This is a genomic window from Pseudomonas sp. BN515 (assembly GCF_029873155.1).
In the GTDB taxonomy this organism is placed as follows: Bacteria; Pseudomonadota; Gammaproteobacteria; order Pseudomonadales; family Pseudomonadaceae; genus Metapseudomonas.
The window spans coordinates 57,672-115,342 of record NZ_SSOH01000080.1 but is presented as its reverse complement, the minus strand read 5'-3'; the positions used below and the strand labels follow the sequence as shown (position 1 = coordinate 115,342).

42 protein-coding genes (2 of these 42 cut by a window edge) are annotated in these 57,671 nt (G+C 65.1%); 23 read left to right on the top strand and 19 right to left on the bottom strand.

Translation table 11 applies throughout. From position 1 onward, the window contains the following. From E8E91_RS22495 to E8E91_RS22485, 3 genes are all read right to left on the bottom strand, one after another. Window positions 1-75, bottom strand: partial view of an MFS transporter gene (locus E8E91_RS22495; RefSeq protein ID WP_280378953.1) — the beginning only. It extends 1,251 nt beyond the left edge of the window; the window shows 75 of its 1,326 coding nt (coding positions 1-75); its start codon is at window positions 73-75; its stop codon lies beyond the left edge, outside the window. A 166-nt stretch (window positions 76-241) separates the two neighbouring features. Continuing rightward, window positions 242-820 (bottom strand): DUF2889 domain-containing protein, encoded by a 579-nt coding sequence (locus E8E91_RS22490; RefSeq protein WP_280378952.1) that lies wholly within the window; start codon window positions 818-820, stop codon window positions 242-244. 91 nt (window positions 821-911) lie between these two features. Next, the gene (locus E8E91_RS22485; protein WP_280378950.1) at window positions 912-3,545 is read right to left on the bottom strand and encodes a LuxR C-terminal-related transcriptional regulator; all 2,634 of its coding nucleotides are present in this window, start codon (window positions 3,543-3,545) and stop codon (window positions 912-914) included. Window positions 3,546-3,906: 361 nt separating this feature from the next. Between E8E91_RS22485 and E8E91_RS22480 the strand changes: the two genes are divergently transcribed. Next, window positions 3,907-4,653, top strand: coding sequence for an SDR family NAD(P)-dependent oxidoreductase (locus E8E91_RS22480; protein WP_280378949.1), 747 nt, complete (start codon window positions 3,907-3,909; stop codon window positions 4,651-4,653). Window positions 4,654-4,903: 250 nt separating this feature from the next. On the opposite strand, the gene E8E91_RS22475 is transcribed toward E8E91_RS22480, so the two are convergent. After that, on the bottom strand, window positions 4,904-5,968 hold the full coding sequence (locus E8E91_RS22475) for an MBL fold metallo-hydrolase (RefSeq protein ID WP_280378947.1): 1,065 nt from the start codon (window positions 5,966-5,968) through the stop codon (window positions 4,904-4,906). A gap of 226 nt (window positions 5,969-6,194) precedes the next feature. Here E8E91_RS22475 and E8E91_RS22470 point away from each other — a divergent pair, with 226 nt between their 5' ends. The 12 genes from E8E91_RS22470 to E8E91_RS22415 all read left to right on the top strand — a co-directional run bounded on the left by E8E91_RS22470 (window position 6,195) and on the right by E8E91_RS22415 (window position 23,526). Then, window positions 6,195-7,889: a DUF1302 domain-containing protein gene (locus tag E8E91_RS22470; RefSeq protein WP_280378945.1), complete on the top strand. Its 1,695-nt coding sequence runs from the start codon at window positions 6,195-6,197 to the stop codon at window positions 7,887-7,889. A gap of 103 nt (window positions 7,890-7,992) precedes the next feature. Further along, window positions 7,993-9,054 carry a YCF48-related protein gene (locus E8E91_RS22465; RefSeq protein WP_280378944.1) on the top strand — a complete coding sequence of 354 codons (1,062 nt, stop codon included), beginning with the start codon at window positions 7,993-7,995 and terminating at the stop codon, window positions 9,052-9,054. 24 nt (window positions 9,055-9,078) lie between these two features. Then, window positions 9,079-11,553, top strand: a complete 2,475-nt coding sequence (locus E8E91_RS22460) for an MMPL family transporter (protein ID WP_280378942.1) — start codon at window positions 9,079-9,081, stop codon at window positions 11,551-11,553. Between the two features lie 45 nt (window positions 11,554-11,598). Next, entirely contained in the window at window positions 11,599-12,747 is a 1,149-nt protein-coding gene (locus E8E91_RS22455) for an acyl-CoA dehydrogenase family protein (RefSeq protein WP_280378940.1), read from the top strand. A 99-nt stretch (window positions 12,748-12,846) separates the two neighbouring features. Next, the gene (locus E8E91_RS22450; protein ID WP_280378938.1) at window positions 12,847-13,983 is read left to right on the top strand and encodes an acyl-CoA dehydrogenase family protein; all 1,137 of its coding nucleotides are present in this window, start codon (window positions 12,847-12,849) and stop codon (window positions 13,981-13,983) included. Between the two features lie 88 nt (window positions 13,984-14,071). Beyond that, window positions 14,072-16,045 carry an alkyl sulfatase dimerization domain-containing protein gene (locus E8E91_RS22445; protein WP_280378936.1) on the top strand — a complete coding sequence of 658 codons (1,974 nt, stop codon included), beginning with the start codon at window positions 14,072-14,074 and terminating at the stop codon, window positions 16,043-16,045. A 5-nt stretch (window positions 16,046-16,050) separates the two neighbouring features. Continuing rightward, window positions 16,051-16,761, top strand: a complete 711-nt coding sequence (locus E8E91_RS22440) for a TetR/AcrR family transcriptional regulator (RefSeq protein ID WP_280378934.1) — start codon at window positions 16,051-16,053, stop codon at window positions 16,759-16,761. Window positions 16,762-16,968: 207 nt separating this feature from the next. Next, window positions 16,969-18,399, top strand: coding sequence for a hypothetical protein (locus E8E91_RS22435; RefSeq protein ID WP_280378932.1), 1,431 nt, complete (start codon window positions 16,969-16,971; stop codon window positions 18,397-18,399). A 3-nt stretch (window positions 18,400-18,402) separates the two neighbouring features. After that, window positions 18,403-19,860, top strand: coding sequence for an acyl-CoA reductase (locus tag E8E91_RS22430; protein ID WP_280378931.1), 1,458 nt, complete (start codon window positions 18,403-18,405; stop codon window positions 19,858-19,860). Window positions 19,861-19,923: 63 nt separating this feature from the next. Beyond that, entirely contained in the window at window positions 19,924-20,976 is a 1,053-nt protein-coding gene (locus E8E91_RS22425; RefSeq protein ID WP_280378929.1) for an NAD(P)-dependent alcohol dehydrogenase, read from the top strand. Window positions 20,977-21,123: 147 nt separating this feature from the next. Beyond that, a complete protein-coding gene (locus E8E91_RS22420) occupies window positions 21,124-22,464 on the top strand; it encodes a DUF1214 domain-containing protein (protein WP_280378927.1) in 1,341 nt (446 codons plus the stop codon). A 9-nt stretch (window positions 22,465-22,473) separates the two neighbouring features. Further along, window positions 22,474-23,526: a DUF1254 domain-containing protein gene (locus E8E91_RS22415; protein ID WP_280378925.1), complete on the top strand. Its 1,053-nt coding sequence runs from the start codon at window positions 22,474-22,476 to the stop codon at window positions 23,524-23,526. Between the two features lie 985 nt (window positions 23,527-24,511). On the opposite strand, the gene E8E91_RS22410 is transcribed toward E8E91_RS22415, so the two are convergent. The 4 genes from E8E91_RS22410 to E8E91_RS22395 all read right to left on the bottom strand — a co-directional run bounded on the left by E8E91_RS22410 (window position 24,512) and on the right by E8E91_RS22395 (window position 29,234). Beyond that, window positions 24,512-26,086, bottom strand: coding sequence for an AMP-binding protein (locus tag E8E91_RS22410; RefSeq protein ID WP_280378923.1), 1,575 nt, complete (start codon window positions 26,084-26,086; stop codon window positions 24,512-24,514). A 94-nt stretch (window positions 26,087-26,180) separates the two neighbouring features. Further along, complete coding sequence (locus E8E91_RS22405) at window positions 26,181-27,095, bottom strand: SDR family NAD(P)-dependent oxidoreductase (protein ID WP_280378922.1); 915 nt, start codon at window positions 27,093-27,095, stop codon at window positions 26,181-26,183. A gap of 89 nt (window positions 27,096-27,184) precedes the next feature. Next, the gene (locus tag E8E91_RS22400) at window positions 27,185-28,429 is read right to left on the bottom strand and encodes a thiolase family protein (protein ID WP_280378920.1); all 1,245 of its coding nucleotides are present in this window, start codon (window positions 28,427-28,429) and stop codon (window positions 27,185-27,187) included. A 31-nt stretch (window positions 28,430-28,460) separates the two neighbouring features. Then, complete coding sequence (locus tag E8E91_RS22395) at window positions 28,461-29,234, bottom strand: enoyl-CoA hydratase/isomerase family protein (RefSeq protein WP_280378918.1); 774 nt, start codon at window positions 29,232-29,234, stop codon at window positions 28,461-28,463. A 228-nt stretch (window positions 29,235-29,462) separates the two neighbouring features. Between E8E91_RS22395 and E8E91_RS22390 the strand changes: the two genes are divergently transcribed. From E8E91_RS22390 to E8E91_RS22355, 8 genes are all read left to right on the top strand, one after another. After that, on the top strand, window positions 29,463-32,174 hold the full coding sequence (locus E8E91_RS22390) for a LuxR C-terminal-related transcriptional regulator (protein ID WP_280378916.1): 2,712 nt from the start codon (window positions 29,463-29,465) through the stop codon (window positions 32,172-32,174). Between the two features lie 199 nt (window positions 32,175-32,373). Next, entirely contained in the window at window positions 32,374-33,519 is a 1,146-nt protein-coding gene (locus E8E91_RS22385) for an acyl-CoA dehydrogenase family protein (RefSeq protein ID WP_280378915.1), read from the top strand. A gap of 105 nt (window positions 33,520-33,624) precedes the next feature. After that, on the top strand, window positions 33,625-34,425 hold the full coding sequence (locus E8E91_RS22380) for an enoyl-CoA hydratase/isomerase family protein (RefSeq protein ID WP_280378914.1): 801 nt from the start codon (window positions 33,625-33,627) through the stop codon (window positions 34,423-34,425). 560 nt (window positions 34,426-34,985) lie between these two features. Next, window positions 34,986-36,173 (top strand): lipid-transfer protein, encoded by a 1,188-nt coding sequence (locus tag E8E91_RS22375; protein ID WP_280378913.1) that lies wholly within the window; start codon window positions 34,986-34,988, stop codon window positions 36,171-36,173. A gap of 13 nt (window positions 36,174-36,186) precedes the next feature. Beyond that, a complete protein-coding gene (locus tag E8E91_RS22370) occupies window positions 36,187-37,380 on the top strand; it encodes an acyl-CoA dehydrogenase family protein (protein ID WP_280378912.1) in 1,194 nt (397 codons plus the stop codon). 15 nt (window positions 37,381-37,395) lie between these two features. After that, on the top strand, window positions 37,396-38,535 hold the full coding sequence (locus E8E91_RS22365; RefSeq protein WP_280378911.1) for an acyl-CoA dehydrogenase family protein: 1,140 nt from the start codon (window positions 37,396-37,398) through the stop codon (window positions 38,533-38,535). 30 nt (window positions 38,536-38,565) lie between these two features. Continuing rightward, complete coding sequence (locus tag E8E91_RS22360) at window positions 38,566-39,021, top strand: MaoC family dehydratase (RefSeq protein ID WP_280378910.1); 456 nt, start codon at window positions 38,566-38,568, stop codon at window positions 39,019-39,021. Between the two features lie 424 nt (window positions 39,022-39,445). Further along, on the top strand, window positions 39,446-40,798 hold the full coding sequence (locus E8E91_RS22355) for a DUF1329 domain-containing protein (RefSeq protein ID WP_280378909.1): 1,353 nt from the start codon (window positions 39,446-39,448) through the stop codon (window positions 40,796-40,798). Window positions 40,799-41,207: 409 nt separating this feature from the next. On the opposite strand, the gene E8E91_RS22350 is transcribed toward E8E91_RS22355, so the two are convergent. Continuing rightward, window positions 41,208-42,785, bottom strand: a complete 1,578-nt coding sequence (locus E8E91_RS22350) for an AMP-binding protein (protein WP_280378908.1) — start codon at window positions 42,783-42,785, stop codon at window positions 41,208-41,210. A gap of 204 nt (window positions 42,786-42,989) precedes the next feature. Here E8E91_RS22350 and E8E91_RS22345 point away from each other — a divergent pair, with 204 nt between their 5' ends. Together E8E91_RS22345 and E8E91_RS22340 are read left to right on the top strand one after the other, a co-directional pair. Beyond that, complete coding sequence (locus E8E91_RS22345) at window positions 42,990-44,141, top strand: iron-containing alcohol dehydrogenase (protein ID WP_280378907.1); 1,152 nt, start codon at window positions 42,990-42,992, stop codon at window positions 44,139-44,141. Continuing rightward, window positions 44,138-44,569, top strand: a complete 432-nt coding sequence (locus tag E8E91_RS22340; protein WP_280378906.1) for a thioesterase family protein — start codon at window positions 44,138-44,140, stop codon at window positions 44,567-44,569. Before E8E91_RS22345 ends, E8E91_RS22340 begins: the two co-directional genes overlap by 4 nt. Before the next feature lie 621 nt (window positions 44,570-45,190). On the opposite strand, the gene E8E91_RS22335 is transcribed toward E8E91_RS22340, so the two are convergent. The 10 genes from E8E91_RS22335 to E8E91_RS22290 form a co-directional block, all read right to left on the bottom strand. Continuing rightward, window positions 45,191-46,786, bottom strand: a complete 1,596-nt coding sequence (locus E8E91_RS22335) for an arylsulfatase (protein WP_280378905.1) — start codon at window positions 46,784-46,786, stop codon at window positions 45,191-45,193. A gap of 45 nt (window positions 46,787-46,831) precedes the next feature. Further along, window positions 46,832-47,734 (bottom strand): SDR family oxidoreductase, encoded by a 903-nt coding sequence (locus E8E91_RS22330; RefSeq protein ID WP_280378904.1) that lies wholly within the window; start codon window positions 47,732-47,734, stop codon window positions 46,832-46,834. Beyond that, window positions 47,731-48,171 (bottom strand): thioesterase family protein, encoded by a 441-nt coding sequence (locus E8E91_RS22325; protein WP_280378903.1) that lies wholly within the window; start codon window positions 48,169-48,171, stop codon window positions 47,731-47,733. The genes E8E91_RS22330 and E8E91_RS22325 overlap by 4 nt, the downstream gene beginning before the upstream one ends. Window positions 48,172-48,174: 3 nt before the next feature. Next, window positions 48,175-49,458, bottom strand: coding sequence for a histidinol dehydrogenase (gene hisD / locus E8E91_RS22320; RefSeq protein WP_280378902.1), 1,284 nt, complete (start codon window positions 49,456-49,458; stop codon window positions 48,175-48,177). A 33-nt stretch (window positions 49,459-49,491) separates the two neighbouring features. Further along, the gene (locus tag E8E91_RS22315) at window positions 49,492-50,763 is read right to left on the bottom strand and encodes an MFS transporter (protein ID WP_280378901.1); all 1,272 of its coding nucleotides are present in this window, start codon (window positions 50,761-50,763) and stop codon (window positions 49,492-49,494) included. An 83-nt stretch (window positions 50,764-50,846) separates the two neighbouring features. Continuing rightward, entirely contained in the window at window positions 50,847-51,815 is a 969-nt protein-coding gene (locus E8E91_RS22310; RefSeq protein ID WP_280378900.1) for a LacI family DNA-binding transcriptional regulator, read from the bottom strand. A gap of 582 nt (window positions 51,816-52,397) precedes the next feature. After that, a complete protein-coding gene (locus tag E8E91_RS22305; RefSeq protein ID WP_280378899.1) occupies window positions 52,398-53,174 on the bottom strand; it encodes an SDR family NAD(P)-dependent oxidoreductase in 777 nt (258 codons plus the stop codon). After that, complete coding sequence (locus tag E8E91_RS22300) at window positions 53,174-54,358, bottom strand: acetyl-CoA C-acyltransferase (protein ID WP_280378898.1); 1,185 nt, start codon at window positions 54,356-54,358, stop codon at window positions 53,174-53,176. Before E8E91_RS22300 ends, E8E91_RS22305 begins: the two co-directional genes overlap by 1 nt. Window positions 54,359-54,411: 53 nt before the next feature. Further along, window positions 54,412-56,523 carry a 3-hydroxyacyl-CoA dehydrogenase NAD-binding domain-containing protein gene (locus E8E91_RS22295; RefSeq protein WP_280378897.1) on the bottom strand — a complete coding sequence of 704 codons (2,112 nt, stop codon included), beginning with the start codon at window positions 56,521-56,523 and terminating at the stop codon, window positions 54,412-54,414. Between the two features lie 38 nt (window positions 56,524-56,561). Further along, window positions 56,562-57,671: the 3' portion of an acyl-CoA dehydrogenase gene (locus E8E91_RS22290; protein WP_280378896.1), read on the bottom strand. It continues 693 nt past the right edge of the window; only the last 1,110 of its 1,803 coding nucleotides appear in the window; the start codon falls outside the window, past its right edge — the gene reads right to left on this strand; its stop codon occupies window positions 56,562-56,564.

The following is a 57,671-nucleotide window of genomic DNA, read 5'->3' as shown; positions in this document are numbered from 1 at the left end:
CTTGGTGAAGGTGCGCTTGAGTTGCTGGGCCGGTAATGCAGAGGTGGCCGGGAAAGGCTGGATGGCATCGCTCATGGAACCGCTCCTGCGGGAAAGCCGGATTGTTGTTGTAGTGGGGCCTCGGCAGGCCGCAGGAGCGAGTATGGAATGCAGCGGTGGCGGGATGTTCCGTGTTCTTCCTGATACTTAACGCGTTGATTTATAAAGGCTAGGCGGCGCAGGAGAGACCGGCGTACGAGCGTTATTCCGGTTTCCCGGGCTGGGCGTCGTCGCCTTGCCGACGATCCTCCGGCCAGATGACCTTGATGGCCTCGCCGTCCTGGCGATAGGTGTGGCAGCTGTCGATCAGGGAGGGTCGCGGCAGGGGCTTGTCGCTGGCCAGGCGATCGCGAAGGTGGTCGTGCTTGCGGAGCAGGGCGAAATGGGCCTGGTAGGCGGTGGTCGCCATCGGGCCGAACAGCTCGGTGAGGTGGGTGCAGCCGTTGGCGCCACCCACCCGCGCCTTGATTTTGGGCAAGAAGCCGGGCCCGACCCGCAGCCCCGCCAGGGCGGCATAGGCGGACTCGATCTGCGCGCAGTAGGGCGTGGGGCCGGCGTGGGTCCTGGCCGTTACCTGCTGGATCACCAGCTCCCGGTCCAGGGTCATGGTGATGTGCATGTGATGGATTTCCCCGTCGGCGGGTACGACGCGAAACAGCATGTCGGCCTCATCGGGGGTGATGTCACGCATTTCGCCTTCCACATCCAGCAACCCGTCCTCGCGCTGGTAGGCGGTGCAGGTGACGTGGCGGGTGTGCAGGAGTGTGCGCGTTTGGCTCATGGCGAGGATTCCGTGACGAGTGTGGAAACCTCAGGGTAGGGGAGGAACGGTGCCAAGCCGCCCCCCACATGGGGAGGGGCGCGAGTGGGTTTCAGTCGATGAGCTTGTGGTTGCGTGCCCAGACCATGGCGTCATAGCGGCTGGAAACGCCGAGTTTGACGAAGATATTGCGCAGGTTCCACTTCACCGTTTCCAGGGTGATGTCCAGCGTATGGGCGATGCGCTTACTGGACATCGCCTGCGCCACCAGGCTGAGGATTTCCAGTTCGCGCGGTGTCAGCACCGGCTGCTGCTCGGGTGTTGCCGCGCGGCGCGGGCGAGGCATCGCGGCGTTCCCTGAACAAGGATCGGTGAGCTTGCCGAGCAGCCCGTCCACGTATTCGCCGAGTGGGCCTTCCTGGGGGTGTTCCTCGGTCAGCCGGTGCAGCAGTTTTTCCGTCAGCGCACCTTCGTCCAGCAGGGTGCGAACCAGGCCGAACCCTTGGACAGCCTCGAGCGCACCCGTGAGGACGGCCACCGATTCCTCGGGGCGCTTGAGATCGTGCAGGACGTCGGCGCGGAGCAGGTCGGCCAGCACGGCAAGGCGACCACGATTGAAGCGCAGGGCGTAGTCGCTGACCACCTGCAGGGCCTCCAGGGCGCGCTCCGGGTCCACGCTGCGCAGCAACCGGGCCCGGGCCAGAGCGACGAGGGCCGGCAGTTCGGCACGGGCCCCCTGTTCAGTGGCGTAGGTTTGCGCCAGTTCCTCGAGGCTCGTCAGCAGCTCGGTGGCGCGAATGCGATTGCCCTTGATCAGCAGAACGCGAATCTGCTCGGCGAGCAGATGGGCCACCGGCCTGATCTGGCCCAGGCAACGCAAATGGGCGATCTGTTGTTGGAGAAAGCCCAGCGCCGCGTCCGGGCCTTTCTGCAGCAGGTCGAGACGGGCGCGGACCATATTGGTGCGCATGATCACGTCCGGCACGGAGGAGTGCAGCAGCCCGAAGCGGTTGGCGATCAGCTCGCGGGCATCGTCGATGCGGTCGAGTTCGTAGAAGGCGTCCGAAAGCAGGCTGGCGCACAGGTTGGCGCAGATCGAGCGATGGCCGTGTTCGCGGGTCGAGCGTTCGAGTAGCTCCGAACCCAGGTGCTCGGCTTCCCGCACATCGCCGGCGAGCATGTGCGCGGTCACCTGGGCCGACTCCGCCACCATCGCCATGTCGTTGCCGCGATCCTCCGGCGGGATGGGATGGATATCGAACAGCCGTCGGGCATCGGCGTAGCGTCCGGCGATGTAGTAGGCGACGGTCAGGGTGGCTAGCAGCATGTAGCGCAGGAAGGGGTTTTCCATCGGCGCGTCGCGGACCGGCTCCAGCAATTGCACGGCGCGATCGGAATCGTCGTCCTGCACGGCGATTGCAGCGCGGACCAGGGACAGGCCGCTGGCCAGCTCCGGGTAAGCCTGCATGTCGCTGGCTTCCAGGCGGGTCAGCCAAGACTTTGCGCGCCCTGGTCGAGATGTGAGGGAAACGGTCACGCAGGCCAGGAAGAGCAGGCGCGGATGTTGGAACAGCACCTCTTCCGGCAGCCGTTCCAGCAGCCGCAGCGTAGGCGCCAGGTACTCGAGGGTCCAGGTGGCGGGAGCGGAGCGTTCGATCAGCTGGGTAGCGAACTCGATGTCTTCGCCCAGGCTGGCGTGTCGCACCGCCTCGGTCAGGCAGTTGTGTTCCGCGAACCAGCGGGCGCCCTTGCGATGCAACTCGCGCACCTGCTCGCTGCCGCGTCGCTCCAGGCGGGTACTGAGGAATTCGCCGAAGAGGGGGTGGAAGCGATACCAGGCCTGGCGGTCGTCCGAGTCCACGCGGTAGATCAGCAGGTTCTCGTCTTCCATGCGTTTGATCAGCTCACTGGCCTCGGCATGGCCGGTCACGGCTTTGGCCATCGAGGCGGTGAAGCGGCGGAAGATCGACAGCGCTTCGGTGAGCGCCACCATCTCCTCTGGCAGGTGCGCCACCACTTCCTCGCTGAGGTAGGCCTGCAGGTCGCTGGAGCGCCATACCAGGTCCTGGAGGATGGCGCGGCTGTCGGCGCGGTTCTTCAACATGATGGCGATCAGCTGCAGGCAGGAGGGCCAGCCGCTGGTCAGGTCATGGATCAGGCTCAGTTCGTCCGCGTTGATCCTGTTGGCGCCGAGGTTCTCCTCGAAGAAGGCGCGGGTCTCGGTGAGGTCGAACGGCAGCTCCACGCTCTCGATCTCGGCCACCTGGTCCATTACGCGCAACCGAGACAGGCTGAGTGGCGGCGTGACCCGTGAGGCGAGTATCAGGTGCAGGTTGCCGGGCCCTTGGTCGAGGAGTTTCTGGATCAGCTTGTGCGCCAGCGGAACCTCGACATGGTGGTAGTCGTCGAGTATCAGGTGGAGCTCTTTGGCCAGCATGGCTGCAGCGTTGACGATGGCGGCGACGGTGGCATCCATGCCGCTGGTCGTGTTGTCGTCGCGCAGCAGTTCGCTGTCGATTTCGATGCCCAGGCGCCGCAGCGCTTCCAGCAAAGCCGCACAGAATGCCAAGTAGCTATTGTCTTCCGCGGCCAGCGAAACCCAGACCACTTCCCCGCCCGCACGCAGCCGCGACTGGCGCCACTGGGCCAGCAGGGTGGTCTTGCCGTAACCCGCCGCACCGGTGATGAGCGCGAGCCGGCAGTGGTGCATGCGCTCCAGTTGCGCCAACAGGTTGCCGCGGAGCACATGCTTCGTGCCGATGCGGGGCGGCGAAAACTTGGTGGAGACCAAGTGCCTGGGTGTCTTTGCGATCAACTTCTTGTCCCGGGTTCAGGGTCCGCGAAGGGCAGAGCGTAGGAAAGGATGGATCGGTTTTGTCGATTCGGCTAACCGTGCCAATCCGCCGAACCTTCCAACGGGTGGCACGCGCTGGGCGACGCTAGCGAAGCGCCACTGTCGCGTCAAGAAAGTCGGACACCGTTGGCGGGGCCCTGTCGCGCCCCGGCTGGACGCCCCTTCCTGTCCCAAAAGGGGAGGGGACGGCGCACCTGGCAGGTTTTCTAAGATCGCGTCGGAACATCCACTTCGCTCGCGAGAAGGAAACACTATGAAACTGAACGACAAGGTCGCCATCGTCACTGGAGCGGCCTCCGGCCTTGGCCTGGCTACCTGCAATGCACTGGCCGCGGCCGGCGCCAGGGTGGTCGGCTTCGACCTGGATCAGGAGAAGCTCGACGCCGCGCTGGCTGACAGCATTCTCGGCATCGCCGTCGATGTCTCCAGCGAGGTCAGCGTCAAGGCGGCCATCGATGCGGTGGTCGAGCGCTTCGGCGCCATCCATGTCGCGGTGAACTGCGCGGGCATCCTCGGGCCGTGCAAGACGATCTCCAAGGGGCAGCTGTTCCCCAGTGATCTCTGGAATCGCGTACTGGCAGTCAACCTCACCGGCACCTTCAACATCATCCGCCACGCCGCCCTGGCCATGACCGCGAACATTCCCGAAGAAACCGGCGAACGTGGCGTCATCATCAACACCGCCTCCGGCGCCGCGCGGGAAGGGCAGATGGGCCAGGCGGCCTACAGCGCGAGCAAGGCCGGTGTGATCGGCATGACCCTGCCGATTGCCCGTGACCTGGCCGAACACGGTATCCGCGTCGTCAGCCTGGCGCCGGGTCTGTTCGAGTCCGGCATGTCGGCGGGGATGCCGGCGAAGGTGTCCGAAAGCATCGTCAACAGCCTGTTGTTCCCTCGCCGTATGGGGCATCCGGGGGAATTCGCTGCGCTGGTGCAGCACGTGGTGGAAAACCCCTACCTGAACGCGCTGACCCTCGATATCCAGTGTGGGGTGCGTTGATCCTTCGAGCTCGCTCCTGCAAATGTGGCGATGGTGCCGACGGGTTGATCGCAGGGCACAGCACGGCTCTTGTGTAGGAGCGAGCTTGCTCGCGAAAGACCGAGCTCGGGAGGTTCGCGAGCAGAGCTCGCTCCTACAAGTGCGGCGGTGGTGCCGACGGGTTGATCGCTGGGCGCAGCACGGCTTTTGTGTAGGAGCGAGCTTGCTCGCGAATGGTTGGGCTCGGAAGGTTCGCGAGCAGAGCTCGCTCCTACAAGTGCTGGTACCAGGCCACGCCACGCTCATCGTTGCTGACGCTGATTTCATTCCGTATCAGCAGATGGTTGAGGTGGGCGATGGCCTCGCCCGTGGCGAGGGTCAGCTGGGACGGGTCATCGGTCCGCAGTTTCGACGAGAACAGCAGCGGAAAGACGTCCACGGCCCGGCGGGGCTCCTTCAGTCCTTGTCTCAGGCGATCCAGTGCATCGAGCACATCGGCTTCCAGCTGGTTCAGCCGCGCGTGCAGACCATGAAAAGGTTCGTTATGCGAGGGCAGGACCAGCACGTCGTCAGGCACGCGCCGGCGAAGTTTGCCGAGCGAGTGGAGCCAGTCACCCAGCGGGTCGGCATCCGGTTCGGTGAAGTGCACCGAGACATTGGAGGAAATGCGCGGCAGCACCTGGTCGCCGGAGATCAACAGCTTGCGCTGGGCATCGTACAGACAGGCGTGTTCGGGTGAGTGACCTGTTCCCACCACCACTTCCCAGTCGTATTCCCCGATACGGACGAGTTCCCCCTCGCGGATGCGCCGGTAGCTGTCGGGCAGAGGAGAAATCATCCGGCTGAGGTTGCCGAAACGTTGGCGGTAGATGGCCAGTGCCTGATCGTCCCAGCCGGCGCGGTGATAGAAACCGACCGCCTCGTCGGGGGCTGCGCGCCCGCTGTCACCTGCCAGCATCCGGCCTTGCAGGTACTCCAGACGCGTCATCCAGAGGCGGCAGCCGGTCCGCCGGGTCAGCCAGCCGGCCATGCCGATATGGTCGGGATGCAGATGCGTGGCGAACACCCGGGTCAACCGTCCTCCGGCAAGCGGGCCAGCCAATAGCCGCTCCCACAGGGTCACGGTGTCCTCGCTGAACAGGCCGGTATCCACCACCGCATGGCCCTCGTCCTCGGCCAGCAGCCAGACGTTGATGGCGCCAAGGGAGATGGGCAGTGGCAGCTGGGTCCAGAGCACACCAGGCATGACTTCGAGCAAGGCGCCGGGTGCAGGTGTTGCGTCAAGGGGATAGCTGATCGCCGCCCGCGCGTGAGCAACCGGTGCCTGGTCCGTCATTTCGTTCTCCTTTGGCGGTTCGCCCTCGCCGGGACCGGGGAGGGTGGTTCGATGCGCTCATGCTAGCGGAGGGGGGAAGGGGGGGCACCCCCCTTTCAGAAAGGGGGGGGAGGACTCACTGGCGGTGCTGGCACCCTTTGGTCACTCGATCACTGATTGAGCTGTTTCCGGACCTGGCGGCGGTCAACGCGAGGTCCCGGTTCCACCAAGGGGAGGAGACGCCCAGATGAATAACAAGAACAAATCCAATCAGAGTCATCCCGCCAGTTCTCATGCGCTGCGTGCCACGGTGGTCGCCATGTGCGCGATCGCCTGTGGTACCGCCAGCGCTGTCGAGATCGATACCGGCAACGAAGACCTCCAGCTGCGCTGGGACAACACGCTGCGCTACAACCTCGGCATGCGGGTCGAGGGCCAGGACGATGCGATCCTGAAGAACCCCAACAACGATGACGGGGATCGCAACTTCGACAAGCACAGCCTGGTCAACAACCGCGTCGACATACTCAGCGAGTCCGACATCGTCTACAAGGGCAAGTACGGCGCCCGCGTCAGCGCCGCGCTCTGGTACGACGCGGCCTACGCCGGCAGTCTCGACAACGACAATGTGGCGACCTCCAACCACCTGGGCTCCGATGGCCGTCCGGCCCTGGGCCTCAGCCGCTATGCGGACCGTTACTACGAAGGGCCTTCCGGCGAGTGGATGGACGCCTTCGTGTTCGGCGAGTACGACATCGCCGATATGCCGCTGAAGGCGCGCCTGGGCCGCCACACCGTGAACTGGGGCGAATCCCTGCTGGGGGCTGGCGCCATTCATGGCATTTCATATGGCCAGGCACCGCTGGACCAGGGCAAGGCCCTGGCGCTTCCGGGTATCGAGGCCAAGGAGCTGTACCTGCCGCGCAATCAGTTCTCCGCCCAGCTGCAGGTGACCCCCGAGCTGTCCTTCGCGGCGCAGTACTTCTTCGAATGGCGTCCGTCCCGCGTGCCCGAGGGCGGCACCTACCTGGGCTTCGCCGACATCTATCAGCAGGGCGGTGAGTCCTTCATCCTCAGCCCCACCGTGCGCGCGATCCATGGCGACGACATCGAGCCGCGCAACTCCGGCGACTGGGGCGTGATGACCCGCTGGAGCCCGGAATGGCTCGACGGCACCCTGGGCTTCTACGTCCGCAACTTCTCCGACACCCTGCCGCAGACCATCCTGCTGGCCAACGCCCGTCCGCAGTACTTCTTCAACTACGCCGACGACATCGACATGTATGGCATCAGCCTGTCGAAGGAGATCGCCGGGGTCAGCGTCGGGCTGGACGTCAACTACCGCCGCAACATGCCGCTGGTGAGCAGCGCGGCGCGGGTGACTTCGGCGGCCCGTCTGCCTGACGACGGCGACATCCTCGGTGCCCGTGGCGATACCCTGCACGGCGTGCTCAATGCCATCGGTACCGTCAGCCCGACGCCGCTGTTCGACAGCGCCAGCTGGTCCACCGAACTGACCTGGAGCCGCTGGGTGTCGGTCAACTCCGACCCGCTCAACCTGTTCAAGGGCTCGTCGGCCTACAAGGCAGTGCCGAGCAACATCGACGAAGTCTCCCGCGACGCCTATGGCCTGGCCGTCAACTTCACCCCGACCTGGTTCCAGGTGTTCCCCGGTGGCGACCTGTCCATGCCGCTCAGCTACTCGGTGGGGTTGTCGGGCAACTCGGCCGTGGCCTCCGGTGGCAACGAAGATGCCGGCAGCTACGCGGTGGGCCTCGCCCTCGACCTCTACAGCCGCTATCGCTTCGACCTGAAGTACGTCGACTACTTCGGCGACTACTCGACCAACCCGGTCACCGGTGCCGCGCTGACCCCCAGCGGCAGCCAGTCGCTGCTGGAAGACCGTGGCGCGGTGTTCTTCACCTTCAAGACCACCCTCTGAGCGGCGACCGCCGTTCCTGCAAGTCCACGGACGGCCGCCCCGGATATCTCGGGGCGCCGTTCCGCAATTCGCGCTCCGGCGCGACCGATGTGAGGTGACCAAGGTGTTCAGACAGTTCATTCGTCCGCCGCTCGCGATCCTGCTCGCCGTCCTGGCGGGGCAGGCGTTCGCGCAGCAGGCCTTCATCTCGCCGATGGAGACGCCGGCGCTGCACAGCCCGCAAGCCATTCGCGCGCCGCTCAATGCGCTGGAGCGGGCAGGTGATCGCCTGGTCGCGGCAGGCCAGCGCGGGCACATCCTTGTCTCAGTTGACGGCAAGACCTGGGTCCAGGCCGAGGTACCGGTCAGCTCCGACCTCACTGCGCTGGCTTTCCCCAGTGCCGAGCAGGGCTGGGCCGTCGGCCATGAAGGCGTGGTCCTGCACAGCGGCGATGGCGGCAAGACCTGGAGCAAGCAGCTCGATGGCCGGCAGATCGCAGAACTGCTGGTGAAGCACTACGGCAATCCGGTCAATCCGGATGACCCCGAGGCTCAGCGCCTCAAGCAGGACGCCGAGCTCTTCGCCGCCCAGGGCGCCGACAAGCCGCTGCTGGACGTGTGGTTCGCGGATGACCGCAACGGATTCGTCGTGGGCGCGTTCAACCTGATCCTCCGAACCGAGGATGGCGGCAAGACCTGGACGCCCTGGCTGGACCGCGTCGACAACCCTCGGGCCATGCACCTGTACGGCCTGCGCCCCGCTGCTGGCAGCCTGTTCATGGTCGGCGAGCAGGGCCTGGTGTTGAAGCTGGATGCTGCGCGGCAGCGCTTCGTCAGCCTTGAGCTGCCTTACCAGGGCACCCTGTTCGGCGTGCTGGGCGATGACGGCCTGGTGCTGGTCTACGGCCTGCGCGGCAATGCCTATCGCAGCCTCGACGGCGGCGCCAGCTGGAGCCGGGCGGAAACCGGTATCGAGGCCGGAATCACCGGCGGCGTGATCGCCGAGGACGGTTCCGTCGTGCTGGCCAGCCAGACCGGCCAGCTGCTGCGCTCCACCGACCGCGGCGCCACCTTCAGTCTGGTTCCGGTCGATCGCGTGGTTCCCAACTTCGCGATGGCACCCGCTGCCGGCGGGGCGGTCGCCCTGGCCGGACTCGGCGGCGTGCGCATCCAGAACTTCAAGTGACAACAAGAAAGTCGGAGAGCCGAGATGGGCACCCACAACCCCAGCGACAACCTGCTGACCATCCGTGACCTGAAGGAATTCGATCCCAGGTCGGGAAGCCGCCTGGAGCGGTTGATCTTCAACAACCGCCTGCTGGTCATCCTGCTCTGCGCCGTGGTGACCCTGGTACTCGGTTGGGACAGCGCCAAGCTGACCCTCAATGCCGCCTTCGAGAAAACCATCCCGCAGAACCATCCCTACATCCGCAACTTCCTGGATAACCGGGGCGAGCTCAAGGGCCTCGGCAACGCGGTGCGCGTGGTGGTGGAGAACCGCAGCGGCGACATCTTCGACCCGGACTACCTGCAGGCGCTCAAGCGAATTAACGACGAGCTGTTCCTGACTCCCGGAGTCGACCGCGCCAACGTCAAGTCGCTGTGGATGCCGGTGGTGCGCTGGAACGAAGTGACCGAGGAAGGCTTCGCCGGCGGGCCGGTCATGCCCGACAACTACACCAGCTCGGAAAAGAGCATCGGTGAGTTGCGCCAGAACATCGGGCGGGCGCAATTGCTGGGCAACCTGGTGGGAACCGACTTCCGTTCGAGCATGATTTTCCTGCCCCTGCTGGAGAAGGACAGTGACACCGGCAAACCTCTGGACTACTGGGAGCTGTCCAAGCAACTGGAGAACATCCGTGCCCAGTTCTCGGGCCCGCAAGGCAGCGCCGACCTGGATATCCGCATCGTCGGCTTCTCCAAGGTGGTAGGCGACCTGCTCGACGGCCTGCAACAGATGATCGTCTTCTTCGCCGTGGCGGCGGTGATCGCTGCGCTGATCATCTACGCCTGGACCCGCTGCGTGCGAAGCACCCTGCTGGTGTTGACCTGCTCCTGCATCGCCGTGCTCTGGCAACTCGGCCTGATCGCCCGCCTGGGCTATGAGCTGGACCCCTATTCGATCCTGGTGCCGTTCCTGGTCTTCGCCATCGGCGTGTCCCATGGCGCGCAGAAGATGAACGGGATCATGCAGGACGTGGCACGTGGCACCCACAAGCTGGTGGCGGCCCGTTATACCTTCCGCCGACTGTTCCTGGCCGGCCTGACCGCCCTGGTGGCCGACGCGGTGGGTTTCGCCGTGCTCATGCTGATCGACATCCCTGTGATCCAGGACCTGGCGATCACCGCGTCCATCGGCGTGGCCCTGCTGGTGTTCACCAACCTCATCCTGCTGCCGGTGATGCTGTCCTATTCCGGAGTCAGCCGAAGCGCCGCTGAGCGCAGCCTGCGCGCGGAACAGCGAGAGGCCTCCGGCGTCTGGAAGCTGCTGGAGCGCTTCACCCAGCGCCGTTGGGCGGCCGGGCTGTTGCTCGTTTCGGCGGTCATCACGGTTGCCGGTTTCATCGTCAGTACCCACCTGAAGATCGGCGACCTGGATGCCGGCGCCTCCGAGCTGCGCCCCAACTCGCGCTACAACCTCGACAACGCCTACATCAACTCGCGCTACTCGCTGTCGTCGGACCAGTTCGCGGTGATCATCAAGACCGCACCCGAAGGCTGCCTGGAGTACCAGACGCTGATCGAAACCGATCGTCTGGGCTGGACCCTGCAGCAGGTGCCGGGAGTGCAGAGCACCGTGTCGCTAACCGACGCGGTGCGCAAGATCACCGCCGGTTCCTATGAGGGCAACCCCAAGTGGATGTCGATTCCGCCGAATCAGGACGTGCTCAACTACGCCGCCCGCACCGCCAGCACCAGTAACCCGGAGCTGTTCAACACCGAGTGCTCGGTCATGCCGCTGGTGGCCTACCTGACCGACCACAAGGCGGAAACCCTGGACCGTGTGGTGAAAGCCGCCGAAGCCTTCACCACCGCCCACAGCACGCCGGAGCGCCAGTTCCTCCTGGCGGCCGGCAGCGCGGGCATCGAGGCCGCCACCAACATCGTGGTCAAGAAGGCCAATCTGACCATGCTGATCTACGTCTACCTGGCGGTGGTCGTGCTCTGCTTCATCACCTTCCGCAGCTGGCGCGCCGTGGTGGTGGCGGTGGTGCCGCTGGTGATCACCTCGGTGCTCTGCGAAGCCTTGATGGTGGCGCTGGGCATGGGCGTCAAGGTCGCCACCCTGCCGGTGATCGCCCTGGGTGTCGGCATCGGTGTTGACTACGCCCTCTACCTGCTGAGCATCCAGCTGGCCCGGCAGCGCGCCGGCGCGTCCCTGGCCGATGCCTACCGTCATGCCCTGCGCTTCACCGGCAAGGTGGTGGCGCTGGTGGGCGTGACCCTGGCAGCCGGGGTGATCACCTGGGCCTTCTCGCCGATCAAGTTCCAGGCCGACATGGGCATCCTGCTGACCTTCATGTTCCTCTGGAACATGCTCGGCGCCCTGGTCCTGATCCCTGCGCTGTCGCACTTCCTGCTGCGTGACGTCGGCGAATCCGGCAGCCGGATTCCCACGCCCGTGGTCGCCGTCGAACAGCCGGCCCGCACTGAATCCAAGACCCCGGCCGCCCATTGCATGTGAGGCGGCCCGGGCCAACACGTAACCAGACATCCATAAGGACGCACCATGAGCGATACCTCCGCAGTGTTCCTCAGCGAGCAGGAAATCATGATCCGCGACTCGGCGCGCAAGGTCGCAGCCGAAGTCGTGGCCCCCACCGCGGCCGAGCGTGACCGCAGCGGCGCCTGGCCGCGCGGCGAGCTGGAGGCCGTGGCCCAACTGGGCTTCCTCGGCATGCTGATACCCGAGGAGTACGGCGGCGCCGGGGCCACCTTCGTCGAGTACTGCCTGGCCATCGAGGAGTTCGCCGCCGCCGATACCGGCTTCGCCACCCTGATCCACGTGCACAATTCGGTGGGCTTCACCGTGGCGCGCCTGGGCAACGAGGAACAGAAGCGCCAATACCTGCCGGACCTCGCCAGCGGCAAGCGCATCGGCGCCTTCCTGCTCAGCGAGCCTCACGCCGGTTCCGACACCGGGGCCTTCCGTACCCTGGCGCGCCGCGACTGTGACCACTATGTGATCAACGGCAGCAAACAGTTCATCTCCAACGGCAATGAGGCGGGCCTCGGCCTGGTGCTGGCCGTGACCGACAAGGCCGCCGGCAAGAAGGGCAGCAGCCTGCTGATGGTCGATCCGGCGCAAAGTTCGGGCTACGTGGTGGCCCGCGTCGAGCACAAGATGGGCCAGCGCTCGGCACACGTGGCGGCGATCCAGCTGGAGGACTGCCGCGTGCCGGTGGCCAACCTGCTGGGTGCCGAAGGCTCCGGTTACCGCAATGTGATGGGTTCGCTGTCGGAGGGGAGGGTGGCCATCGCCGCGGTGGCCACGGGGACCGCGCGTGCAGCCCTGAATGCCGCTGTGGACTATGCCCGCGAGCGAGAAGCCTATGGCGCGCCGATCATCAACCTGCAGGGCGTGGCCTTCGACCTGGCCGACATGGCCACGCAGGTAGAGGTGGCGGAGCAATTCATGGTGCATGCCGCACGTCTTTGCGAGGCGGGCGTGCCCTGCGCCAAGGAGGCGTCCATGGCCAAGCTGTTCGCCAGCGAAATGGCTGAGAAGGTCTGCTCCGAAGCGCTGCAGATCCATGGCGGCTACGGCTACCTGAACGATTTCCCGGTGGAGCGTTACTGCCGCGACGTCCGCGTCACGCGAATCTACGAGGGAACCAGCCACATCCAGAAGCTGATCATCGCCCGCAGCCTGTGCTGAGGCGCGCCCACTCCAAAGGAGGGGGGGCGCCAGCGTGGGCAGGTCATAACCTGCCCGAGACAATCGACTCGGGTACGCGATATTCGTCCAGGAAAGAACATGAAGATGCAGTTGCCAAGCGATGAGCAGCACCTTGTGGTGGACAGCTTCCGCACCTTCCTCCTTTCCGAGGTGGCGCCAATCGTCCGGGTCTTCCGCGACCGGCCCATTCCCCAGGGAAACCTGCGCGAAATCACTCAGGGCATCGCCGAGTTCGGCCTGCCCGGCGCCAGCCTTGCCAAGGAGTTCGGCGGCATGGGGCTTTCGACAGTGACCGAGGCGATGCTTTTCGAGGAGCTCTGCAGTGTTTCGGTGGAGATCGCCGCGTGCGTGATGGCCAATCTGGCGGTGGTAGCGGCATTGGCCGAGCTGCCAGAGGCCCGGGCGCACCTGCGCGAGCGCTATCTGCCGGATCTGCTGGCGGGACGCAGCTTTGCCGGCTTCTGCATGGGCGAGGTCGATGCGGGCGGCGTAACGGCCAACTGGGACCTGGACAGCTTCGTCATCGAAGGTGAACAGGGCGGGGTATCCAATGGCCACCTGTGCGACTTTCTCATTGCCCCGGTGCGCCTGGCGTCCGGCGCCAGTTGCCACCTGCTGGTGGACCGCTCCGAGCACGGCTATCAAGCGCTAGGCGTCGAACGGTCGGGCGTGGGGCGGGCCTGCGGTGCGCAGGTGGCGTTTGTCGGGGGACGACTGCCGGCAAGCCAACTGTTCTGGGACGAAGATGAAGGATCGGAGGCGCGGGCGAGGCTGCTGGAAAAGGTCCATGCCGGCAGCGGACTGCTGGCGGTGGGGCTGATGCGTGTTGGCCTGGAGGCGTTCATCCTCGCCGCGCAGGAGTCCGCAGGGGGCGACCAGCCGCTCGCTGCGCAACCACTGGTGGCTGCACGTATCGCCGACCTGGCGACAAGGCTGGAGGCTGCCAGGTTGCTGTGCATCCGCGCCTTTTCGATGATCGGCGCGGGCATTCGCTGCCAGATGCAGGCCTCCATGGCGCAATGGTTCGCCACCGAGATGGCGCTGGAAACGTGCCGGACAACGGTGCTGCTGCAGGAGCGGCCGGGGCCGGTGGGTGCGCTGGATGTCGAGCGCCTGCTGCGTGAAGTCATGACCCTGCCGGTTGCCAGTTGCGGCAGCGACTTCCACAAACTGCTCATTGCGCGGGAACTCACCGGCATCAGTGCACTAGCCTGATTGCCACTTTCTGCAATTGAACGAACTCCGTCCGATGCCGGAGCTTTGGTAGAAACCGTGGACCCCGGGTCCACTTCAAGGAACACCTATGCGCCTATCGACCGCTGTCATTGCCACTACCATTTCCCTGCTCGGCGCCCAGTCCTGGGCCGCTGACACCGCGCCGGCCAACCCCGCGAAGGCGGCCAGTGCCGCTACGGCCGCCACGAACCGGGAAGTCCTGACACAACTGCCGTTCGACGACCGCGCTGACTATGACGTGGCCCGACGTGGCCTGGTGGCCCCCTTCGAGGGGCCGATCCTCAATGCCGCTGGAAAACCGGTCTGGAGCATCCAGGCGTATGACTTCCTGAAGCAGAAGGACTCGCCGGACACGGTAAACCCGAGCCTGTGGCGAATGGCCCAGCTCAATACCAACGCCGGCCTGTTCCAGGTCACCGAAGGGCTCTACCAGATCCGCGGCCTGGACCTGGCGAACATGACCATCATCGAAGGCAAGGATGGGCTGGTGGTCATCGACCCGCTGACTGTGACCGAGACGGCCAAGGCCGGCCTGGAACTCTACTACCAGCATCGTCCGCGCAAGCCGGTGGTGGCGGTCATCTATTCCCACAGTCACGTCGACCATTTCGGCGGCGTGCGTGGCGTGGTCGACGAAGCTGACGTCAAGGCCGGCAAGGTCCGCATCTATGCGCCGGAAGGGTTCATGGAACATGCCATCAGCGAGAACGTCCTGGCGGGGACCGCCATGTTCCGTCGCAGCATGTTCCAGAGCGGCAGCCAGGTGGCCAAAGGCGAGCGTGGCCAGGTGGATACCGGGATCGGCAAGGGGGCTCCCGTGGGCGGCACCACCAGCCTGATCGCACCGACCCACCTGATCGTCCAGCCCCTGGAAAGCCACGAGATCGCAGGCGTCCAGGTGGAGTTCCAGCTGACCCCCGGAACCGAAGCACCGGCGGAGATGAACCTTTACCTGCCTCAGATGCACGCCTTGTGCATGGCCGAGAACGCCGTGATGACCATGCACAACGTCCTCACCCCGCGTGGCGCGGAAGTGCGCGACGCCAAGGCCTGGTCGCGGTTCCTCGATGACAGCCTGGTGCGTTATGGCGACAAGGCCGAGACGCTGTTCGCCTCGCACAACTGGCCGACCTGGGGAGGCGAGGGCATCCGTACGCTGCTGGCCGACCAGCGCGATATGTACGCCTTCGTCAACAACCAGACCCTGCACCTGCTCAACCAGGGCCTGACGCCCCTGGAAATCGCCGATGCGGTCAAGAAGCTGCCGGGTGAGCTGGGCCGCAAGTGGTATGCCCGTGGCTACTACGGCACCCTCAGCTTCAACACCCGCGCGGTCTACCAGCGTTATCTCGGCTTCTACGACGGCAACCCGGCCAACCTCGATCCGCTGCCGCCGGTGGAGTCCGGCAAGCACTACGTGGAAGCGATGGGCGGGTCGGACAAGGTCCTCGAGCTGATGCGCGCCGCCATGGAGAAGGGCGAGTACCGCTGGGCCGCTCAACTGGGCAATCACCTGGTCTTCGCCGAACCGGACAACAAAGCGGCCCGCGAGGCCCAGGCCGATGCCCTGGAACAACTGGGTTACCGCAGCGAGTCCGCCATCTGGCGCAACATCTACCTGACCGGCACCCAGGAATTGCGCAAGGGCGCTCCCGAGCCGAGCACGCGAACCGTCGCCGACCTGGTGCGGGCGGCAACCCCGGCCATGTTCATGGATGTGCTGGCGGTGCGGCTGGATTCGGACAAGGCCGTGGGCCATGACATGACCCTCAACTGGAACTTCGACGATGTGAATCAGCACTTTGCACTGACCCTGAGCAATGGCGTGCTGACCTACCGCGAGGACTCGAGCCATGCCAAGCCGGATGCCACAGTGAAGATGAGCAAGGCCGTACTGGATCGCATCAGCCTGCGCCAACTGGACTTCCCCACTGCGCTGAAGCAGGGCGACATCAAGCTCGACGGCGATGCCGCGCGCTTCAAGGAACTGATGGGCATGCTCAGTACCTTCCAGCCGACCTTCAACATCGTCACACCCTGAGTGCCATGACGCGCCGGGTGGAAGAGGGGAGGGCCGACAGGCCCTCCCGCAACAAGGCAATCAGTGAAAATGTCCTGCAGGTGGAGCTGCCGGCCAAGCCGCGCAAGCGACCGAAGCAGGCCCGTTCTGTCGCCCTTGTCGACGCGCTGAAAGTGGCGGGGCGCGACATCCTCGAACGGGAAGGGCGGGAGGCGCTCTCTGTCTACCGGCTTTCCGATTACTCGGGCGTGGCGATCAGTTCCATCTACGAGTACTTCCCCACCATCGAATCGCTGGTCGGCGCCATTTTCGACGACTATCGCGCCAATTCCCGCCGCGAAGTAATCGCCAGCATCCGGGCGCTGCCGCCCTCGGCGACCCTCTACGACGGCATCGAAATGGTCCTGACTTCGGGCCTGTCCGCGCTGCACCGCTGGTTGCAGATCGACTCCGAGCTGAGCGTCAAGACGGCCTTCTACGGGGAGCTTGTCCGCCTGGAGATCGTCAAGCCCGAGCAGTTCTGGATCTCCATGGTCATTCCCGCCCTAGTGGAGCGCTTCTCCGACGAGGTACTGGTACGCGACCGCGAGAAAGCCGGGTTCCTGGCCTACCAGGCAGTGACCGCGCTACCGCGTGCACTGGTGATCGAAAGGCCGGAGTACCTGCTGGGTGCCGATACCGTTCGCATGCTGGCGCGCATGCTGCACGCGCTGCTCACCACCCCGGATGCGGAATGAACCTCGCTACGCGCCCGATGGATTTCAATAAAGCCTTTAAAATCAGTGTGTTGGGGTAGATTTTCCGGCTCCGGAATCCGGAAATGATTTCGCCCTTTCGCCCCCTAAACTGGCCTTGCCATGAAGGCTGTCCTTCCCCGGGCAGCTGGCCTTATGCGCTGCTTGTGAGCGGCGTGCGAATGGTGAGATCCAGGAGCTTCCATACACATGACAAGAACAATCGATGAGAAGGTCGAGCTGCTGCTGACCGACCCCGTGACGCTGGTCGAGCACTCCTTCGAAAAGTGGAATCAACTGCCGCGCCAGGAAATCGATGCCCTGCAGTTGGCCGCCGCCAAGCGCCGATTCGCTGAAATGCGCGATCGGATTCCGGTGCTCAAGAAACTTGCCGATGCCGAGGGCATCGACAAGATCGAGCAGGTCGAGGATCTGGTCCCCCTGCTGTTCGAACACACCGTGTTCAAGTCCTATCCGCCGTCGCTGCTGGAAAAGAACAACTTCGCCGCGATCAACAAGTGGCTATGCAAGCTGGTCACCCCGGAGATCGCCGAAGCCATCCAGAACGTCGACGTCAGTGGATGCCAAGGCCTGGACGAGTGGTTCGAGACCATGGACGAGGCGGTGCCGCAGCTCTGCATCAGCCACACCTCCGGTACCTCCGGCACCTTGTCTTTCCTGCCGCTCAGCAACCGCGAATTCGAGAAGTCCGTGAAGGTGCGCCGGCTGTATGCCTGGCGCATGACCGGCCCGGATACTCCGGTGCCGGACATGCACTCCGTGTATCCGTATTACCGCAAGGGCTACCTCAGCCACATGCGCGGCAACATGGCGATCATGAAGACCGTGCTGCCAAGCCTGGACAACTTCCATCCGGCCTATCCGGCAACCCTTTCCAGTGATGTCCTTCACCTCGGTGCCAAGGTTCGCGCGGCACACGCCAAGGGCACCCTGGACCGCCTGGTCATCAGCCCGGAACTGATGGCCAAGAAGAAGGCCTTCGACCAGCTGCAGGCAGACATGCCCGAGCACCTGGCGGCCTTCTTCGAGGAAATGACCGCCAGCCTCAAAGGCAAGGTCGTCTACATCGGCGGCACCTGGAACCTGCTGCATAACATGGCCAAGGCCGGGCTGGAACGCGGGCTGGAAGGCGTGTTCCATCCGGGTTCCTTTATCGCTACCACAGGTGGCGCCAAGGGTGTGGTTCAGCCGGAAGGCTGGCGCGAGGATGTGCTGCGCTTCACCGGTGCGACGAAGATCTTCGAAACCTATGCCATGTCCGAAACGCCCAGCGGTTCCCACGCGCTCTGCGAGCATGGCAACTACCACTTCTCGCACACCGCGATTCCCTTCGTGCTCGATCCGGAAACCGGCAAGGCGCTGCCCAGGACGGGACGGCAGACCGGCCGGGCAGGGTTCTTCGATCTCGGCGCCGACCTGCGCTGGGGCGGCTTCATCACCGGCGACGAAATCACCGTCGAATGGGACAAACCGTGCGCCTGTGGCCGACCGAGCCGCTATGTGGCGGGGGCGATCCAGCGCTACAGCGACAAGAACGGCGGTGACGACAAGATCACCTGTGCCGCGTCCGAGCAATCCCATCGCGAGGCGATGGATTTCCTGAATACCCTGGAGCTCTGAGTCATGTCCCATCCAATCGCGCCGATGATCATCCGCGGCGAAGTCATCACCGACAACCTGATCGAAGTCGGCGGCCGTGGCGGCGACCTGGCCTTCCTCACCCCGGATGCGCACAAGTACATCGACCGTCTGCCCCTGGGTAACCCGGCGAAACTGGCCGATCTTTACGCGCTGAGCTTCGACGACATCCTCGATTACTGCGTGGCCCTCGGCGAGCGCCTTGAATTCAGCAAGAACCGCTACCTGCAGGAAGCCTGCGAGCTGTCCTTCCTGACCGCACCCACCACCCCGACCATCATCAAGGCCTCCTACATGGGGCTGCAGAACCTGCTGTCGCGCCCGTTCATCACTGAGATGGTGGAAACCACGGTGGGCGTGAAGTACCTGGAAGGCTGGGTTCCGCAGACCCTGCTGGATGGCACCGAGCTGGAAGTCCGCTGCTTCGGCGCGCGCACCCTGCACATCGTCGCCGGCAACGCCGTGGCCCTGTCGCTGTGGACCATCATCCGCAACATGGTCCTGCGCAGCGACGCCATCATCAAGGCGCCGTCCAACGATCCGTTCACCGCACTGGCCATTGCCCGCACCATGGTCGACATGGCACCGGACCACCCGCTGACCAAGCACCTGACGGTGGCCTACTGGAAGGGCGGCGACCAGGAACTGGAGCAGCGCCTGTACCAGCCGCAAAACCTGGAGAAGATCGTCGCCTGGGGCGGTTTCGCTTCGATGAAGCACGTCACCCGCTACATCCAGCCGGGCCTGGAACTGATTTCCCTGGACCCCAAGCGCAGCGCCAGCATCATTGGCGAGGACACCTTCGCCAGCGAAGCCAGCATGCGCGAAGCGGCCGTGCGCCTGGCCTCCGACATCGGTGCCATCAACCAGAAGGGCTGCGTCTGCGCCCGTACCATCTACGTGCAGTCCGGTACCGACGAGGCAGGCCTGGAGCGGCTGAACACCTTCGGCCAGTACGTCTACGAGGCGATGCTGGGGCTGCCCAACACCCTCAGCACCGCGCCCAAGTCCTATGACAAGAACCTCAAGGCCCACGTCGACGCGCTGCGCCTGGATGACGAGTGGTACAGGGTGATCGGCGGTAAGGAAGGCGAGGGCGCCATCATCTGCTCGCAGATTCCCGAGCCGGTGTCCTTCTCCACCCTGCTGGACGACCGCACCGCCAACCTGGTGCCGGTGGACGAACTGAGCGAAATGCTCGATGCGGTGGACGCCTACACCCAGACCGTTGGCATCTATCCCGAGCGCCTCAAGGACGAGCTGAAGGATGTCCTGCCCCTCTATGGCGCTCAGCGCATCGTCTCCCTGGGCTATGCGGCGGCGATGAAATTTGCCGCCCCGCAGGACTCCCTCGAACCGATGCGGCGCATGGGCAAGTGGATCTCGAACCAGATCGCCACCCCGGAAACCAGTCCGGCGCCCTGGCTGCGTCCTTCCATCTGATACCACGCGCCCTGCTTCGGCAGGGCGCTTCTACATGCTTCCCTGATATTCGAGGAGTTACCCATGACGACCTGTCTTGGCTACGGAGCCCTTGAGGCCCATGCGCAACTCAAGCCACTGAGCTTCGAGCGCCGTGCCCTGCGCGACGACGACGTTGCCATCGAGATCGATTACTGCGGCGTCTGCCACTCGGACATGCACTACGTGCACAACGACTGGAACAACACCCGCTTCCCCTGCGTGCCCGGCCACGAGATCGTCGGCCAGGTCACGGCGGTCGGCCCTGCCGTCAGCCACTACAAGGTGGGCGACCGCGTAGCCGTGGGCTGCCTGGTGGACAGCTGCCAGCACTGCGCGGCCTGCGAGGCTCACGAGGAGCCGCACTGCAGCAACGGCATGACCGCCACCTACAACGGCCTGGACCGCATAAGCGGCGCGGTCAACTACGGCGGCTATTCCCAGCACATCGTGGTCCGCGAACAGTTCGTGCTGCGCATGCCCGGCGCGCTGGACCCGCGCTTCGCCGGACCGCTGCTGTGTGCCGGTATCACCGTCTGGACACCGCTGCGCGAGTACGGCGCCGGAGCAGGCACTCGCCTGGCCGTGATCGGCCTGGGCGGGCTGGGTCATATGGCGGTCAAACTGGGCGTCGCGCTGGGCGCCGAGGTCACTGTCATCACCACCTCGCCGGGCAAGGCCGACGATGCCCGCGCGCTGGGAGCGCACCATGTGCTGTTGTCCACCGATGCGCAGGCGATGAAGGAGGCGGCGAGCCGCTTCGACCTCATCCTCGACACCATTCCGCGCAAGCACAACGTCAACCCGTACCTGATGCTGCTCGGCCGCCACGGCACCCTCGTACTGGTGGGCGCGCTGGAACCACTGGAACCGATCCACGGTGCGCTGCTGGCAATCAACAACCGTTCCATCGCCGGCTCCCTGATCGGCGGCCTGGCCCAGACCCAGGAACTGTTGGACTTCTGCGCCGAACACCAGGTGCTGCCGCAGTGCGAGATGATCGACATCCAGGACATCAACACCGCCTTCGAGCGCATGGAACGCAATGATGTGAAGTACCGCTTCGTGATCGACATGGCTTCGTTGAAGGGCGCCTGACGGCTACGGGTGGCAAGGCCCCGACAAGGTTTGTCGGGGCTCTCCGCATGAGGCAGGGCATGTATCCCCACTCCAAAGGGGAGGGGCTATGCGCGCCAGTAAAGGGCATAACCTGCCAGTGATGGATCACGACGGAGAAAAACAACAATGCGTTCATTACGTCTGGCGCTGGCTTGTGGCGCCTTCACTACTTCCTGCCTGATGGCCGCCGTTGCGCCATCGGTTTCCCATGCTGCCAATCCGCAGGTTCCGGCGTTCTCCGACCAGGAGGTGGGCGACGCCTACATCTACCTGCTCGGACGCTTGCTGGTGCTGCGTCAGCAGCAACTGGACTTCCAGCAAGGCATGCGCTGGAACCAGTTGGTACACCGCAAACCGGGCGCGGTGGACTGGCCCAATCCCAACCTGGACGTGGCCTATTCCGAGGCCTGGGTGGCGGTGGATGAGGGCAGTTGCACCCTGGTCAGCGTGCCGAAGATCAGCGATCGCTACTACACCGTGCAATTCCTCAATGGCTGGGGTGAAACCCTGGCCAACATCAATGAGCGAACTTTTGCGCAGCAACCCAGCGGCGACTTCGCCGTCTGCCTGAAGGGCGCGAGCGTCGCGTTGCCGACGGGTGTTCAGCGCGTGGACCTGCCGGTCCGCACCGCACGGGTGCTGTCACGGGTAGAACTTGGCGCTGACCCGCAACAGGCAGAGCGCCTGCAACAGCAGTTCAGCATGCGGCCAATCGGCTCGCCGCAGCTTCCCGAAGTACCCCAGGTCCCACTGTTCACGCCACCGCAGTTGCCCGGCGTCGAGGCGTTTGAAGCTGCCGAGGTGGCGCTGAAGGAACCTGACCTGAATCCCGGCATGGAGGCGCTGCAGGCTCGCGTGCATGCGCTGGCCAAGCTGGCCGGCGATCCGGCGCAACGCACACGTCTTGATGCAGTCATCAGGAAGCAGGCTTTCGCCTCCTTGGCCAAGGCTGCTCCCACCATCGGCCACGGCACTATTCTCAACGGCTGGGTGCGGCCGGCGGTATCGGGCAACTACGGCAGTGACTACCTGACCCGCACCCTGGTGAACCTGGGCGGCATCTGGGCCAACAACCAGCAGGAGGTCAACTACTTCCGTGGGGGCGTGGACAATAACGGCGAAGTCCTCGAGGGCAGCCGCAGCTATTCCCTGACCTTCCCCCGCGAGCAGCTGCCCTCTGGTTTCGCCCGCTACTTCTGGTCGATCACGGCCACCAATGCCAAGACCTTCAAGGTGCTGCCGAACGCCCAGGGGCGCTTCCTGCTCAACAACCAATCGGCCTTGCGCTACAACCAGGATGGCTCGTTGACGCTCTACTTCGGCCCGCAGCTGCCGGCGGGTGCCGCCGAGGCGAACTGGCTGCCGACGCTTGCAGGGCAGAACTTCCGCCTGGTGTTCCGCTACTACGGCGCCAAGGGCGCGGTGGCCGGCGGAGACTACTTCCCGCCGACGCTGGTGAGGCTCTGAGGATCGATCATGAAGACAGTAACCGTGTACGAATTGAAAGTGATTCTGGCCGCCCTCGCCCTGTTCGCGGCCTGCCTGCCGGATGCCCGCAGCGAAGCGCTGCCGGGCGAGCCGGTGCGGGTGACCGTCGATAACTTCATCCGCGCCGAGACGGACCGATATTTCGGTCTCACCGTGGCACGAGGCGGGCTGGGCAAGTTCTCCCACTGGCGCAACCTGATCCCGGTCGATCGTCCCACCGTGATTCGGCCGAACCGCGACACCCTTTACTCCACCGCCGTCTTCGACCTGGACGCGGGCCCTGTCAGCGTCACCATGCCGGATGCCGGCGACCGCTTCATGTCGCTGGCCATGATCGACGAAAACCACCAGATCGTCGGCGTCCACTACGGCGCTGGGCAGTACAGCCTGGACAAGGCGAAGGTGGGCACCCGCTACGTCCTGGTCGGTGTGCGTACGCTGTTCGATCCGACCGATCCGCAGGACCTGAAGAAAGTCGCCGCGTTGCAGGATGCCATCAGTGTGTCGCAACCCAAGGGGCCGGGCCGCTTCGAAGTGCCGAACTGGGACGAAACGAGCCGCGCGCAGATGCGCAAGGCACTGCTTGCACTGGGCACGACCATTCCCGATTCCCATGGGATGTTTGGTGGGCCGAAGGAAGTCGATCCGGTGCGCCACCTGATCGGCAGCGCCATGGCCTGGGGCGGCAATCCGGAGAAGGACGCCTATTACCAGGTGGTGACGCCCGCGCAGAATGACGGCCAGACGAGCTACCAGCTGGAGGTGGACAAGGTTCCGGTGGGGGCCTTCTGGTCCATCAGCGTCTACAACGAGGCCGGGCAATTCCAGAAGAACGAGCTGGAGGCTTACAGCCTGAGCAACCTGACGGCGAAGAAAGGCGAGGGCGGTACCATCTCCGTGCGCTTCGGCGGCTGCACTGCGCAGACGGAGAACTGCCTGCCGATCATGCCCGGCTGGAACTACATGGTGCGTTTCTACCTGCCCGACAAGGCGATCCTGGATGGCAGCTGGAAGTTGCCTGAGGCGCAGCCTGCGTCCTGAAACCCAAGAACGGCGGCCGAATGGCCGCCGTTTTTTTGTCCCGAAGAGGCAGGACTGCGTCCTGCTTGGCGATTGAAATCGCCCCTACAGACTGTGTCCAGACTCAACTCTGGCACGGACAGCTCCCTCTCCCTTTGGGAGAGGGTTGGGGTGAGGGCTGTGTCCGGTTGGCTTGGTGCCCGGACATTTCGCGAATAAATTCGCCCCCACAGGACTGTGCCGGATATGGGCCGGGAGTCACCCCTCTCCACTTCAGGGAGAGGGGCCGGGGGTGAGGGCAGCCATCGGCTGGCACGGTGCCACGCCACTTCGCGAATAAATTCGCTCCCACAAAAGCGAGCAGGACTGCGTCCTGCATGGCGATTGAAATCGCCCCTACAGGACTGTGCCCAGACTGAACGCCGGCACGGACAGCCCCCTCTCCCTCTGGGAGAGGGGTGGGGTGAGGGCTGTGTCAGGCTGGCCCGGTGCCCCGCCATTTCGCGAATAAATTCGCTCCCACAAAAGCGGGCAGGACTGCGTCCTGCATGGCGATTGAAATCGCCCCTACAGGACTGTGCCGAAGGTCAGCCCGAGCGTCACCCCTCTCCACTTCAGGGAGAGGGGTCGGGGGAGAGGGCAGCCATCGGCTGGCACGGTGCCTGGCCATTTCGCGAATAAATTCGCTCCCACAAAAGCGGGCAGGACTGCGTCCTGCATGGCGATTGAAATCGCCCCTACAGGACTGTGCCGGAGATGAATTCGTAGGATGGGTGGAGCGGAGCGATACCCATGCGGACAAGGCTGATGGGTATCGCAAGCTCGCGGAGCGCCGCCCGACCCATCGTACAAACTGCTTTGCGAATGAATTCGCCCCCACAAAGCGGTGCCAAACGAGGGCCGGTAGTCCACCCCGCGCAGCACAAAAAAAGCCCCGATGGCCCCCGTTCGGGAAGGGGCACATCGAGGCATCAAGCGAGGGTAATCTTCAAACCACTTACATCACTCAGGACACGCGGCGCGCCTTGTCCTTCCAATATTTCTCCCGCACCTGGCGGCGCAGGACCTTGCCCACCACGCTCACCGGCAGTGCTTCGACGAAGAGGATCGACTTGGGCGCCTTGAAGCGGCCCAGGCGGCCTTTGACGTGTTCGATCAGGGCTTCAGGCGACACCTCCTGGCCGGCCTTGAGCATCACTTCCGCGTGCAGTGCCTCGCCCCACTCCTCGTGGGGCACGCCCACCACCGCCGAGTTGGATACGGCCGGATGGGCGTTGAGGGCAGCCTCCACTTCGACGGCGTACACGTTGAAGCCACCGGTGATGATCATGTCTTTCTTGCGATCCACCAGGTGCAGGAAGCCCTGGTCGTCCAGATAGCAGAGGTCGCCAGACTTCCAGAAACCATCGACGAACTCGGCGGCGCTGGCCTCGGGGTTGCCGAAGTAGCCGGAAACGGTGCCTCGGGAGCGCACCCAGAGTTCGCCGGTAGCGCCCTGTTCAAGCGGCTTGCCGTCGTCGTCGACGATGATCACTTCGGCACCGGCGGCGATGCGCCCGGCAGAGCCGATCTGGCTGTCGGAGGCGTCCAGGTGGTCGGCCTTGCCGAGGATGGCCACGGCGTGCAGGCACTCGGTGGCGCCGTAGATCTGCATGAAGATATTGCCGAAGCGTTGCTGGGCCTGGCGCAGCTTGGCCGGACTCATGGGGGCGGCGCCGTAGGCCAGGGTCTGCAGCGAGGAAAGGTCGTAATCGGTGGCTTCCGGCATTTCCAGCAGCCGGTAAATCATGGTCGGCACCAGCAGGGTCATGGTGATCCGCTCGGCGGCGATGTTGCGGCACAGCTGGGCCAGGTCCGGCACGTTCTGGGTCAGGGTGCAGCCACCACGGAACAGGGTCGGCAGTAGTCCGAGGCCGGAGCCATGACTGATGGGAGCCATGTGCAGGAAGCGGGTTTCCGGCTGGTAGGGCTGCTCGCTCTCCATGTACATGGAATCGCGCAGGGCGAGCCAGTTGTCCATGGTGTAGGGCACGCACTTGCTGACGCCGGTGGTGCCGCCGGTAAAGCGGTAGGACACCACGTCATTCTGGGTTTCATGGGCGATGTCCGGGGTCGCGTCGGAGACGCCTTCGAGCAGGTCCCAGAAGTACAGCAGGCCGTCACGGGGTTCAGTTGGCGGGTCCATGCAGACGACCTGGATGCCCTGTTCGTGGAGCAAGTCGAAGTAGCGATCAAGCAGCGGGTTTTCCAGGAACACTGCCTTGGGGCGGATCAGGGCGATCTGCGAGCGGTGCTCTTCCAGGGAATCGCGGAAGTTGGTGTAGGCGCCGGCGGCTTCGCCCTTCATGGCGGTCCAGGCATGCACCAGGGACAGGTTGTCGTTGTCCAGGATGCACAGGTAGACGTCGCCACGCTGCAGCCCAAGGCGCTCGCGCAGCATGTTGGCGATGCGGTTGGTGAGTGAATGCAGCTCGCGGAAGGTGTAGCGGCGTTTGCGCTCGATGTTCACCAGCGCTTCGCGGTCGGCGAAACGTACGGCGAGGTTGCCCATGGTCCGGGCGAAATTCATTTTTGTCGTCATTGTTGTTCTCCCTCCTGTAGCCCGGTTGGCCGGCGATAAGCGTGCAGCCCCGCGTGCCTTTTACAAGGCAGGCGGGGCTCCGTCCAGCGCGGGGTCAGGCGCCCTTGATGCCTTTCATGGCGGCTTCGACGAACAGCAGCACCTGCTGGTTGGCGTCGTTACGCGGGCCGGCGCTGCTCCAGTCGGTGATTTGCGCCAGGTGGGCCTCGATGGCTTCCGGCGACAGCTCGGCGTCGTTGATGTACACCGGCGCGGTTTCTTCCATGCGCACAGCGGAGAACACGCCCGCGCCAGCGCCGAGGACCAGCTTGGTCGGCGCGTTTTCGCTGACCAGGAACAGGGCGCCCGGGGTCACTTGCTCGGGGCGACTGGCTTTCAGCAGCTCTTCCGGCATCACGTCCGCGGTCATGCGGGTGGCAGCCATCGGCGCCAGGGTGTTGACCAGGATGTTGTTCTTGCGGCCTTCGATGGCCAGCATGTTCATCAGGCCCACCAGCGCCATCTTGGCAGCGCCGTAGTTGGCCTGGCCGAAGTTGCCGAACAGGCCGGCGGCGGAGGTGGTCATCAGGATGCGGCCGTAGTTCTGCTCGCGCATCAGGTCCCAGACGGCCTTGGTGCAGTTGATCGAGCCCATCAGGTGGACATTGATCACCGCGTGGATATCGGCCATTTCCATCTTGCTGAAGGATTTGTCGCGCAGGATGCCGGCGTTGTTGATCAGGATGTCGACACGGCCGAAGGCTTCGACGGTCTGACGGACCAATGCCTGGACCTGCTCGTAGTCGGCCACGTTGGCGCCGTTGGCGATGGCGGTGCCACCGGCCTGGCGGATTTCCTCAACCACGGCCAGGGCGGCATCGGTCGAGCTGCCGGAGCCGTCGCGGCTGCCGCCGAAGTCGTTGATCACCACTTTGGCGCCGCGAGCGGCCAGTTCAAGGGCGTGGACGCGGCCCAGGCCGTTGCCGGCGCCGGTGACGATGGCGACGCGATCATCGAAGCGAATGGTCATGCTGTATTTCCTCTCTTGAAGCGTAGTTGGAGGGAGAACGGCGGGGGAGACTGCGTGGATTCCCCGGGGTCGCCGTTCTCCGTAAAGGGTCAGGCGCGGGCGAAGATGCCGACGTGCTCGGTCGATTCCTCGACGCGCCAGAGGCCGCCGCCGTTGCCCTGCAGGGCGATGCGGGCGCCTTCGACCTGGCGCTTGCCGCAGTCGCCGCGCAGTTGCTCGACCAGCTCGAAGATCTGGCCGATACCGGTGGCGCCGATGGGGTGGCCCTTGGATTCCAGGCCGCCCGACGGGTTGACCGGCAGCTTGCCGCCCAGGCTGAAGTCGCCGCGCTCGGCCATCACACCGCTCATGCCCGGCTCGCAGAGGCCCAGGGCTTCGATGGCGAGCAGCTCGCCGATGGCGGTGGCGTCATGCACTTCGGCCACGTCGATGTCCTGCGGGGAAACGCCGGCCTGCTCGAAGGCGGCCTTGCCGGCCAGGTGGGTGCAGCCCTTGTCGAACTCGTCGGCGGCGCGGGCCGAAGCCGAGCGCACCACACTGGCCAGCACCTTGATCGCGCGGCTCTTGTCGAAGCCGTATTTCTTCAGCGCCGATTCTGTGCAGAGGATAGCGGCGGCGGCACCATCGGAGATGGGCGAGCACATCGGTAGGGTGATGGGGTAGGTGATCGGCGGCGCGGCGAGGATTTCCTCGATGCTCATGGCATTGCGGTACTGGGAGCGCTCGTTGTGCACCGAGTGACCGTGGTTCTTGGAGGAAACGGCGGCCAGTTGGCGTTGGGTGATGCCGTAGCGCTCCATCAGGCCGCCACGGCCGAGGGCTGCGTAGACGTCCATGAAGGGGCTGTAAGGCTTCTCGGACTGGGAACCAGGCGGCGGCACGATGCCCTTGCCCATGGCGGCCAGGTAGTTTTTGTTCTCCTCGAAGGTCTCGATGTCCCAGGCGGATTCGAAGGCGGAGAACATCTTCATCTTGTCGCTGTAGAACATCTTCTCCGCGCCCACGGCAATGGCCACGTCGGCGGCACCGGCGCGCAGTTGGGTGACCGCCAGGCTGAAGGCATGGCTGGAGGAGGCGCAGGCGCCCTCGATGTTGAAGATCGGGATGCCGTCCAGGCCCAGCGGCAACAGCGCCACCTGGCCACGGATCATGTGCTGGCCATCGAAGTGGCCCTGGGTGCAGTTGCCGAAGAAGCCCACCTGGACCCATTTGCGGTCACATTTGGCGTCCTTCAGGGCGTCTTCCACCGCCCAAGCGGTCAGCTGCTTGATGGTCTTGTCGGTGTGGCGGCCGAAGGCGGTCATGCCCACGCCGACGATATATACATTTTCCATGGTTGCCTCGTATCTCTCTGGGAAGGCTGGATCAGTAGCCCTTGAAATCCGGCTTGCGCTTCTCGGCGAAGGCGCGCACGCCTTCTGCCATGTCGTAGGAGCGCTGGTGGTTGCGCAGCTCCAGGAGTTCCTGGCGCAGGGCGTCGGCGCGCGACTTGTCGCCCGCTTCGTTGGCGACTTTCTTCATCCGGCGCAGCACCAGCGGGCTCTTGTCGGCGAGCTTGTCGCCGATGGCCTGTACGCGGTCCACCAGTTCGGCATCGGCTACCACTTCGCTGACCAGGCCGTACTGCTTCATGTCCTGGGCCGGCAGGGAATCGCCGGTAAAGAGCATGTACTTGGCGATGTTTTCCGGGATCTTGCGCGGGAGTACGGCGGCACCGCCGCCACCCGGGAAGACGCCGAAATTGGAGTGCGCATCGCCGAAGCGGGCGCTCTGGGCGGCGATGACGACATCGCAGCACAGCACGGTTTCCAGGCCACCGGCGAGTGCCAGGCCGTTGACGGCGGCGATCACCGGCTTCGGATAGACGCGCAGCAGATCGAAGAAGGCGACGATGGTGTCCAGCAGGTCCGGCTCGCCCGGCTGGGGCGTGCCGCTGGCTTTCAGGTCGGCCCCGGCGCAGAAGGCCGGGCCGGTGGCGGTCAGCGCAATCACGCGCACGCCGGCGTCGTCTTCCCAGGCATGCAGGCGGGCGATCATGGCCTCCAGCATCTCCCGGTTCAGGGCGTTCATGGCTTTCGGGCGCGTCAGGGTGATCCAGCCCACCTGACCCTTCACCTCAAAAGAAACGGACTCGCTCATCTCAGCTCCTCGATAGCAATGCAATTGGCGTTTCTGCCTGGATTCGAACTTACGCGAGGCCGTCTACGCCGATCCCCCCCCGTTGCGGACGGGGCCGGCTTCCGCCCGGTTGTAGCAGGATGCGGGCGACGTCCGGGCAATGCCCGAAGCCGGGTGAAGCCCACACCTGGTCCCGTTCGGAATGGGGCCGGACCGTCTCGAACAAGTACAAGGGCGGAGAAAACCAACATGCATACATCAGTCATCAATGCCGACGACCTGCTGGTCACCACCAAGTTCTCGCCCCCGCGCCTCAATGCCCGGCACATCCCCCGTGCGCACCTGCTGGCTCGCCTGCGCGAGGCCCAGCAGTGCAGCGCGACCCTGATCACCGGCAGCGGGGGATTCGGCAAGACCATCCTGCTCGCGCAATGGCGCCTGGAGTTGATGAAGGCCGGGCTGGACGTGGCCTGGATTTCCTTCAGCCTCGACGACCGGCACTTCGCGAGTTTCCTCGCCTACCTGTTGTCGGCCCTGCAGCGCCTGGGTATCCGCATCGAACAGGAATGGTTGCAGAGCGATGGCGGCGAGCAGTCGATCAATGCCCTGGTGGCCATCGTCACCCACGGGGCGGAAGCCGTCGGCCGCGAACTACACCTGTTGATGGATGACTTCCACCATGTGGAAGCGCCCGCCGCCCACCGCTTGATGCAGAAACTGCTGGATCACTGCCCGGCCAACCTGCATATCGCTATCGCCTCGCGGACGACGCCGCCGCTGAGCCTCGGGCGTCTGCGCATGCAGGGACACCTGGCGGAGATCGATTTCGCCGAACTGCCCTTCGACCTGGACGAAACCCGCGACTTCCTCCAGCAGAATCTCGGTGCCCTCAAGCTAAGCGCCGACGAAGAGCACCTGATCCATGACCTGACCAGCGGCTGGCCGGCCAGCCTGCAACCCATCGCCACCCTGTTACGGGCACGCCCGACCAAGCGCACGCAGCTGCGCTCGATCCTCGCCAAATCCAGCGACTTGCAGGCCTACCTGGCCGAAGACGTGGTGGCCTGCCTGCCGCCCGAGCTGCTCGGATTCATGGAGAAGGTCTCGATCTTCCGGCGCTTCAATGCCGATCTGGCCGAGTTCGTCACCGCCAGCCCGCGCGCACCGGAGCTGATGAAGCGGGCCGAGGACGAGAACCTGCTGATCTACCGCATCGAATCCGAGGACAGCGCGCCCTGGTATCGCTTCCATCCGCTGTTCGGCGAGTTCCTGGTGCAGCGCCTGGCGGCGCGCGGGGCTGCTGAAGTGGAGACGTTGCACCGGCGTGGCAGCCAATGGTTCGCCGAGCATGACTACCTGGTGGAGGCTGTTCGACACGCCAACCTGGGCGGAGACCTGGACTATGCGCTGGAGGCCATGGAGGAAGCGGCTTCGACCAGCTGGAGCATGGCCTACGTCAGCCCGATGCTGCATCTGCTGGAGCGTCTGCCGCAGGACGTCCTGTTCGCCCATCCACGGCTGTTCATCATGGGCTGCCTCACCTACGCCTTCACCGCGCGGCCTGAGAAGGCGCAGCGCTGGCTGGAGCAGATACGCCGCACCGAAGCGGCGCGTAATCCCGCGGTTTCGTCGAAGCTGGTGCTGGCGGATGCCGCCATTGCCCTGCAACTGGACCAGCCCCGGCGGGTCATTGGCCTGCTGGAACCGGCCCATGAGGTGCCCCTGGACAACCATTCGCTGCACTACATCGGGCTCTCGGCACTGGTCACCGCCTACCTCGCCGTAGGCCGACTCGACGACGCCCGCCGGTTGCACGAACGGCAGCCGCTTCACTTCGAGGACCGCGACAACGACATGGCCATGGTCTTCGAAAACACGCGTGCCCTGACGAGCCTGCGGTCCGGCGATGCCCTGGAAGCCGAGCGCCTGGGGTCGAGCATTCTCGCCCGAGCCGAAGAGGCCTATGGACGCGGCTCGGTCTCCGCCAACCTGTGCGCGGCCACGCTCTGCGACGCCTACTACGAGCTGGATCGCCTCGACGACGCCCTGCGGGTGCTGGCCAATCGCAGCGGCATCCTGCGTTCGTCCATGCCGGATGTGATGGCCCGCGCTTCGCTTTGCCGTGCGCGCATCGCTGCCCAGCGTGAGTCGCACCAGGCCGCGCTGGACTTTCTCGAAGCGCAGGCCGCGCATTTCCATGTGCTGGGCCTGGACCGCCTGCTGGCGCTGATGCTGGCCGAGCAGGTCCGTCTGCTCCTGGAACAGGGCGAGCAGCGTCGCGCCACGGCGCTGGTATCGCGCCTGGCCGACCTCGAAGCGGCTCAGCGTCCGACCGCCGAAGCGCGCTACGAAATCGCCCACATAGCCACCTTCGCCCGTTCACGGCTGGCGCTGGCGGGGCGTGATCCGGCTTGGGCGGTGGAAGGCCTGGCCATGGTGGGCAAGGGCGCTGAAAAGCAGGGGCGGGCGCGCACGCTGGTCAAGGTCAGACTGCTCGCCGCATTGGCCCATGACGAACTTGGCCAAGGGGATGAAGCCGATGAAAACCTTCAGGCCGCCCTGGAAGTGGCCGCTCGGCATGGGCTGGTCCGCACCGTTCTCGATGAAGGCCGGGCGGTGGTCGAACGCCTGCTGCAATGGCGCGAAAAGGCTCGTCCCGAAGCAGCGGTGGCCGACTACCTGGACCGCCTCTTCGAATGTGACGAGGCGGAAGCCGAGCAGCTGCCGTCCATCCCGCAGCCTCGCGCGGTGGCCGGCGCACCGCGTGCAAGCCTGACCCCGCGAGAGGTGGAAATCCTCGGCCTGGTGGCGCAAGCGATGTCCAACAAGCGCATCGCCCTGACGCTCAACATCACCTTCGGCACGGTGAAGTGGAACGTGAAGAACATCCTCGCGAAGTTGGGTGTGTCGAGCCGCTACGCGGCGATTTCCCTGGCGCGCCAGCAGGGGTTGCTGAAGTAGCTGGACGTCCTTCCGGGGGCGGTTGCCCCTACCGAGAGGGGAGGCGCGGACGCGGAGCCGTCGCCTCCATGCTGCGGACATTGCGCCAGGTGCAACCGCCCGCGTGACGCGTTTGCGCCGGATCGATCCGGGTGGCGTCCGGTCGGCGGCGGTAGCAGCGCAAGGCATCGGAACTTCGACCCAGGTCAAGAGGAAGCATATGAGCGATACATCCGCAGCATTCCTGAGCGAGCAGGAAATCATGATCCGCGACGCCGCCCGCAAGGTGGCCCAGGAAGTGGTGGCAACCACGGCCGCCGAGCGCGACCGCACTGGAGCCTGGCCCCGCGACGAGCTTAAGGCGGTGGCCGAACTCGGCTTCCTCGGCATGCAGGTTCCCGTGGAAGCCGGCGGCTCGGGCATGTCCTTCCCCGAGTACTGCCTGGCCATCCAGGAGTTCGCTGCAGCCGACGCCGGCTTCGCGACCATCCTCCATGTCCACAACGGCATGACCGACATGCTCCATCGTTTTGGCACCGAGCGGCAGAAAGAGAAATACCTGGCCGGGATGATCTCCGGCGAGCTGATTGCCGCTGGCCTGCTGACTGAGCCCCAGGCCGGTTCGGATACCGCCGCATTCCGCACCACCGCGCGTCGCGAGGGTGACTGCTACGTGCTCAACGGCAGCAAGCAGTTCATCTCCAACGGCAACGAGGCTGGCATCGCCTTTGCCATCGCGGCGGTGACCGACACCCCGGAAGGCCGCAAGGGCCCCAGCATGTTCATCATCGACCCGCGCGAACCCGGCTACACCGTGACTCGCGTGGAAAGCAAGATGGGACAGCGCTCGGCACATGTGGCAGCCATCCAACTGGATAACTGCCGCGTACCGGCGGAGAACCTGCTGGCCGAGGAAGGCACTGCCTACAAGCGTCTGATGGCGACCCTCTCCGAAGGCCGCATCGGTATCGCCGCGGTGGCCTTGGGCGGTGCCCGCGCCGCCCTGGAAGCCGCCGTGAAGTACGCCAACGAGCGTGAAGCCTACGGCGCGCCGATCATCAACCTGCAAGGCGTGGCCTTCGACCTGGCCGACATGGCCACCCAGTACGAGGTCGCCCAGCATTTCACCCTGCACGCGGCCCGGCTGCACTTCGCGGGCGTGCACTGCGCCAAGGAGGCCTCCATGGCCAAACTGTTCGCCAGCGAAATGGCCGAGAAAGTCTGCTCTGAAGCCCTGCAGATTCATGGCGGCTATGGCTACCTGAACGACTTCCCGGTGGAGCGCTATTGCCGCGACGTTCGGGTCACCAAGATCTACGAGGGCACCAGCCATATCCAGAAAGTGATCATCGCTCGTCACCTGTAGGTGGGGTGAAATCCCTTGTAGGAGCTGGCTTGCCAGCGAATGCGGACCCTTTCGCTAGCAAGCTGGCTCCTACGGTTCGTCGTCGTATCGAGGAGGAAAATGGACGTGACTGACAGTGCAGTGCTCTACGAGAAGATCGGCAAGACGGCGCTCATCACCCTGAACCGGCCGCAGAAGCGCAATGCCTTCGAGGCAGCTATCAACGAAGCCTTGCCGGAAGCCGTAAAGGCGGCGCGGGATGACCGCTCCGTGCGCTCGGTGGTGCTGACCGGCGCGGGCGGAGCGTTCTGCTCCGGTTTCGACCTGGGCAGCCTGGAGGAGGGCGAGGACGGCACCTTTGCCGGACGCAACCTGGTGCTGGGTTTCCACGACTGGTTCGCCGATCTGATCGACCTGGAAAAGCCCGTGATAGCGGCAGTGGATGGCGTTGCCGTGGGCGCGGGGTTCTCCCTGGCCCTGGCGGCGGACTTCATCTTCGTCACCCCGCGTGTGCGGCTGCTGCCCACCTTCCTCAGCCTGGGGCTGGTGCCGGATCTTTCGATGCTGCATGTGCTGCCACGGCTGGTGGGCTTGGCCAAGGCCAAGGAGATCATTTTCTCCGCGCGCGCCCTTGATGCCGACGAGGCGCTGGCGCTGGGGCTGGCACAAGCGATCCTGCCGCAGGAACAACTGGTGGACAGCGCCTTGCGCTTCGCCGCGCAGTTCGACGATGCCCCGGCCGATGCGCTGGGCATGGCCAAGACCCTGCTCAACCGCTCGTTCGAGACCGACCGCCAGGCCATGACCCAGTTCGAAGCCGCCGCCCAGTCGTTGTGCGGGGCGAGTCGCTATCACGCCGAGGCGGTGCGGCGTTTCCTGGCCAAGGAAGGGCTGCCTTATCGGGGTGCGGTGCGTCCAGCGTCCTGAACCAGGACAGGTAGGGTGGGCTTCAGCCCACCATCGCAGGTCAGCGTGGGCTGAAGCCCACCCTACACGACTGTGCCGGAGTTAAATCGGGCGTTACCCATCCTACGAACTGAACACCGGCACAGACAGCCCCCTCTCCCTCTGGGAGAGGGTTGGGGTGAGGGCAGTCACTAGCTGGCACGATGTCTCGCCATATCGCGATTGAATCGGTCCTACAGGGCAGGACTGCGTCCTGCTTGGCGATTGAAATCGCCCCTACAGGCCTGTCGAATCCCCCACACCCCACGCACCGTCCGTCCTCGACGCCATAAACCACCACGCCTGGCGTCCATTGCCACTGCCGCTGACACCCACATCCGCTAACGTGCCCGGATCATCCATGCTCGGTAGCAAGCGGATTGCGTCCGGGGAGGGGCCCTCAGTCCCAGGCTATCCAAATGGGGAGGGGCGGACCGCTGGAGGGGCTGCCTATCCTTGAGGCTCAAAAGCCTGCCGCCCAGTGCCAATACCGGGCGAGCGCCGCTGGCGCCTGCGGGATACCCACAGTTGAGGAGAAAGACATGAGGCAGAAAGTCGTCGTCGCCGGTGTAGGCATGATCCCGTTCGTGAAGCCGGGCCAGAGCGAAACCTACGCGGTCATGGGCGAGCAGGCCGTGCGCCTGGCCCTGGCGGACGCCGGAGTTGGCTATGAGTCCATCCAGCAGGCCTATGCCAGTTATGTCTTCGGTGACTCCACCTGCGGCCAGCGCGTGCTCTACAACGTGGGCATGACGGGCATCCCGGTGCTCAACGTGAACAACAACTGCGCCAGCGGCTCGTCGGCGCTGTACCTCGCGAACCAGGCCATCAGCAGCGGCATGGTGGACATCGTCCTGGCCTTCGGCTTCGAGCAGATGATCCCCGGCGCCATCAACAGCGCCTTCGCCGATCGTCCCAGCCCGCTGGAACTGTTCCTGGAGCAGTGCAACGAAGCCATCCCCGGCGCCGCCGAGATTCCCGCCGCCCTGCGCATCTTCGGCAGCGCCGGCGTCGAGCACATGAAGCGTTTCGGCACCCCGCTGGAAACCTTCGCGAAGATTCGCGCCAAGGCCAGCCGACACGCGGCAAACAACCCGAAGGCGGTGTTCCGCAAAGTGGTCACCACTGAGGAAGTGATGGCCGACCAGGTGGTCTGGCCGGACGTCATGACCCGCCTGATGGCTTGCCCGCCCACCTGCGGCGCTGCTGCTGTGGTGCTGTGCAGCGAGGCTTATGCGCAGAAGCACGGCCTTGATCGCAGCGTGTCGATTGCCGGCCAGGCACTGACTACCGACGGCGCGGAAACGTTCAAGTCCGGCGACATGCGTGATGTGGCAGGCTTCTCGATGTCTCGCGCCGCCGCTCGCCAGGTTTACGAGATGGCCGGCATCGGCGCCGATGAAGTCAACGTGGTCGAACTGCATGACTGCTTCGCCCAGAACGAACTGCTGACCTACGAATCCCTGGGCCTGTGCCCGGAGGGCGGCGCGCAGAAGTTCGTCGACGACGGCGACAACACCTACGGTGGCCGCTATGTGGTCAACCCGTCCGGTGGTCTGCTGTCCAAGGGGCACCCCATTGGTGCCACGGGTCTGGCCCAATGCACCGAGCTGGTCCAGCAGCTGCGCGGCCAGGCCGAACAGCGCCAGGTAGAGGGCGCACGCATCGCTCTGCAGCACAACATCGGTATCGGTGGCGCCTGCGTGGTGACCATGTACCGCAAGGACTGACAGGGGAAACCTGATGGATTTTCAACCTGACGCCAGCCTCGCGGCTTTCCGCGAGGAGGTCCGACAGTTCCTCCGGGAGGTCCCGGAGGAACTGAAAGGCCAGCAGCGCTGCACTCGCTCGCCGCGCGAGCAGATCATGCGCTGGCAGAAACTGCTCAACCAGCGTGGCTGGGGCGCCCCCTACTGGGCGAAGGAACATGGCGGCACCGGCTGGTCCGTGCCGCAGATCCTGGTGTTCGATGATGAGTGCAGCGCAGCTGGCACGCCGACCCAGGACGCCTTCGTGCACAAGATGCTAGGGCCGGTCCTCAACGCCTTCGCCACGCCGGAACAGAAGGCCGAACATCTGCCGGCCGTCTTCAACGGCGAACGCCTGTGGTGCCAGGGCTTCTCCGAGCCGGGCGCCGGTTCCGACCTGGCATCCCTGCACACCCGCGCCGTGCGTGATGGCGACCACTATGTGGTGAACGGCCAGAAGACCTGGACCAGCTATGCACACCATGCCGACTGGATCTTCCTGCTGGTACGCACCGACACCGAAGTGAAGAAGCAGGCCGGCATCAGCTTCCTGCTGGTGGACATGAAGACGCCCGGCGTCACCGTGCGCCCGATCCGCAGCATCGACGATGCCCATCACCTGAACGAGACCTTCTTCGACAACGTGCGGGTGCCGGTGCAGAACCTGATCGGCGTCGAAGGGCAGGGCTGGAGCATCACCAAGTTACTGCTCAACAACGAGCACGCCACCACCGCCGACCTGCCCGAGCTCAAGCGCTACATGCGCGAGCTGCGGATGATTGCTACCACGCTGCATGTGGGCGACCAGCTGCTCTGCGAGCGACCGGAGTTCGCCCACAAGCTGGCGCGCCTGGATGCCGAGCTGCAGGCGGTGGAAATGCTGGTGCAGCGCGTGGCTCGCCTGGAGCAGCAGCACAATCCGGCGTCCCACAGCCTCGGTTCAATGCTGAAGGTCCGTGCCACGGAGCTGCAGCAGCGCATCACCGAGACCCAGATCGAAGCCCTGGGGGATTACGGCGCCATCGCCTATCCGCATCCCCACGAGTCGGACCCGGAGCAGCCGTACCCGCTACAGCGGCTGGCGCGCGGCATCTCGAACGACATGTTCCTGCGCCGGGCCTCCACCATCTACGGCGGAACCAGTGAAGTGCAGCGCGGCATCATCGCCAAGTTGCTGTTCCAACTCTGATAGCAGGACATCGGCATGGATTTCGAACTCACGTCGGAACAGCAGCTGTTGAAGGACAGCGTGCGCCGCTACATCGACAAGGCCTACAGCTTCGAGGCACGCACCGCCTTGCTGCAGGCCGGGAAGAACGGCAGCGCCGACAACTGGGCCCTGTTCGCCGCCAACGGTTGGCTGATGGCCGCGCTGCCCGAGGAATACGGCGGACTCGGTGGCTCTCTGCTGGAAACCGCGATCATCGCCCAGGAGCTGGGCCGCGGCCTGGTGCTGGAGCCCTACCTGGGGTGCGCCGTGCTGGCCGCCCAGACCCTGGCGGCTGCCGGCAGCGCCGAACAGAAGTCGCGCTGGCTGCCGCAACTGGCGGAAGGTACGTGCCGCATCGCCCTGGCCTACAGCGAGCCCGGCTCCCGTGGCATGCCCGAACCGGTGACGCTGCGCGCCGAGCGCAGTGGCGACGGCTTCGTCCTGCATGGCCTCAAGAGTCTGGTGTTGGGCGCGCCCGATGCCCAGGCTTTCATCGTGTCCGCAAAGGTCGCAGGCACGACGGGCGTCAGCCTGCTGCTGGTGGACGCCGATGCTGCAGGGTTGGAGCGTCAGGCGCTGCCGCTGCATGACGGCACCTGGGTGGAAGAACTCAATTTCGACGGCGTCGAGGTGGCGTCGGACCGTTTGTTGGGCGAAGCGGGGCAAGGCTTGCCGGCCCTGCGTGAAGGTCTGGCCCACGGCATCGTTGCGCTGTGCGCCGAGCTGATTGGCGGCATGGAAAAGACCCTCGAAGTCACCGCCGACTACCTCAAGGTGCGCAAGCAGTTCGGTGTACCTATCGGCTCGTTCCAGGCCCTGCAACACCGCATGGCCGACATGGCCGCGGAGCTGGAACTGGCGCGTTCGATGCTGCACGTGGCGCTGGCCTCCATGACCAACGACGACGAGCCGACCCGGCGCAAGACCCTGTCCGGCGCCAAGATGCTGATTGGTCGCGCGGCCAAGGTCGTTTGTGGCCAGGGCATCCAGCTGCACGGCGGCATCGGCATGACCGAGGAATACCTGGTGGGGCACTACTACAAGCGTGCTGTGGTCGCCGACCTGTTGCTGGGCAGCAGCGACAGCCACGAAGCGGCCTGTGCCACCGCCCTGCAGGCTGAGCTGCGCGCCTGACCAAGCCATTTCGACCATCTGGAGAAAACAATGAAAAGCTACGAAACGCTGGCCGAACTTCAGGGCCTGGTGGGTGAGGTCGTGGGCACCAGCGACTGGGTGACCATCGACCAGAACCGCATCAACACCTTCGCCGAAGCCACTGGCGACCATCAGTGGATCCACGTCGATCCCGAGCGCGCCGCCGCCGGCCCCTTCGGCAGACCGATCGCCCACGGCTTCCTGACCCTCAGCCTGCTGCCGACCTTCATGACCAATGCCTTCGAGCTGCGCAACGTGAAGATGGGCGTGAACTACGGCCTGAACAAGGTGCGCTTCGTCCAGCCGGTGCCAGTGGACAGCCGTCTGCGCGGGCACTTCAAGGTGCAGTCCTGGGAACCGCTCGAAGGCAATGGTGCGCAGATCACCTACGAAATGACCGTAGAGATCGAAGGCGCGGCCAAGCCGGCTTGCGTAGCCGAGACCATCTTGCGGGTATTCGCCTGACGCGCATCGCCACCGCCTGAAGGAAACGCGGCCACAAGCCCGTTTCCGCAGTACAGAAACGCCACGCCGTGCCTCCGGGTACCGCGTGGCGTTTCTGCATTTGGCGCCTTCATTCCGCCCTCTGCGAGCGGCCCTCCATCCCCCCCTCCATGCTCCAATAAGGGGGGGGCGAGGGGAGGGGGCTGTTGGTTAAAAAAACGCTGCCGGGAAAGCAGTTCACCCGCCATGAAATGTTCGCCATGCCGTGAGCTGGGCGCCGTTTCAAGGGGGTGATCCCGGACCTGTACGGCAAGTCCGCATTGACCTGAGGTGGGTCGACGACACATCGGCGTCGACCGTCGTTCCAGCTGGTAACGGCCTGTTCCTCAAGAGGCGTGGCGCGCTTTACGAGACGTTCAAAACCACAATCTCAGAGGGTGGAGACATGACTAGACTGACAAGAACCCTGATCGCAGCCAGCCTGCTGGCCGCGCATGCAGGCGTGCTCCATGCAGCAGTGACAGCGGAAGAAGCCAAGCAACTGGGTACTTCCCTGACCCCGGTCGGTGCCGAAATGGCCGGCAACGCCGACGGAACCATTCCTGCGTACACAGGTGGCCTGAACACGCCGCCGCCCGGCTTCGACAAGAGCAAGGGCATTCGCCCGGACCCCTTCGCCAGCGAGAAACCGCAGTTCTCGATTGACGCCAGCAACGTCGATACCTACGGCGACAAACTCACCGAAGGCACCAAGGCACTGATCAAGAAACTGCCGGGCTACCGCCTCGACGTCTACCCGACACACCGCACCGTAGGCTACCCGCAGTTCGTGCTGGACAACACGCTGAAGAACGCCACCAGCGCCAATTTGACCAACAACGACGAAACGCTCACGGGCGCCCATGCCGGCGTTCCATTCCCGATGCCCAAGCGCGGAATCGAGGTGATGTTCAACCACCTGGCGCGCTACCAGGGCCTGTCCTGGGTCGCACCCAAGTACGGTGCCTACAACGTCGACGCGGCGGGCAAGCTGGTGACCTCCACCCAGGGTCGCTGGACCTACGAGATGCCGTACTACGACGCCTCCAAGAGTGGCGACGACATCCTGCTCACCCGTGCCCGTGCCAACTACACCGGCCCCGCGCGTCGTGCCGGCGAAGCGGTGATGACCTTCGACTACACAGCTACCGAGCGGGGACGCAAGGCCTACCAGTACCTGCCCGGCCAACGCCGCGTGCGCCTGGCCCCGGACCTGGCCTACGACACGCCGAACGCCAGTACCTCGGGTATGTCCACCATCGACGACATCAACCTGTTCAACGGCCGGATGGACCGCTTCGAGTGGAAGCTGGTGGGCAAGAAGGAAATGTACGTCCCGTACAACACCTACCGCTTCACCTATGCCGAGACGCCCGAAGAGGTGTTCGGTCCGAAGTTCATCAATCCGGACCTGGTGCGCTGGGAACGCCACCGCGTCTGGGTGGTCGAGGCGACCCTCAAGCCGGGCATGCGCCACGTCTACTCCAAGCGCACCTACTACATCGATGAAGACAGCTGGACCGCCCTGGCCGTGGACCAGTACGACGGTCGCGGGCAACTGTGGCGGCCTGGCTTCAGCTACCTCACCCAGATGTATGACGTGGGCGGCACCAACAGCACCGCCGGCCACTACGACCTGATTGGCGGGACCTATTACATCAACGTCTGGCCGGGCAAGGCCGGTGTGGTGGTGGCGGACAAGCTGACGTCGGACAAGGGCTGGACCTCCGATAGCCTGGCGGGTGCGGGTATTCGTTAACTCCGGACGGGGAGTGTTGGGCGGAACCGAGCTGGTCGGTTCCGCCTTTTTTGTTTGGGGTGGACGGTGAGCGGAGGCCGTAGCTTGAGTAAGCAGTCGGTTCCTAACTTTCAGACCGCGAGTGGTTCCAGCATTGATTGTCCCTAGCCGGCGCGAGTCACCCCTCGCCCTCTGGGAGAGGGGCGGGGGTGAGGGCTGTGTCCGGCTGCGCGGAGCCAAGCAAGGACCTCCTGCCTGAGATGTGAATCCACTTGCAGACCTAACTCCAAGCTACGGCCTTCCCTCACCCCCAGCCCCTCTCCCGCAAGCGGGAGAGGGGTGCCTCGCGCCTGCAATGGCCAAACCATCCTGAAACCTCCAGAAAAAAGCCCCGGTATCTCACCGGGGCTTCACCACATTCAGGCGCCGATCAGGACACCCGTCTTGCCTGATCCTTCCAGTAGCGCTCCCGCACCTGCCGGCGCAATACCTTGCCCACTGCGCTCAAGGGCAGGGCGTCGACGAAGGTCACCGACTTCGGTGCCTTGAAGCGGCCCAGGCGCTCCTTCACCAGTTCGATCAGCTCCTCCTCCGCGATGGCCATGCAGGGCTTGAGCACCACCTCGGCGTGCACGGCCTCGCCCCATTTGTCGTGGGGCACGCCGACTACGGCGGACATGGATACGGCCGGATGGGCATTGAGGGTCGCTTCCACTTCCACCGCATAGACATTGAAACCGCCGGTGATGATCACGTCCTTTTTGCGGTCGACGATGAACAGGTAGCCGGCCTCATCCAGGTAGCCCAGGTCGCCAGACTTCCAGAAGCCGTTGTGGAACTCGGCGGCGGTGCCTTCCGGGTTGTTGTGGTAGCCGGAGATGGTGCCGCGTCCACGCAGCCAGATCTCGCCGGTGGCTCCGTGCGGTACCGGATTGCCGGCATCGTCCATCACCACCAGTTCGATGCCGATGGTGGGGCGCCCGGCGGAGGCGAGGCGGCCGGCCTGAATGGCAGTCAGGTGATCGGCCCTGGTCAGGGTGCAGACCGCCTGGGCGCATTCGGTGGAGCCGTAGAGCTGGAAGAAGATGTTGCCGAAGCGTTGCTGGGCCTGCTCCAGCTTGGCCGGGCTCATGGGGGCGGCGCCGTAGAAGAGGGTCTGCAGGCTGGACAGGTCGTACTGGGTGGCTTCCGGCAGTTCCAGCAGCCAGCCCACCAGGGTCGGCACCATCAGGGCGGTGGTGATGCGCTCCGCCTCGACGTTGCGGCACCAGGCCTTGAGGTCGGCGGCGTTCTGGGTGACGGTGCAGCCGCCACGGAACAGCGTGGGCAGTAGCGAAAGGCCCGAGCCGTGGCTGATGGGGGCGATGTGCAGGTAGCGGGTGCGGTCATTGAAAGCCTGACCCTGCTCGCTGTCGGCGTACATGGAGTCCCGTGCGGCCAGCCAGTTGTCGATGGTGTAGCGGGCACATTTGCTGCGCCCGGTGGTGCCACCGGTGAAGCGGTAGATCAACACATCCTCATGCACATCCGACTCGACTCCGGGCTCTTCTTCGGTCACGCCTTCGAGCATGTCCCAGAAGTACCGGGCATAGGCATGCCGAGCGGGAGGAGGGTCCATGCAGACCACCCGGGTTCCACTCTGGCGCAGTATTTCGCCGTACTGGTCCAGGAGCTCGGTCTCGATGAAGACCACCTTGGGCCGGATGAACTCCACCTGCCAGCGGTGTTCTTCGAGGGCGTCGCGGATGTTGGTGTAGGCGATGGCCGCTTCGCCCTTGAATGCGGTCCAGGCGTGCAGCAGCGAGAGGTTGTCGTTCTCCAGGATGCACAGGGCCGTATCGCCACGGTGCAGGTCCAGACGACCGCGCATCATGTTGACGATACGGTTGGTCAGCCGGTGCAGCTGATCGAAGCGGTAGCGCCGATTGCGCTCGACGTTAACCAGGGCTTCCTGGTCGGCATAGCGCAGGGCGGTCTGGCCCATGACGCGGGAGAAGTTCATCTTCATCGCGGTCTCCGTTTGTTGTTCTGGTTGGTGGAAATCGCATTCTAGGAACGCCCCTGTGCCGCAACCCCTCCCGTCTGGGGAGGGGAAAGCACGGACGGGATGACCTCTTGCACGCCCACTCCTAAGTGGGGGGGACTGTCTCCGGTCATCCCTCTAAGGTGCCCTGGCAGTTCCCAATTTCCCGAACCACTTGCGAGGCGTTCCATGCGCACCCTGGCGTTCAATACGACCAAATCCATCCTCATCGAATGCGGTGCTGCGCGCCGCCTTGCAGCCTCCGTACGTGGCATGGGCTGCCAATCGGTACTCATCGTCACCGACCCTGGTGTCCTGAAAGCGGGTCTGCTGGACTCGGTGCTGCCCGAACTGGAGCGCGACGGGCTTCGGGTAGCAGTGTTTTCCGATGTCCAGGCCGATCCGCCCGAATCGGTGATTCTCGCGGCGGTGGAGGCTGCCAAGGCCAGTTCGGCGGATTGCGTGATCGGCTTCGGCGGCGGCAGCTCCCTGGACGCCGCCAAGCTGACCGCCTTGCTTGCCCGCAGTGGTGAATCCCTGGCGGAGTCCTATGGCATCAATGTGGCCAAGGGGCCGCGCCTGCCGCTGATCCTGGTGCCGACCACGGCGGGCACGGGTTCCGAAGTCACCGCCGTATCGGTGGTAACCACCGGCGCCGGTGAAAAGAATGTGGTGATTTCGCCGCTGCTCCTGCCTGACCTCGCCGTGCTCGACGCCGAGCTGACCCTCGGCCTGCCGGCAGCCGTCACCGCCGCCACCGGTATCGATGCGATGGTGCATGCCATCGAGTCCTATACCAGCCGGCACCTGAAGAACCCGATCTCCGATTGCCTGGCCCGCGAGGCCCTGTGCCTGCTCGCGACCAACCTGCATGAGGCCTGCCGCAACGGCGCCAATCTGGAAGCGCGGGAAAACATGTTGCTGGGCGCATGCCTTGCCGGCATGGCCTTTGCCAATGCGCCAGTGGCGGCGGTTCATGCGCTGGCCTACCCGCTGGGCGCGCGCTTCCACATTCCCCATGGGCTGTCCAACTCGCTGGTGCTGGAGCCGGTGGTCCGCTTCAACCTGGAAGTGGCCGCGCCGCTGTATGCGGAGCTGGCGGATATCGTCCTGCCCGGTCTCGGCGGCGATGCGCTGGCAAAGGCCAATGCACTGGCGGATTACCTGGGCGGTCTGGCCGGCGAGCTGAAGTTGCCCACGCGTCTACGTGAGCTAGGCATCAGCCAGGCCGATATCGAGGACCTGACGATCGATGCCACCCGACAGACTCGCCTGCTGGGCAACAACCCCAGGGAGCTGGGCATCGACGACATCCGCGCCATCTACGAGAAGGTTCTATGAGTCACGCACGTCCCACCCGCAGCCAGTTCTCACACTTCACCAGCATGCCCAGCCGCTGGGGCGATCATGACTCCTACGGGCACGTCAACAATGTGGTCTACCACTCCTACTACGAGTCCGCCGTCAGCCTTTTCCTGGTGGAGCAGGGGACCTTGGACATCGCTACCAGCTCGGTCATCGGGCTGATCGTGGAGAACTGCTGCACCTACTTCTCGTCGATCAGCTTCCCGGACCGCATCACCATCGGCATGCGCATCGCGAAACTGGGCAACAGCAGCGCCCGCTATGAGCTGGCGCTGTTCCGTAACGACGAGCAGGAAGCCTCTGCGGCGGGGTACATCGTCTACGTCTATGTCGACCGGGCCAGCAACCAGTCGACGGCCATTCCGAAGCATGTGCGAGCGGCATTGATGAAGTTGGTGGATTAGTTCGGGCTTGCGCCGACGTCGGCCGGCCCTCGATACAATCCTGTAGGGGCGAATTCATTCGCCAAGCAGGACGTAGTCCTGCCCGCTTTTGTGTGAGCGAATTCATTCGCGAAATGGATTGGCACCGAGCTAGCCTGAACCTTCCCTCACCCCCGGCCCCTCTCCCTGAAGAGGAGAGGGGTGACTCCCGGCCCACCTACGGCGCAATCCTGTGGGGTGCGACCCTGTAGGGGCGATTTCAATCGCCAAGCAGGACGTAGTCCTGCCCGCTTTTGTAGGAGCGAATTTATTCGCGAAATGGCCAAGCACGGAGCTGGCCTGAGCCTTCCCTCACCCCAACCCTCTCCCAGAGGGAGAGGGGGCTGTCCGTGCCGGCGATCAGTCTGCGCGCAATCCTGTGGGGGCGATTTCAATCGCTAAGCAGGACGCAGTCCTGCCCGCCTTTGTGGGAGCGAATTTATTCGCGAAATGGCCAGGTGCGGAGCTGGCCTGAGTCTTCCCTCACCCGAACGCGGCCCGCCCCTGCCCCTCTCCCTGAAGAGGAGAGGGGTGACTCGCGCCGGAGAGGTCAGAACAAACCTGATGCCGCCAGCGGTCTGAAATTTGGATCGGAGGCGCGTCTCAAGGCGCCTTCTTCTGCCCCTGCAAAAAATCCTGCACCAGGTTCGAACGGTCGAACGACCTGGCCGGCTGCACCGGCGGGTACTCGGCCAAGGTCTTCAGGTGTGCGCCGATCAGCTCGCCCATCGGCCCGGAAATCCAGGACGATTTCTGGATCATGTGGCCGTAGGAGTCCTTGCTGTCGTAGCTCTCGAACGGGTCGCTGCGCAGGTTGAACATCAGCGGCGCGAAGCGTGGCACGACTTGGGCGTAGTAGTCCTCCTTGGTGGAGAAGTGCAGCTTCCACGGCCCCATGCGCACAGCGGTCAGTTTGCTTTCGATGTAGTACAGCAGGCTGTTGCGCTTGCTCTCCGGCGATTTGCCGGTCCAGTAGTCGCGGTTGTCGATGCCGTCGATGTACTGCCTCTTCTCCTGCTTCATCCGCTCGACGACGTCCGGCACACCGGCTGCGGCCGCGAAGCTGGTGAACATGTCCTGGTGCGCCTGGATGCCGTTGAGGATCTGCCCCGGTTTCACCACGCCCGGCCAGCGCAGCATCGACGGAACGCGTACGCCACCCTCGTAGGTGGTCATCTTCTCGCCACGGAAGGGCGTCGTTGCGCCGTGGGGCCAGGAGGAGTGTTCCGGGCCGTTGTCGGTGGAGTACCAGACGATGGTGTTGTCCTCCAGGCCGTTCGCCTTGAGGAAGGCGAGCACCTGGCCGATGTCGTGGTCGTGCTGGAGCATGCCGCTGCCCTGAGTGTCGTCCTCGTGGGTGTACTTCGCGGCGGCGTGGCGCCACTGGTCGTTGAGGTGGGTGTACAGGTGCATGCGGCTGGTGTTGAGCCAGACGAAGAAGGGTTTGTCGTCCTTCTGTGCCTTGCGCATGAAATCCAGTGCCATGGGAATCACTTCGGCGCCGTCGAAGTCTTCCATGCGCTTCATCGTCAGCGGCCCGGTGTCTTCGATGGTCTGCTTGCCGACCAGCCCGAAACGCGGGTCCACCGTCGGGTCGTTCTTGTCGCTGGCGAAGGTATGCAGCACGCCTCGGGTCTGGAACTTCTTCGCGAACGCCTCCGGGCCGCCCGGGTAGTCCTTGGCGAAGTTCTGGTAGTCGGTGTACTCGTGCTGTTCCTCGGTGTTGAGGTGGTACAGGTTACCGAAGAACTCGTCGAAACCATGCACGGTCGGCAGGTTCGGATTGTTGTCGCCCAGGTGGTTCTTGCCGAACTGGCCGGTGCGGTAGCCGGCACCTTTCAGCACTTCGGCGAGGCTGGGCGAGGCGGCCTGCAGGCCAAGCTTGTCGCCTGGCTGGCCCACCGTGGTCATGCCCGAGCGGATCGGGTATTGGCCGGTGATGAAGGCCGCGCGGCCGGCGGTGCAGGAGGGCTGGCCGTAGTGATCGGTGAAGCGGATGCCCTGCATGCCGATGCTGTCGATGCTCGGCGTGGTGTAGCCCATGGTGCCCATGCCGTAGGCGCTGACGTTTTGCCAGCCGATGTCGTCGCCCCAGATCACCAGGATGTTGGGTTTGTCCGTCCTGGCCTGCGCCAGGGGCACGGCGAGCAGGGCGCAGGCCAGGCCTGCCAGGGCCAGGCGCTTGATGCGTTGGATCATGAATTCATCTCCTCTAGGTTGAGCCTGATGACCGGGGCGAGTGCTTCAGCCGCGTAGCGCCGCGACCAGTCCTGCGCGCAGTTCGGGGTGGCCGGCGTACGGATCGGGTGGGTTGCGCTGGTCGACCATCGCCTCGAAGCGCTCGCGCACCGATCCCATCGCTTGGGGATGCGAGTAAATGTAGAAACGCCGCTGGCGAATCGCCTCGAAAGTCAGCTCGGCGATCTGTTCGGCGCTGATTCTGGCGGAGCCGGTGGCTTTCTGGTTCTGGGCCAGGGCAATCGCCTGCGAACGCGTCGGGGCAGCGGAATTGGCCAGTTCACCCGGCCGGTTCCGGGCGGACTGGCTGATACCGGTCGGCACGAAGTAGGGGCACAGTACCGAGCAATGCACCTGCTCGGAAACCAGCGCGAGATCGTGGTAGAGCGTTTCGCTGAGTGACACCACCGCGTGCTTGGACAGGTTGTAGGCGCCCAGGGTCGGTGCGTTGAGCAGCCCCGCCATCGAGGCGGTGTTGATGATGTGCCCCTCGTAGTCCGGGTCGGCCGAGGCGGCTTCGAGCATGATCGGCGTGAAGATCCGCACGCCGTGGATCACGCTGCGCACATTCACGCCCAGCACCCAGTCCCAGTCCTTCTCGCTGCTTTCCCACACCAGCCCGCCCGTGAGCACGCCGGCATTGTTGAACAGCAGGTGCACGGCGCCGAACTCGGCCAACGCCGCATCGGCCAGGGCCTGCACCTGTTCGGCCTGCGAGACGTCGGTGCGCAGGCCGATCACCTGGACGCCGCGCGCTCGCAGTTCGTTCACCACGGCCTCGAGCGCCTCAGCCTGGATATCGGCCAACACCAACTTCATGCCAAGCCCCGCAGCCCTTTCGGCAAAGGCCTTGCCGAAACCCGAGGCCGCGCCGGTGATCACCGCCACGCGATGCTGGAAGTGCTTCATGACGCCACCGCGATGCGTTCAAGGGCATGACGCAGGTCAGCCGGCAGCGGCAGCGGGCGGCGCGTCACCCGGTCGACGTAGACGTGCAGGAAGTGGCCCTGGGCGGATGCCACCTCGTTGTCGTTGGCGAACAGACCGACTTCGTAGCGCACGCTGGAATTGCCCAGGTGCGCCACCCGCAGGCCGGCGCGCACGATGTCGGGGAAGGCGATGGACGAGAAGTAGCTGCAGCCGGTTTCCACCACCAGGCCCACTGTCGGGCTCTCGGCGAAATCCAGCACTTTCTGTTCCAGCAGCCAGGCGTTCACCACAGTGTCGAACCAGCTGTAGTAGACGACGTTGTTGACGTGGGCGTAGACGTCGTTGTCCATCCAGCGCGTGGTGATGTCGCGGAAGTAGCGATAGGCACTGCGGGTTTCTGCAATGGGTTTGCCCATGGCTCAGGCCTCCTGCTTCATGCGGCGCACGCGGATGTCCGCCTGCTCCTTGTGGCCGGACATGTGCTCGTAGCCACAGAGGCGCGAGCAGTATTCGCCCACCAGCACGCTCGCTTCATCGGTCAGCACGCGCTGGTAGGTGTGGGTCTTGATGAACTTGCCGACCCACAGCCCGCCCGTGTAACGACCCGCGCCCATGGTGGGCAGCGTGTGGTTGGTGCCGATCACCTTGTCGCCGTAGCTGACGTTGGTGCGATGGCCGAGGAACAGGGCGCCGTAGCAGGTCATGCGGTCGTGGTACCAGCTCGGGTCCTTCGTCATCACCTGGACGTGCTCGGAGCACAGGCGCTCGGCCACTTCCAGGGCTTCTTCGTCGCTGTCGCACAGGTGGATTTCGCCGAAATCGCGCCAGGCGGCGCTGGCGACCGGTGCGGTGTCCAGGCGGGCCAGCACGCGCTCGATGGCAGCCGGCAGTTCCTCGGCAATCGTCCGGCTGGTGGTCACGCAGTAGGCGGGGGAGGTGGGGCCGTGCTCGGCCTGGCCCAGCAGGTCCACGGCCACGAGTTCGGCGTCCACCGTGTCGTCGCAGATCACCATGGTTTCGGTGGGGCCGGCGAACAGGTCGATGCCGACACGGCCGAACAGCTGCCGCTTGGCCTCGGCCACGTAGGCATTGCCCGGGCCGACGATCATGTCTACGCCCTTGATGCTCTCGGTGCCGATGGCCATCGCCGCCACCGCCTGGACGCCGCCGAGGCAGTAGATTTCATCGGCGCCAGCGAGGTGCATGGCCGCCACGATCTCGGGGCAGGGCTTGCCTTCAAAGGGCGGTGCACTGGCGATCACGCGCTTGACGCCGGCCACCTTGGCGGTGAGCACGCTCATGTGCGCGCTGGCGATCAGCGGGTACTTGCCGCCGGGGATGTAGCAGCCCACCGAGTTGACCGGAATGTTGCGATGGCCGAGCACCACGCCCGGCAGTGTTTCCACCTCGACGTCGTGCATGGAGTCCTTCTGGATCTGCGCGAAGCGGCGGATCTGTGCCTGGGCGAAGCGGATATCGTCGAGGGTCTGCTGCGGCAGGCTGGCCATGCAGGCATCGATCTGCTCCTGGCTGAGACGGAAGCTTGCCGGTGCCCACTGGTCGAACTTCGCCGAGTACTCGCGCACAGCGGCGTCGCCGCGCTGCTCGATGTCAGTGAGGATGCCTTCGACGGTGCTACGCACCTGGGCCTGGTTGCTGGCCTTGGCCTGGGCTGACTGGCCTTTCTTGAGTTGTTGGATCATGGGGACTTCCTATGGACTCCAGGGGATGCCGCTTCACGCGGCTTGAAGAATGGGCTCCTTCGGCCGGGCGGCCGTGAGCACGATGAATGCGGCCAGCAGGTACAGGCTCATCACGAAGTACAGGCTGTAGGTGGTTCCGCCACTGGCGGTATTGAGCGCGCTGGTGACCGAGGGGCTGATCGCACCACCGAGGTTGCCGATGCTGCTGACGAGGGCGATGCCAACCGCCACCGATGCGCGGGGCAGATACTCGGAGGTCAGGGCGAAGAACACCGGTGTTACCGCCGCAATGCCGAGCACGGCCAGGCAAAGGCCAGCGAGCGAAAGCCCGAGCTGGCCCTGGGCCAGGGCGATGGTCGCCAGGCCGCTGATGGCCATCAGTGCCCCGGAGGCGAAATGCCAGCGGCGTTCGCGGCGGCGGTCCGAGCTGCGGCTGAGCACGATCACCCCGGCTGCCGCGAACAGTTGCGGAAGCGTGGCGTAGAGGCCGATCTCCAACATGTCGGAAACGCCCCAGCTCTTGATCAGAGTCGGGGTCCAGAAGGCGATCGTGTAGGTCCCCGCCACCATCAGCACATAGACCAGCGCCAGTGCCCAGACCCTGGCGTCGCCCAGCAGGTCGCGCATCGATGCGTGGCTGGCCGTGGCCAGCGTCTGGCCCTCGGCCTCGAATTGCTGTTGCAGCCGGTTCTTTTCCTCGGCAGTCAGCCAACCGGCCTGCGCGGGGTGATCCACCAGGCAGAACCAGGCCAGCAGGCCCAGCAGCGGAGCGGGAAGCCCCTGTACCAGGAACAGCCACTGCCAGCCGTGCCAGCTGTTCAGGCCGTCGAAGTACTTCATGATGGCGCCCGACAGCGGCCCGGCGATCAGGCTGCCAACGATGGCGCCGAGCATGAAGATGGCGATCATCCGCGCGCGTCGTGCCGGTGGGTACCAGTAGGTGAGGTAGAGCAGCGCACCGGGGGTGAAGCCGGCCTCGAAGACGCCCAGCAGGAAGCGCAGCACGTAGAACTGGGTCGGCGTCTGCACGAACATCATCGACATGGCGACGATGCCCCAGCAGACCATGATGCGCAGCAGCGTATTGCGCACGCCGATCTTCTCCAGCATCAGGTTGCTCGGTACTTCGAACAGCAGGTAGCCGATGAAGAAGATGCCCGCACCCAGGGCATAAACGGCATCGCTGAAGGCCAGCGTTTCCTTCATCTGCAACTGCGCGTAGCCGACGTTGATGCGATCGAGGAAGGCCACCACGTAGGCCGTGAGCAGCAGCGGCATGATGCGCCAGCTGATCTTTCGATACATCGCGCAGTCATTCGCAGATTCTGTAGGTGTCATGCCTGTCTCCTGGTTGTCGTTGTTGTTGTGATTGGCGTGCAGGGCCCGGCCTAGGCCGTGGAGCGCAGTACCAGTCGCCCCGGCAGCTCGTGCAGTGCATCGGCGACGTTGCCGCCCGGGCGACCCTCGTCGAGCAGGCGAATGGCGCAATCGATCATTTCGCTGAGCGGCTGGCGCACTGTGGTCAGGTCGTACTCCGGGTAGGCGGCGGCGCGGATGTCGTCGAAGCCGATCACGGCCACGTCCTCGGGCACGCGCAGGCTGGTGTTCATGCGCAGGTAGCTGAGGACGCCAAGGGCCATCTGGTCGTTGGCGCAGAACACCGCGTCGATGGCGGGCTGGCCGGCTACGAACAGCTGCGCCGCCGCCTCGCGTGCGCCTTCGTAGCTGTATCCGCCTTGCACGCAGGCGACCAGGCGCTGGCCGTGCGCGGCCAGGCCGCGCTCGAAGCCGAGCAGGCGGTCGGCGCTGGTGGAGATGTCCGGGTTGCCGGAGACGAATGCGCAGGCTCGGCGCTTACTGCTCATCAGGTAGTCGGCGACCGCCGTGCCCATGCGCTGGTTGTCGCAGCACACCGACCAGACCGTCGGGTCCTCGATGCGGCGGTTCATGAACACCACCGGTACACCCTGGCGGCCGCACAGATCCGACATATGCGAAGACAACCGCGCTGCGGTCACCACGATGGCGTCGACCTGGTACTGCAGCAGCTGCGGCATCAGTTCGTCCGCGTCGCCACCCGGTGGCACCACGAACAGCAGGAGTTGCCGGCCGCTTTGCCGCAGCCGCAGGGAGAACTCTTCCAGTGCCGCGGGATAGAAGGGGTTGGTCATGTCGCCCATCACCAGCGCGACGATGCCGGTGCGCCGCCGGTTCAGTGACCGCGCAATGGCATTGGGCCGATACCCCAGCTCATCGGCCATGGTGAGGATGCGCTGACGCAGCTCGGCCGATATCCGCGATTGCGGGTCGAAGGCGCGGGTGACGGAGGAGGTGGCCACCCCGATGCGGTTCGCCAAGTCCCTGGCCGTGATTCGGCCGCCTGCCGCAACGGCACCCTGGACGGGGGACTCTGGAGGTGAAGGATTGCGCGCCATCGGCTTGCCTCAGCTGTTGTGCAATCGTGTGCACGTGTGGGCTGAATGCTGCCTGCGCGGGTTGAGAGCAGACCCTCCCTAATGGAGGGGGGAGGTTGATTCAGGGGAGATTCGGAGCCGTGGGCAGGTCACGCGGGCGGGATTTTCGTAGGGTGCGCTGCGCGCACCGACTGTGTCGCAGGTTTCCTCGGAGCCACCTTGGACCGCCGACCCGGTGCGCATGGCGCACCCTACGGGAGCACAAAAGCGGGCAGGACTGCGTCCTGCTTGGCGAATGAATTCGCCCCTACAGGATTGCGCCAAAGGCGGGCCGAGAGTCACCCCTCGCCCTCTGGGAGAGGGGCGGGGGTGAGGGTGATTTCAAGCCGGCTCGGTGCCTAGTCATTTCGCGAATGAATTCGCTCCCACGAGAGCGGGCAGGACTGCGTCCTGCTTGGCGAATGAATTCGCCCCTACAGGATTGTGCGGGAGAGGGGCCGGGGGAGAGGGCTGCATCGGGTTGGCCTACAAACTCCCCACCAGTTGCCCGCCGTCCACCGCCAACACCGCGCCGGACATATAGGCACCGGCTTCACTGGCCAACAACAGGAAGGGCCCGTCCAGCTCTTCCAGCCTGCCGAGCCGACGCATGGGCACCGCCTCGCGGATGTAGGCCTGGCCTTTCTCGCTGTCGAAGTAGGCGTCGTTCATTTCGGTCTTGAAGTAGCCCGGGGCAATGGCATTGACCCGAATCCCATAGCGCGCCAGTTCCAGCGCCAGGGACTTGGTCAGCTGGACGACACCGGCCTTGGCCGCGCAATAGTGGCTGTAGCCCGTACCGACCCGCAGGCCGAGCATGGAGGCGATGTTGACGATGCTCCCCGGTCGCTCGGCGCGGGCCAGGCGCTGTGCCGCGCACTGGGCGACGCGCCAGACGCCGTCGAGGTTGGTCGCGAGCATGGCGCGCCAGTCTTCTTCGCTGATGTCCAGGACGCGCTGGCCATTGCCGATGCCGGCGTTGTTTAGCACCACGTCCACCGGCCCGAAGGCCAGTTCGGCGGCGTCGAAGGCGGCTTCTACGCTGGCGCGGTCGGTGACGTCCATGGCCACCGGCAGCGCCTGGCCGCCGTCGCGGCGGATGGCATTGGCCAGCTCTTGCAGGCGCTCCACGCGACGTGCCGCCAGGACCACCCGCGCACCGGCACGGCCGGCGACGCGAGCAAGGTGGGCGCCGATACCGCTGGAGGCGCCCGTGACCAGCACGGTGCGGCTGGCCAGGGAGAAGGGGGCGAAGACACTCATCAGAACACCTCGAACAGGCCGGCGGCGCCCATGCCGCCGCCCACGCACATGGTGATCACGACGTACTTCACGCCACGGCGTTTGCCTTCCAGCAGGGCGTGGCCGACCATCCGCGCGCCGCTCATGCCGTAGGGGTGGCCAATGGCGATGGCGCCGCCATTGACGTTGTAGCGCGCGTTGTCGATGCCCAGCGTGTCGCGGCAGTAGATCGCCTGGCAGGCGAAGGCTTCGTTGAGTTCCCACAGGCCGATGTCGTCGACCTTCAGGCCGTGCTGCTTGAGCAGACGGGGCACGGCCAGTACCGGGCCGATGCCCATCTCTTCCGGTGCCAGGCCCACGACGGCCATGCCGCGATACGCGCCCAGGGGTTCCAGGTTGCGTTGTTCGGCCAAGCGGCCGTCCATCAGCACGCAGGCGCTGGCGCCGTCGGACAGCTGGCTAGCGTTGCCGGCAGTGATGCGGCCGCCGGCTATAACCGGCTTGAGGCGGGCCAGGTCGTCGAGAACGGTCTGCGGACGATTGCCTTCGTCCTGGGCGAGGGTCACTTCGTCGAAGCTGATGGCGCCGCTGGCCTTGTCGACCACCTGGCGGGTGACGGTCACCGGGACGATTTCGCCCTCGAACAGGCCGGCACCCTGGGCCGCCGCCGTGCGCTGCTGGGATTGCAGGGAGTAGGCGTCCTGCTCCTCGCGGCTGATGCCGTAGCGCTCAGCCACCAGTTCGGCGGTCTGCAGCATGGGCATGTAGGCATGGGGCACATGGTTGATGACCTGGGTGTCGTGGTACTCGCCCACCCATTCCATGTGGCGGTTCTGCACCAGGCTGATGTGCTCCTGGCCAGCCCCGATGGTTACGGCCATGCCGTCGACCACGATCTGTTTGGCGGCGGTGGCGATGGCCATCAGGCCCGAGGCGCACTGGCGGTCCAGGGTCTGGCCGCCGACGGAAATCGGCAGGCCGGCCGCCAGCACGCTCATGCGGCCGAGGTTCCAGCCAGCGGTGCCAGCGGGCATGCCGGTGCCCATCACCAGGTCTTCGATTTCCGCTGCTTCGATACCGGCGCGCTCGACGGCGGCGCGGATGGCGAAGGACGCCATGGTCGGCGCAGTGGTGGCGTTGAAGGCACCGCGAAACGCCTTGGCGATGGGTGTGCGCGCGGTGGAAAGGATGACAGCTTCTTTCATATTCGGATTCCTTGAAGAGCGAATGGGCCGGGGGCTTCCCCGGCCACATGGAGTCAGAGCGGTTCGATACGTTGCTTGCCTGCGGCGACCAGTCGCTCCAGCAGCGGCGCGGGCTGGAACCACATCTCGCCGTACTCGCCCAGGGCCTGGCGGAAGTGCTCGATGCCGGCCAGGACCTTGTCCAGGCCGAGCTGCTCGGCGTAGTGCATGGGGCCGCCGAGGTGGGCCGGGAAGCCGTAGCCGTTGATCCACACCAGGTCGATATCGCTGGCGCGCAAGGCGATGCCTTCGTCCAGCAACTGGATGCCTTCGTTGATCAGCATGAACAGGCAGCGGTCGTGGATTTCCTGGTCGCTGATGGGGCGACGAGGGACGTGCAGTTCACCGGCAAGGCGTTCGGCCAGCGCCACGACTTCGTAGTCTTCCTGGCGATTGCGGCCTTCGTAGGCGTAGAAGCCGCGACCAGTCTTCTGGCCGTAGCGGCCCAGGGCATAGAGCTCGTCGCCAAGACGGCAGTAGCTGTCGTCATGGGCGAAGGCGGCGCGGTTGGCGTCGCGTACCAGGAAGTTCACGTCGACGCCGGCGAGGTCGAGCATGCTGAACACGCCCATGTTCAGGTCGAGTCCGGTCAGCACGCCGTCCACCTGGGCCGGGGTTGCGCCTTCCAGTACCAGGCGATGGGCTTCGCGGGCGTAGGGTTCGAGCATGCGATTGCCGATGAAACCGAAGCAGACGCCGGAGACCACCGGCATCTTGCCGATGGTGCGGCCCATCTTCAGCGTGGTGGCCAGCACGTCTGGCGCGGTTTCGCGCCCACGCACCACCTCCAGCAGGCGCATGACGTTGGCCGGACTGAAGAAGTGCAGGCCGATCACATCCTGCGGACGGGAGGTCACCGCGGCGATCTGGTCGACATCCAGGGACGAGGTGTTGGTGGCGAGGATGGCGCCGGGCTTGCACACCCGGTCCAGGGTGCGGAAGACCTCCTGCTTGATCTCCATCTTCTCGAACACCGCCTCGATCACCAGGTCGACGTCGGCCAGGTCGGCGTAATCGAGTGTGCCGGTGAGCAGGGCCATGCGTTGTTCAAGCTTGGCCTCGGTCAACTTGCCGCGCTTGACGCTGATCTCGTAGTTCTTGCGGATCTGCGTGAGCCCGCGATCCAGGGCCTCGCCCTGGCGCTCCAGCATGATCACCGGGATGCCGACATTGGCGAAGTTCATGGCGATACCGCCGCCCATGGTACCGGCGCCGATCACCGCGACCTTGCGGATCGGGCGGAGCAGGGTGTCGCTATCGATGCCGGGAATCCGACCGGCCTCTCGCTCGGCGAAGAACACATGGCGCAGGGCCTCGGACTGGACCGAGGCTTCGGCCTGCTTGAACAGCGCCACTTCACGGGCCAGGCCTTCTTCCAGCGGCAGCAGGCAGGCGGCTTCTACCGCCGACAGCACCAGGCGCGGCGCCAGGCGGCTCTTCCAGCGCGGCTCGTTGTCCTGGCGGAAGCGGGCGAGGAAGTCTTCGGGCAGTCCCGCGGCTGGTGCAGGGAAGGGCTCGGCAGGCCGCGCGGGTGCCTGCTTGGTGATCAGCTCGCGGGCGTAGGCGCGGGCCTCGTCGAGCAAGGTTTCGGCGCTGGCCGACTGCCTGTCGAGGATGCCCAGGTTGCGGGCGCTTTCAGCGCCGACCGGGGCGCCTGAAAGCATCATGTCGAGGGCCGCCTCGGCACCGATCAGCCGTGGCAGGCGCTGGGTGCCGCCGGCGCCGGGGAGCAGGCCGAGGTTGATTTCCGGCAGGCCGACGCGGGTGGCTGGTTCGCCGATGCGGTAGCCGCAAGCCAGGGCCAGTTCCAGGCCGCCGCCGAGGGCGAGCTTGCCGATGGCGGCGATCAGCGGCTTGTCCAGGCGGGTCAGGCGCAGGAGCAGGGAAGGCAGGTCGGGCGCGGCGAAGGACGCATCGCTGCCGAACTCGCTGATGTCGGCGCCGGCGCTGAACAGGCCGTTGGCGCCATGCAGGACCAGCGCCTTGACGGACGGGTCGGCCGCCGCGCGCTCGCACGCTTCGAGAACGGCCGCGCGCAGGGGCTGGCCAAGGGCGTTGACCGGCGGGCGGGCGAGGCCGATCAGGGCCAGGTTGTCTTCAACCTGATAGGTGACCAGGGCGTTCATGGTGGCTCCTTGTAGTGGGTTGGAGGTCGGAGGACGGATCAGAACCACTGGTCCTGCATGTCGAAGCTGCTGCGATTGCCGGCGGCCAGCAGGCGCGCCTGCGCATCGATGGAGGCCAGCTCCCAGTCCATGAAGTAACGCGCCGCCTGCAGCTTGCCGAGGTAGAAGTCCGCCTCGCTGCCGGTGGCGCCGGCATCGAGGGCACGGCTGGCGACCAGCGCCATGCGCAGCCACAGCCAGCCCACCAGCACGCGGCCGAACAGGTCGAGGTAGACGGTGGCATTGGCCAGGCCCAGGTTGGCGTCGGCGGCGACCTGGTCCAGCAGGCTTTCAGTGACTTCCTGGAGGCGATCCAGCGAGCCAGCCAGGAGGTAGGCGAGCGGGGCGCAACGGTCGTCGCGCCCGGCGTCCTTCAGGGTGTCGCGCACGCGTTCCAGGAACAGGCGGTAGCCGGCACCCCGGTTCTGTTGCAGCTTGCGGCCCAGCAGGTCGAGGCCGTGGATGCCTTCGGTGCCTTCGTGGATGGGGTTCAGGCGGTTGTCGCGGTAGTACTGCTCGAGCGGGTATTCGCGGATGTAGCCCGATCCGCCGAGCACCTGGATGCCGATGTCCGAGGCCATCACGCCGTACCTGGACGGGTAGGACTTGACCATGGGAATGAGCAGGTCCAGCAGTTCCCCGGCTTCGCGCCGCTGGGTTTCTTCGGGGGCGGTGTGGGCATCCTCGAACAGGCTGCTGGCGTACAGGCACAAGGCGAGGCTGCCTTCGGCATAGACCTTCTGTTGCAAGAGCATGCGGCGCACATCGGCATGCTCGACGATCCGTACCTGCGGCGTCAGCGGGTCCTTGGCGCCCGGCAGGCGGCCCTGAGGCCGTTCGCGGGCGTAGTCCAGGGCGTGGATGAAGCTCTGGTAGGCCAGTGCCGAGGCGCCGAGGGCCACGCCGATGCGCGCCTCGTTCATCATCTGGAACATGTACGACAGGCCCTTGTGGGCCTCGCCCACCAGGTAGCCGACGGCGCCGTCCTTCTCACCGAAGCTGAGTACGGTGGAGGTGGTATTGCGGTGGCCGTGCTTGTGCAGCAGGCCGGCCAGGGCCACGTCGTTACGCGCGCCCAGGCTGCCGTCCTCGTTGACCAGGAACTTCGG

Bases quoted from the DNA above. Each gene is read 5' to 3' on its own strand.
- E8E91_RS22490 (WP_280378952.1), bottom strand. From the start codon at position 820: ATGAGCCAAACGCGCACACTCCTGCACACCCGCCACGTCACCTGCACC.
- E8E91_RS22480 (WP_280378949.1), top strand. From the start codon at position 3,907: ATGAAACTGAACGACAAGGTCGCCATCGTCACTGGAGCGGCCTCCGGC.
- E8E91_RS22475 (WP_280378947.1), bottom strand. From the start codon at position 5,968: ATGACGGACCAGGCACCGGTTGCTCACGCGCGGGCGGCGATCAGCTAT.
- E8E91_RS22470 (WP_280378945.1), top strand. From the start codon at position 6,195: ATGAATAACAAGAACAAATCCAATCAGAGTCATCCCGCCAGTTCTCAT.
- E8E91_RS22460 (WP_280378942.1), top strand. From the start codon at position 9,079: ATGGGCACCCACAACCCCAGCGACAACCTGCTGACCATCCGTGACCTG.
- E8E91_RS22455 (WP_280378940.1), top strand. From the start codon at position 11,599: ATGAGCGATACCTCCGCAGTGTTCCTCAGCGAGCAGGAAATCATGATC.
- E8E91_RS22450 (WP_280378938.1), top strand. From the start codon at position 12,847: ATGAAGATGCAGTTGCCAAGCGATGAGCAGCACCTTGTGGTGGACAGC.
- E8E91_RS22445 (WP_280378936.1), top strand. From the start codon at position 14,072: ATGCGCCTATCGACCGCTGTCATTGCCACTACCATTTCCCTGCTCGGC.
- E8E91_RS22440 (WP_280378934.1), top strand. From the start codon at position 16,051: ATGACGCGCCGGGTGGAAGAGGGGAGGGCCGACAGGCCCTCCCGCAAC.
- E8E91_RS22435 (WP_280378932.1), top strand. From the start codon at position 16,969: ATGACAAGAACAATCGATGAGAAGGTCGAGCTGCTGCTGACCGACCCC.
- E8E91_RS22430 (WP_280378931.1), top strand. From the start codon at position 18,403: ATGTCCCATCCAATCGCGCCGATGATCATCCGCGGCGAAGTCATCACC.
- E8E91_RS22425 (WP_280378929.1), top strand. From the start codon at position 19,924: ATGACGACCTGTCTTGGCTACGGAGCCCTTGAGGCCCATGCGCAACTC.
- E8E91_RS22420 (WP_280378927.1), top strand. From the start codon at position 21,124: ATGCGTTCATTACGTCTGGCGCTGGCTTGTGGCGCCTTCACTACTTCC.
- E8E91_RS22415 (WP_280378925.1), top strand. From the start codon at position 22,474: ATGAAGACAGTAACCGTGTACGAATTGAAAGTGATTCTGGCCGCCCTC.
- E8E91_RS22410 (WP_280378923.1), bottom strand. From the start codon at position 26,086: ATGACGACAAAAATGAATTTCGCCCGGACCATGGGCAACCTCGCCGTA.
- E8E91_RS22405 (WP_280378922.1), bottom strand. From the start codon at position 27,095: ATGACCATTCGCTTCGATGATCGCGTCGCCATCGTCACCGGCGCCGGC.
- E8E91_RS22400 (WP_280378920.1), bottom strand. From the start codon at position 28,429: ATGGAAAATGTATATATCGTCGGCGTGGGCATGACCGCCTTCGGCCGC.
- E8E91_RS22395 (WP_280378918.1), bottom strand. From the start codon at position 29,234: ATGAGCGAGTCCGTTTCTTTTGAGGTGAAGGGTCAGGTGGGCTGGATC.
- E8E91_RS22390 (WP_280378916.1), top strand. From the start codon at position 29,463: ATGCATACATCAGTCATCAATGCCGACGACCTGCTGGTCACCACCAAG.
- E8E91_RS22385 (WP_280378915.1), top strand. From the start codon at position 32,374: ATGAGCGATACATCCGCAGCATTCCTGAGCGAGCAGGAAATCATGATC.
- E8E91_RS22375 (WP_280378913.1), top strand. From the start codon at position 34,986: ATGAGGCAGAAAGTCGTCGTCGCCGGTGTAGGCATGATCCCGTTCGTG.
- E8E91_RS22370 (WP_280378912.1), top strand. From the start codon at position 36,187: ATGGATTTTCAACCTGACGCCAGCCTCGCGGCTTTCCGCGAGGAGGTC.
- E8E91_RS22365 (WP_280378911.1), top strand. From the start codon at position 37,396: ATGGATTTCGAACTCACGTCGGAACAGCAGCTGTTGAAGGACAGCGTG.
- E8E91_RS22360 (WP_280378910.1), top strand. From the start codon at position 38,566: ATGAAAAGCTACGAAACGCTGGCCGAACTTCAGGGCCTGGTGGGTGAG.
- E8E91_RS22355 (WP_280378909.1), top strand. From the start codon at position 39,446: ATGACTAGACTGACAAGAACCCTGATCGCAGCCAGCCTGCTGGCCGCG.
- E8E91_RS22350 (WP_280378908.1), bottom strand. From the start codon at position 42,785: ATGAAGATGAACTTCTCCCGCGTCATGGGCCAGACCGCCCTGCGCTAT.
- E8E91_RS22345 (WP_280378907.1), top strand. From the start codon at position 42,990: ATGCGCACCCTGGCGTTCAATACGACCAAATCCATCCTCATCGAATGC.
- E8E91_RS22340 (WP_280378906.1), top strand. From the start codon at position 44,138: ATGAGTCACGCACGTCCCACCCGCAGCCAGTTCTCACACTTCACCAGC.
- E8E91_RS22335 (WP_280378905.1), bottom strand. From the start codon at position 46,786: ATGATCCAACGCATCAAGCGCCTGGCCCTGGCAGGCCTGGCCTGCGCC.
- E8E91_RS22330 (WP_280378904.1), bottom strand. From the start codon at position 47,734: ATGAAGCACTTCCAGCATCGCGTGGCGGTGATCACCGGCGCGGCCTCG.
- E8E91_RS22325 (WP_280378903.1), bottom strand. From the start codon at position 48,171: ATGGGCAAACCCATTGCAGAAACCCGCAGTGCCTATCGCTACTTCCGC.
- hisD (WP_280378902.1), bottom strand. From the start codon at position 49,458: ATGATCCAACAACTCAAGAAAGGCCAGTCAGCCCAGGCCAAGGCCAGC.
- E8E91_RS22315 (WP_280378901.1), bottom strand. From the start codon at position 50,763: ATGTATCGAAAGATCAGCTGGCGCATCATGCCGCTGCTGCTCACGGCC.
- E8E91_RS22305 (WP_280378899.1), bottom strand. From the start codon at position 53,174: ATGAGTGTCTTCGCCCCCTTCTCCCTGGCCAGCCGCACCGTGCTGGTC.
- E8E91_RS22300 (WP_280378898.1), bottom strand. From the start codon at position 54,358: ATGAAAGAAGCTGTCATCCTTTCCACCGCGCGCACACCCATCGCCAAG.
- E8E91_RS22295 (WP_280378897.1), bottom strand. From the start codon at position 56,523: ATGAACGCCCTGGTCACCTATCAGGTTGAAGACAACCTGGCCCTGATC.